Annotated in this window: 60 protein-coding genes (1 of these 60 cut by a window edge); 12 read left to right on the forward strand and 48 right to left on the reverse strand. The window is 49.6% G+C overall.

Going from position 1 to position 57,054, the window contains the following annotated elements; translation table 11 throughout:
• From lysA to NST20_RS08505, 15 genes are all read right to left on the reverse strand, one after another.
• Positions 1 to 624, reverse strand: partial view of a diaminopimelate decarboxylase gene (gene lysA / locus NST20_RS08435; RefSeq protein ID WP_029141276.1) — the beginning only. It extends 693 nt beyond the left edge of the window; the window shows 624 of its 1,317 coding nt (coding positions 1–624); the start codon lies at positions 622 to 624; its stop codon lies off the left edge, out of view.
• A gap of 143 nt (positions 625 to 767) precedes the next feature.
• Entirely contained in the window at positions 768 to 2,246 is a 1,479-nt protein-coding gene (locus tag NST20_RS08440) for a spore germination protein (RefSeq protein ID WP_342399280.1), read from the reverse strand.
• Positions 2,239 to 2,811: a stage V sporulation protein AE gene (locus tag NST20_RS08445; protein WP_258921480.1), complete on the reverse strand. Its 573-nt coding sequence runs from the start codon at positions 2,809 to 2,811 to the stop codon at positions 2,239 to 2,241. Before NST20_RS08445 ends, NST20_RS08440 begins: the two co-directional genes overlap by 8 nt.
• 16 nt (positions 2,812 to 2,827) lie before the next feature.
• Positions 2,828 to 3,253, reverse strand: a complete 426-nt coding sequence (locus tag NST20_RS08450) for a stage V sporulation protein AB (RefSeq protein ID WP_041819123.1) — start codon at positions 3,251 to 3,253, stop codon at positions 2,828 to 2,830.
• Positions 3,240 to 3,860, reverse strand: coding sequence for a stage V sporulation protein AA (locus tag NST20_RS08455; RefSeq protein ID WP_342399281.1), 621 nt, complete (start codon positions 3,858 to 3,860; stop codon positions 3,240 to 3,242). The genes NST20_RS08450 and NST20_RS08455 overlap by 14 nt, the downstream gene beginning before the upstream one ends.
• Before the next feature lie 216 nt (positions 3,861 to 4,076).
• Positions 4,077 to 4,835 carry an RNA polymerase sporulation sigma factor SigF gene (gene sigF, locus NST20_RS08460; protein WP_013859558.1) on the reverse strand — a complete coding sequence of 253 codons (759 nt, stop codon included), beginning with the start codon at positions 4,833 to 4,835 and terminating at the stop codon, positions 4,077 to 4,079.
• A gap of 12 nt (positions 4,836 to 4,847) precedes the next feature.
• Complete coding sequence (spoIIAB, locus tag NST20_RS08465; RefSeq protein WP_013859559.1) at positions 4,848 to 5,291, reverse strand: anti-sigma F factor; 444 nt, start codon at positions 5,289 to 5,291, stop codon at positions 4,848 to 4,850.
• Positions 5,292 to 5,642, reverse strand: a complete 351-nt coding sequence (gene spoIIAA, locus NST20_RS08470) for an anti-sigma F factor antagonist (protein ID WP_014098106.1) — start codon at positions 5,640 to 5,642, stop codon at positions 5,292 to 5,294. It lies immediately after the preceding gene.
• 111 nt (positions 5,643 to 5,753) lie between these two features.
• On the reverse strand, positions 5,754 to 6,917 hold the full coding sequence (locus NST20_RS08475; RefSeq protein WP_342399282.1) for a D-alanyl-D-alanine carboxypeptidase family protein: 1,164 nt from the start codon (positions 6,915 to 6,917) through the stop codon (positions 5,754 to 5,756).
• Positions 6,918 to 7,189: 272 nt separating this feature from the next.
• A complete protein-coding gene (gene xerD, locus NST20_RS08480) occupies positions 7,190 to 8,083 on the reverse strand; it encodes a site-specific tyrosine recombinase XerD (protein ID WP_133536817.1) in 894 nt (297 codons plus the stop codon).
• A 5-nt stretch (positions 8,084 to 8,088) separates the two neighbouring features.
• On the reverse strand, positions 8,089 to 8,307 hold the full coding sequence (locus NST20_RS08485; RefSeq protein WP_013859564.1) for a YqzK family protein: 219 nt from the start codon (positions 8,305 to 8,307) through the stop codon (positions 8,089 to 8,091).
• 136 nt (positions 8,308 to 8,443) lie between these two features.
• Positions 8,444 to 8,920, reverse strand: a complete 477-nt coding sequence (locus NST20_RS08490) for a Fur family transcriptional regulator (RefSeq protein ID WP_013859565.1) — start codon at positions 8,918 to 8,920, stop codon at positions 8,444 to 8,446.
• Positions 8,921 to 9,029: 109 nt separating this feature from the next.
• Positions 9,030 to 9,674: a stage II sporulation protein M gene (gene spoIIM, locus NST20_RS08495; RefSeq protein WP_340702686.1), complete on the reverse strand. Its 645-nt coding sequence runs from the start codon at positions 9,672 to 9,674 to the stop codon at positions 9,030 to 9,032.
• 94 nt (positions 9,675 to 9,768) lie between these two features.
• Entirely contained in the window at positions 9,769 to 10,944 is a 1,176-nt protein-coding gene (locus NST20_RS08500) for an endonuclease Q family protein (protein WP_342399283.1), read from the reverse strand.
• Positions 10,941 to 11,489, reverse strand: a complete 549-nt coding sequence (locus NST20_RS08505; RefSeq protein ID WP_342399284.1) for an NUDIX hydrolase — start codon at positions 11,487 to 11,489, stop codon at positions 10,941 to 10,943. Before NST20_RS08505 ends, NST20_RS08500 begins: the two co-directional genes overlap by 4 nt.
• Positions 11,490 to 11,574: 85 nt before the next feature.
• On the opposite strand from NST20_RS08505, the gene mciZ reads away from it, so the two are divergent.
• The gene (gene mciZ, locus NST20_RS08510; RefSeq protein WP_013859569.1) at positions 11,575 to 11,706 is read left to right on the forward strand and encodes a Z-ring formation inhibitor MciZ; all 132 of its coding nucleotides are present in this window, start codon (positions 11,575 to 11,577) and stop codon (positions 11,704 to 11,706) included.
• Between the two features lie 68 nt (positions 11,707 to 11,774).
• Entirely contained in the window at positions 11,775 to 12,686 is a 912-nt protein-coding gene (locus tag NST20_RS08515) for an aldo/keto reductase (RefSeq protein ID WP_013859570.1), read from the forward strand.
• Positions 12,687 to 12,898: 212 nt separating this feature from the next.
• Here NST20_RS08515 and NST20_RS08520 read toward each other — a convergent pair whose 3' ends face one another.
• Positions 12,899 to 13,240 carry a YqkE family protein gene (locus NST20_RS08520; RefSeq protein WP_013859571.1) on the reverse strand — a complete coding sequence of 114 codons (342 nt, stop codon included), beginning with the start codon at positions 13,238 to 13,240 and terminating at the stop codon, positions 12,899 to 12,901.
• Positions 13,241 to 13,524: 284 nt separating this feature from the next.
• Positions 13,525 to 14,940, reverse strand: coding sequence for an ISLre2 family transposase (locus NST20_RS08525; protein ID WP_342399285.1), 1,416 nt, complete (start codon positions 14,938 to 14,940; stop codon positions 13,525 to 13,527).
• 310 nt (positions 14,941 to 15,250) lie between these two features.
• On the opposite strand from NST20_RS08525, the gene NST20_RS08530 reads away from it, so the two are divergent.
• The 3 genes from NST20_RS08530 (at position 15,251) to NST20_RS08540 (ending at position 18,769) form a co-directional block, all read left to right on the forward strand.
• On the forward strand, positions 15,251 to 15,901 hold the full coding sequence (locus tag NST20_RS08530) for a 5-bromo-4-chloroindolyl phosphate hydrolysis family protein (RefSeq protein ID WP_017553629.1): 651 nt from the start codon (positions 15,251 to 15,253) through the stop codon (positions 15,899 to 15,901).
• A complete protein-coding gene (locus NST20_RS08535; RefSeq protein WP_342399286.1) occupies positions 15,898 to 17,100 on the forward strand; it encodes a toxic anion resistance protein in 1,203 nt (400 codons plus the stop codon). Before NST20_RS08530 ends, NST20_RS08535 begins: the two co-directional genes overlap by 4 nt.
• Before the next feature lie 187 nt (positions 17,101 to 17,287).
• Positions 17,288 to 18,769 carry a glycosyltransferase family 39 protein gene (locus NST20_RS08540; RefSeq protein ID WP_340702689.1) on the forward strand — a complete coding sequence of 494 codons (1,482 nt, stop codon included), beginning with the start codon at positions 17,288 to 17,290 and terminating at the stop codon, positions 18,767 to 18,769.
• A gap of 623 nt (positions 18,770 to 19,392) precedes the next feature.
• Here the strand turns inward: NST20_RS08540 and NST20_RS08545 are convergent.
• Positions 19,393 to 20,616: an IS110 family transposase gene (locus tag NST20_RS08545; RefSeq protein ID WP_237349286.1), complete on the reverse strand. Its 1,224-nt coding sequence runs from the start codon at positions 20,614 to 20,616 to the stop codon at positions 19,393 to 19,395.
• A 410-nt stretch (positions 20,617 to 21,026) separates the two neighbouring features.
• Between NST20_RS08545 and NST20_RS08550 the strand changes: the two genes are divergently transcribed.
• Both NST20_RS08550 and NST20_RS08555 read left to right on the forward strand, forming a co-directional pair.
• Complete coding sequence (locus tag NST20_RS08550; protein WP_342399287.1) at positions 21,027 to 21,950, forward strand: alpha/beta hydrolase; 924 nt, start codon at positions 21,027 to 21,029, stop codon at positions 21,948 to 21,950.
• 75 nt (positions 21,951 to 22,025) lie between these two features.
• Positions 22,026 to 23,435, forward strand: coding sequence for a LysM peptidoglycan-binding domain-containing protein (locus NST20_RS08555; protein ID WP_340702690.1), 1,410 nt, complete (start codon positions 22,026 to 22,028; stop codon positions 23,433 to 23,435).
• A gap of 116 nt (positions 23,436 to 23,551) precedes the next feature.
• Here NST20_RS08555 and NST20_RS08560 read toward each other — a convergent pair whose 3' ends face one another.
• The 4 genes from NST20_RS08560 to NST20_RS08575 all read right to left on the reverse strand — a co-directional run bounded on the left by NST20_RS08560 (position 23,552) and on the right by NST20_RS08575 (position 27,933).
• Positions 23,552 to 23,893, reverse strand: a complete 342-nt coding sequence (locus NST20_RS08560) for a YolD-like family protein (RefSeq protein WP_013859576.1) — start codon at positions 23,891 to 23,893, stop codon at positions 23,552 to 23,554.
• The gene (locus NST20_RS08565) at positions 23,890 to 25,125 is read right to left on the reverse strand and encodes a DNA polymerase IV (protein ID WP_013859577.1); all 1,236 of its coding nucleotides are present in this window, start codon (positions 25,123 to 25,125) and stop codon (positions 23,890 to 23,892) included. The genes NST20_RS08560 and NST20_RS08565 overlap by 4 nt, the downstream gene beginning before the upstream one ends.
• A gap of 151 nt (positions 25,126 to 25,276) precedes the next feature.
• Positions 25,277 to 26,074: an SDR family oxidoreductase gene (locus NST20_RS08570; protein ID WP_342399288.1), complete on the reverse strand. Its 798-nt coding sequence runs from the start codon at positions 26,072 to 26,074 to the stop codon at positions 25,277 to 25,279.
• A 635-nt stretch (positions 26,075 to 26,709) separates the two neighbouring features.
• Positions 26,710 to 27,933, reverse strand: a complete 1,224-nt coding sequence (locus NST20_RS08575; protein ID WP_237349286.1) for an IS110 family transposase — start codon at positions 27,931 to 27,933, stop codon at positions 26,710 to 26,712.
• A gap of 232 nt (positions 27,934 to 28,165) precedes the next feature.
• Here NST20_RS08575 and NST20_RS08580 point away from each other — a divergent pair, with 232 nt between their 5' ends.
• Both NST20_RS08580 and proC read left to right on the forward strand, forming a co-directional pair.
• Positions 28,166 to 28,348, forward strand: coding sequence for a hypothetical protein (locus NST20_RS08580; protein WP_342399289.1), 183 nt, complete (start codon positions 28,166 to 28,168; stop codon positions 28,346 to 28,348).
• On the forward strand, positions 28,345 to 29,175 hold the full coding sequence (gene proC, locus NST20_RS08585; RefSeq protein ID WP_342399290.1) for a pyrroline-5-carboxylate reductase: 831 nt from the start codon (positions 28,345 to 28,347) through the stop codon (positions 29,173 to 29,175). The genes NST20_RS08580 and proC overlap by 4 nt, the downstream gene beginning before the upstream one ends.
• A 41-nt stretch (positions 29,176 to 29,216) precedes the next feature.
• On the opposite strand, the gene rnz is transcribed toward proC, so the two are convergent.
• Positions 29,217 to 30,134 (reverse strand): ribonuclease Z, encoded by a 918-nt coding sequence (rnz, locus tag NST20_RS08590; protein WP_340702692.1) that lies wholly within the window; start codon positions 30,132 to 30,134, stop codon positions 29,217 to 29,219.
• 272 nt (positions 30,135 to 30,406) lie between these two features.
• On the opposite strand from rnz, the gene zwf reads away from it, so the two are divergent.
• Positions 30,407 to 31,906: a glucose-6-phosphate dehydrogenase gene (gene zwf / locus NST20_RS08595; RefSeq protein WP_342399291.1), complete on the forward strand. Its 1,500-nt coding sequence runs from the start codon at positions 30,407 to 30,409 to the stop codon at positions 31,904 to 31,906.
• A 58-nt stretch (positions 31,907 to 31,964) separates the two neighbouring features.
• On the opposite strand, the gene NST20_RS08600 is transcribed toward zwf, so the two are convergent.
• From NST20_RS08600 to NST20_RS08610, 3 genes are read right to left on the reverse strand one after another with little or no spacing between them, the layout of a single operon-like run.
• Positions 31,965 to 33,176, reverse strand: a complete 1,212-nt coding sequence (locus NST20_RS08600) for a DNA polymerase IV (protein WP_013859583.1) — start codon at positions 33,174 to 33,176, stop codon at positions 31,965 to 31,967.
• Between the two features lie 19 nt (positions 33,177 to 33,195).
• Positions 33,196 to 33,723, reverse strand: coding sequence for a chemotaxis protein CheW (locus NST20_RS08605; protein WP_081105616.1), 528 nt, complete (start codon positions 33,721 to 33,723; stop codon positions 33,196 to 33,198).
• A gap of 6 nt (positions 33,724 to 33,729) precedes the next feature.
• Entirely contained in the window at positions 33,730 to 34,851 is a 1,122-nt protein-coding gene (locus NST20_RS08610) for a tripeptidase T (protein WP_017553641.1), read from the reverse strand.
• A gap of 122 nt (positions 34,852 to 34,973) precedes the next feature.
• Here NST20_RS08610 and prli42 point away from each other — a divergent pair, with 122 nt between their 5' ends.
• Complete coding sequence (prli42, locus tag NST20_RS08615; protein ID WP_017550500.1) at positions 34,974 to 35,066, forward strand: stressosome-associated protein Prli42; 93 nt, start codon at positions 34,974 to 34,976, stop codon at positions 35,064 to 35,066.
• A gap of 27 nt (positions 35,067 to 35,093) precedes the next feature.
• Here the strand turns inward: prli42 and NST20_RS08620 are convergent, their stop codons facing one another.
• The 10 genes from NST20_RS08620 to NST20_RS08665 all read right to left on the reverse strand — a co-directional run bounded on the left by NST20_RS08620 (position 35,094) and on the right by NST20_RS08665 (position 44,315).
• The gene (locus tag NST20_RS08620; RefSeq protein ID WP_017550501.1) at positions 35,094 to 35,597 is read right to left on the reverse strand and encodes a L,D-transpeptidase; all 504 of its coding nucleotides are present in this window, start codon (positions 35,595 to 35,597) and stop codon (positions 35,094 to 35,096) included.
• Between the two features lie 148 nt (positions 35,598 to 35,745).
• On the reverse strand, positions 35,746 to 36,183 hold the full coding sequence (locus tag NST20_RS08625; RefSeq protein WP_013859587.1) for a BrxA/BrxB family bacilliredoxin: 438 nt from the start codon (positions 36,181 to 36,183) through the stop codon (positions 35,746 to 35,748).
• Positions 36,184 to 36,449: 266 nt separating this feature from the next.
• A complete protein-coding gene (gene pfkB / locus NST20_RS08630; RefSeq protein WP_013859588.1) occupies positions 36,450 to 37,361 on the reverse strand; it encodes a 1-phosphofructokinase in 912 nt (303 codons plus the stop codon).
• Between the two features lie 213 nt (positions 37,362 to 37,574).
• A complete protein-coding gene (locus tag NST20_RS08635) occupies positions 37,575 to 38,855 on the reverse strand; it encodes a dihydrolipoamide acetyltransferase family protein (protein ID WP_342399292.1) in 1,281 nt (426 codons plus the stop codon).
• A gap of 24 nt (positions 38,856 to 38,879) precedes the next feature.
• The gene (locus NST20_RS08640) at positions 38,880 to 39,863 is read right to left on the reverse strand and encodes an alpha-ketoacid dehydrogenase subunit beta (RefSeq protein ID WP_342399293.1); all 984 of its coding nucleotides are present in this window, start codon (positions 39,861 to 39,863) and stop codon (positions 38,880 to 38,882) included.
• Between the two features lie 11 nt (positions 39,864 to 39,874).
• Positions 39,875 to 40,864 (reverse strand): thiamine pyrophosphate-dependent dehydrogenase E1 component subunit alpha, encoded by a 990-nt coding sequence (locus tag NST20_RS08645; RefSeq protein ID WP_342399294.1) that lies wholly within the window; start codon positions 40,862 to 40,864, stop codon positions 39,875 to 39,877.
• Positions 40,865 to 40,887: 23 nt separating this feature from the next.
• The gene (gene lpdA / locus NST20_RS08650) at positions 40,888 to 42,300 is read right to left on the reverse strand and encodes a dihydrolipoyl dehydrogenase (protein WP_342399295.1); all 1,413 of its coding nucleotides are present in this window, start codon (positions 42,298 to 42,300) and stop codon (positions 40,888 to 40,890) included.
• 22 nt (positions 42,301 to 42,322) lie between these two features.
• Positions 42,323 to 43,426, reverse strand: coding sequence for a Glu/Leu/Phe/Val dehydrogenase (locus NST20_RS08655; protein WP_342399296.1), 1,104 nt, complete (start codon positions 43,424 to 43,426; stop codon positions 42,323 to 42,325).
• Between the two features lie 272 nt (positions 43,427 to 43,698).
• Positions 43,699 to 43,851 (reverse strand): helix-turn-helix domain-containing protein, encoded by a 153-nt coding sequence (locus tag NST20_RS08660; RefSeq protein ID WP_013859594.1) that lies wholly within the window; start codon positions 43,849 to 43,851, stop codon positions 43,699 to 43,701.
• A 44-nt stretch (positions 43,852 to 43,895) separates the two neighbouring features.
• Positions 43,896 to 44,315 carry a Fis family transcriptional regulator gene (locus NST20_RS08665; RefSeq protein WP_342399297.1) on the reverse strand — a complete coding sequence of 140 codons (420 nt, stop codon included), beginning with the start codon at positions 44,313 to 44,315 and terminating at the stop codon, positions 43,896 to 43,898.
• A gap of 133 nt (positions 44,316 to 44,448) precedes the next feature.
• On the opposite strand from NST20_RS08665, the gene NST20_RS08670 reads away from it, so the two are divergent.
• A complete protein-coding gene (locus NST20_RS08670) occupies positions 44,449 to 44,691 on the forward strand; it encodes a DUF2627 domain-containing protein (protein ID WP_061565219.1) in 243 nt (80 codons plus the stop codon).
• 9 nt (positions 44,692 to 44,700) lie between these two features.
• On the opposite strand, the gene NST20_RS08675 is transcribed toward NST20_RS08670, so the two are convergent.
• From NST20_RS08675 to nusB, 12 genes are all read right to left on the reverse strand, one after another.
• Positions 44,701 to 45,444, reverse strand: coding sequence for a glycerophosphodiester phosphodiesterase (locus NST20_RS08675; protein WP_061566874.1), 744 nt, complete (start codon positions 45,442 to 45,444; stop codon positions 44,701 to 44,703).
• A gap of 124 nt (positions 45,445 to 45,568) precedes the next feature.
• Positions 45,569 to 46,354 carry a sporulation transcription factor Spo0A gene (gene spo0A, locus NST20_RS08680; RefSeq protein ID WP_017553057.1) on the reverse strand — a complete coding sequence of 262 codons (786 nt, stop codon included), beginning with the start codon at positions 46,352 to 46,354 and terminating at the stop codon, positions 45,569 to 45,571.
• A gap of 166 nt (positions 46,355 to 46,520) precedes the next feature.
• Positions 46,521 to 47,804, reverse strand: coding sequence for a SpoIVB peptidase (gene spoIVB / locus NST20_RS08685; RefSeq protein ID WP_019720618.1), 1,284 nt, complete (start codon positions 47,802 to 47,804; stop codon positions 46,521 to 46,523).
• Between the two features lie 179 nt (positions 47,805 to 47,983).
• Positions 47,984 to 49,687: a DNA repair protein RecN gene (gene recN, locus NST20_RS08690; protein WP_061575201.1), complete on the reverse strand. Its 1,704-nt coding sequence runs from the start codon at positions 49,685 to 49,687 to the stop codon at positions 47,984 to 47,986.
• A 17-nt stretch (positions 49,688 to 49,704) separates the two neighbouring features.
• Positions 49,705 to 50,154 carry a transcriptional regulator ArgR gene (gene argR, locus NST20_RS08695; protein ID WP_013859601.1) on the reverse strand — a complete coding sequence of 150 codons (450 nt, stop codon included), beginning with the start codon at positions 50,152 to 50,154 and terminating at the stop codon, positions 49,705 to 49,707.
• Positions 50,155 to 50,317: 163 nt separating this feature from the next.
• Positions 50,318 to 51,142, reverse strand: a complete 825-nt coding sequence (locus tag NST20_RS08700) for a TlyA family RNA methyltransferase (protein ID WP_013859602.1) — start codon at positions 51,140 to 51,142, stop codon at positions 50,318 to 50,320.
• Positions 51,143 to 53,044 carry a 1-deoxy-D-xylulose-5-phosphate synthase gene (gene dxs / locus NST20_RS08705; RefSeq protein WP_118497729.1) on the reverse strand — a complete coding sequence of 634 codons (1,902 nt, stop codon included), beginning with the start codon at positions 53,042 to 53,044 and terminating at the stop codon, positions 51,143 to 51,145.
• A 146-nt stretch (positions 53,045 to 53,190) separates the two neighbouring features.
• Positions 53,191 to 54,060 (reverse strand): polyprenyl synthetase family protein, encoded by an 870-nt coding sequence (locus NST20_RS08710; RefSeq protein WP_342399298.1) that lies wholly within the window; start codon positions 54,058 to 54,060, stop codon positions 53,191 to 53,193.
• Between the two features lie 2 nt (positions 54,061 to 54,062).
• Entirely contained in the window at positions 54,063 to 54,290 is a 228-nt protein-coding gene (locus tag NST20_RS08715) for an exodeoxyribonuclease VII small subunit (RefSeq protein WP_013859605.1), read from the reverse strand.
• Complete coding sequence (gene xseA / locus NST20_RS08720) at positions 54,283 to 55,623, reverse strand: exodeoxyribonuclease VII large subunit (protein WP_013859606.1); 1,341 nt, start codon at positions 55,621 to 55,623, stop codon at positions 54,283 to 54,285. The genes NST20_RS08715 and xseA overlap by 8 nt, the downstream gene beginning before the upstream one ends.
• A 163-nt stretch (positions 55,624 to 55,786) precedes the next feature.
• On the reverse strand, positions 55,787 to 56,638 hold the full coding sequence (folD, locus tag NST20_RS08725) for a bifunctional methylenetetrahydrofolate dehydrogenase/methenyltetrahydrofolate cyclohydrolase FolD (protein WP_013859608.1): 852 nt from the start codon (positions 56,636 to 56,638) through the stop codon (positions 55,787 to 55,789).
• Between the two features lie 13 nt (positions 56,639 to 56,651).
• Positions 56,652 to 57,047, reverse strand: a complete 396-nt coding sequence (nusB, locus tag NST20_RS08730; protein WP_026104799.1) for a transcription antitermination factor NusB — start codon at positions 57,045 to 57,047, stop codon at positions 56,652 to 56,654.
• Positions 57,048 to 57,054: the final 7 nt, after the last annotated feature.

A 57,054-nucleotide genomic window follows, 5' to 3' on the forward strand; every position in this document is an offset into this window, starting at 1 on the left:
GATATGGCAATGCACCCCGAGCAGTTTTATCCGGCCGGATGCCAGCACCTGCTTCAGCGCTGCCTCCGCCTGCCCGTTTTGCAAGTCAAAACCGAATTTTGAATCTTCCTGGCCCGTTAAAATATAATCATGTGTATGGGCTTCAATGCCCGGTGTGACCCTTAAGAGCGCGGAAACTTTGCGGCCTTTTTTTGCACACAGATTTTCCAGCATGTCAAGCTCGTAAAAATTATCGGCAACGATGCAGCCGATTCCGGCATCAAGCGCCATTTCCAATTCTTCCCGGCTTTTATTGTTGCCGTGGAAATGAATGCGTTCAACAGGAAAACCGGCAGCAAGTGCGGTATACAGCTCCCCGCCTGAAACAACATCCAAAGACAGCCCCTCTTCATCTGCAAGCTGGATCATGGCAATGGCGGAAAAAGCCTTGCTGGCATAAGCAATCTGGGATTTGACGCCGAGTTTCCGGAATGTTTCCTTGAATGCTCTGGCCCTTTGCCGTATTAAAGCAACGTCATATACATAAAGAGGCGTTCCGTAACGGGCAGCGAGACTTACCGTGTCAACACCGCCGATTTCGAGATGCCCCTTTGCATTCACCTTTACCGACCCGTTATGCTTCATGTTTTCAACCCCACCTAATATTCCGCCAATCGGGAGAGAAGCCTTCCCGGCATAAACCGGGCAGGCATCCGGCTCCCTTTCCTGCAACTTTTGCGTTAATTTTCTACTAACTTTAACATAAAAACAGGCTTTCTGCAATAGTTTCAAGCTTGAGGCGGCTGGCGGAAGCGGTCGACCGGGCGGACAATGCTCGGGCGGTATTTGGAGCCCGGAATCGGCTTTCTGAACAGGATTTGGAAAAATGCCTGCGGGTTAAACGGGATAAACGGCCAGAAATACGGCGTGTTCAACGGACGGATGGACACAAGGAACAGCAGAAAAACGGTGCTGCCGATCACAAAACCTTTGACTTTAAAAAGCGCCACGATAATCAGTAAAATCATTCTTACAAGTTTATTCGCCACGCTCAGCTCATAACTTGGCGTGACAAAAGTCCCGATTGCCGCGGCGGATACATACAAAATGACTTCCGAAACAAACAGCCCGGCTTCGACCGCAATCTGTCCGACTAATACAGCCGCAATCAAGCCCATTGCGGTGGCGAGCGGCGTCGGCGTATGGATGGCGGCAATCCGCATAAACTCAATGCCTAAATCAGCGATAAGAAGCTGAAGGACAAGCGGGACATGCGACTGCTTATTCGGCCCGATATAATCCAGTTGGTCCGGCAAAAGCGACGGTTCCACCGCCACTAAATACCAAAGGGGCAGGAGAAAAAGAGAAACGGCAATCCCGAAAAACCTTACCCAGCGGATAAACGTGCCGACTGCTGCAGCCTGGCGGTATTCTTCGGCGTGCTGCATATGGTGGAAAACCGTTGTCGGCATAATCATCACGCTTGGGGAGGTATCCACCAATACAAGCACATGCCCCTCCAGCAAATGGGTGGCCGCGACGTCCGCCCGTTCCGTATAGCGGATCAGCGGGAAAGGATTATAATTTTGCTTCAAAATAAATTCTTCCACTGTTTTATCTGCCATCGTAATCCCGTCAATATCGATCGCCTTCAGTTCTTTTCTGACCGTTTCGATGACGCCCGGATCTGCCACGCCTTCAATATAAGCAATCGACACATCCGTTTTCGAGCGTTCGCCGACTTTCATCATTTCAAAGCGCAGTCGCTCATCGCGGATCCTCCGCCGCGTCAAGGCCGTGTTGAGGACGATGTTTTCGACATAACCGTCACGCGCACCCCGGACGACTTTTTCCGTATCCGGTTCCATCGGCGTCCTTCCCGGATAATTGCGAACATCGATAATAAATGCTTCTTGCTTCCCTTCGACATAAATGGCGATCAGCCCGGACAGCACTTCATCCACCATTTCATCATAGGTTTTGACTTTTTCGACCTGCAGATGGACGATATAATTTTCAACAAGTTCATGCACTTTTCCGGAAGAAAACTTGCCGTTATTTAATTTCAGCAGTTCTTTCATAATTTGGATAATCGAAATCGTTTCCGTGAGCCCGTTGACATAGTACAGCTGGATTTCTGCATCAAGGACCCGGATTTTTCTGACACCGATATCATAGCTGATGCCAAGCCCGACTTTATTTTTAAAAAATGCTTCCACTTCTGCCGGATTGGATGAAATCGGCCTTTTCCTGCCTGCTTCAGCCATTCTTGAACCCGCTCCTTTCCAAGATCAGGCGCACCGCTTTTTCCGTGATCGGGGCGCCAATATGATAATCGTCTTTTTTCGACATTTTGCCGACATCCCCGATACCGACAATAATGGGCACGTCCAGCCGGTCAAGACTGTAAACCGTGTCCCCGTTGATTTTTTTCAAATCCATTTCCGGAATGCCGAATTTGTCCACCCCGTACGGCGTTATTTCACCGGTATTGTCAATGCATACATCCACCCTTGACCATTCGGCCTGATGGGTTTTCGATGCGACCGCAATCACGCCGAGCACCTCGATGTGCGGATGACCGGCCACAAAAGTGAGCGCCTCTTCGCCGGATCCCGGGCCGATCACCCCTGAATCATCGAACATGGCAAAAACAGGGTCTCCGGCCGCCTTGAGGATCAGGTCCGCGATCTGTTCCCCCTTCAGCCGGGTCGGATTTCCGTATGACTGTGAAATACAGCGCCCGCCAATTTTTTTCGCAACGCATTCGATTGCTTTTTTCGCATACTCATCCCCGTCCGTGACAAGGATCACCCGCCGTTTTTCCACCATGCCGGTTATTCCTTTCTTAATGATTTACATAGTAAAGCCATTGAAATAAGGCGCCGGCCACCTTCCCGAGCACGATCGCCATCAATGCGCCGGCAAGACGCCCGTCCATTCCGATTCTTTTGGAAAAAATTGGGATGACATTGACCACTTCCGTGAGCGCCGCAGCAAGCATGCCGACAAACAGTCCGCAAAACAACCCAACAGGCGCCGCAACGATTACAGAAAGCCGGCCGCCTTCGTCACCGAGCCCCCACCATGTCCCGGACAGCACCCCGAATACAACGGCCCATTCGTATGATTGGATGAATCGTTCCGTCCTGGACAGCTGGACAAGCCGCGGCACAATGCCAAGCACCGTTAAAAAAGCCACATATCCGCAGCCGACCACAAGCCCGCCGCCGAGCCCGCAAAACACGGTGAAGATCTGCTTAAGGATGGTCAAAATGTTTCATGTTCTCCTTATTCTCATTCAACAGGATATAATGGTCGATGTCCTGTTGATAGTTAAAAATTTCAACTTCAAGCGGGCTCGGTTCTTCATTAAATTTTTTCTTAAATGCATGGTTAAAAAAAATCACCATACCCGCCCCGAGGCCGAGCGTATAGGGAATTTGAAACATAAGCGGCGTATTGTCGCGGATGCCTGTAATCAGGTAATAAATTTTTTCCTGGGCAGCCCGCATGTCGACGTCTTCATGAAAATTGATAATCCCGAGCGCGGAACCTAAAAACAGCAAAACCCAAATCAACATAAAAAACAAAATCGGCAGGTATCTCTTTTTTGCAGCTACTTCCACAATCGTTGCCGCCGGGCCGACAGGAGATATGGCAGCGTCCGGAACCTTTTTCTTGATACTGGAAATAATTTTCATCATGTCAATGACAACGGTGTTGCCGTCAGCCTTGGAAATGGTTTGGACGGGAGTGTCCAAAAGGGTTTCCTGTATACCGGACGGCGCGTGAATCTGGGCAATATGGGATAATTTTACAGTAAAGCCCGGATTGACGCGAATACGGTGGCGGAGCCGCAAATAAATCGTTTCATCCACTGCCTTCACCCCCTGCTTTCATACGTTGTGTTTGTAGTATGTGATATTGGAAGATTTTCATGCACCGGTTTAATGTTGTATGTATCGTATGATCACTTTTGCACGCTTCCTGTGCTTTTTTCCATTGCCGGAGTCCGGGGAACCGTGTATCCCGTGTTATTTTCGGGAAAAACGCTTCAGTTGGATGGCACATCCGGGAATGAAAAAAGCGCACGTTTACAATTCCATGCGCTCTTTCATCACTTCAAGTATTTTCTTTTCAAGCCGTGAAACCTGCACCTGCGAAATGCCAAGCCGTTCCGCCACTTCGGACTGTGTCTGGTCTTTGTAATAGCGGAGGTACACAATCAGTCTTTCGCGTTCCTCAAGCCCTCTGATCGCTTCCTGGAGGGCAATCTGGTCAAACCACTTCTGGTCGTTCTGGTCTGAAATCTGGTCAAGAAGCGTGATCGGGTCGCCATCGTTTTCATATACCGTCTCATGGATCGATGATGGGGCTTTGCCTGCCTCCTGCGCCATGACGACTTCTTCCACCGGCATCCCGAGTTCTGATGCAATTTCATGCACGGTCGGCGATCTCCCCAGCTTTTTCGTTAACTCATCGCGGATTTTGCGGATCCGGTTGCCCGTTTCTTTCAAAGAACGGCTCACCTTTACCGTCCCGTCATCGCGCAAAAACCGCTGGATTTCCCCGATGATCATGGGGACTGCATAGGTGGAAAATTTGACATCATACGAAAGATCAAATTTATCAACCGATTTTAACAGCCCGATACAGCCGATTTGAAATAAGTCATCCGGTTCATATCCGCGGTTTAAAAAGCGCTGGACAACCGACCAGACAAGGCGCATATTTTTTTCAACGATCAGGTCGCGTGCCTCCTGGTCGCCTTCCTGGCTGCGCCTGATCAGGTTTTTCACTTCCTCATCTTTTAACCGGGCTTTATTTTCTGCCTTTTTCAGTTCTGCATCCATCGGCACGACTCCTTAATTGCATAAGGCGTTTTTCAAGGCCAAATGCTTTTTTAGACGAATGATGGTGCCTGATTCTGGCTGCGACTGGATTTCTACATCGTCCATAAAGTTTTCCATGATCGTAAAGCCCATTCCGGATCTTTCCAGTTCAGGCTTTGTTGTAAATAACGGTTGCCTGGCTTCTTCAATATCCGCTATGCCTTTCCCTTCATCGCGGACGGTAATTTCAACCGTGCCGTCGTCACAAATGGCAGCCGATACATAAACCATTCCATCCGGGTTTTCTTCATATCCGTGAATAATCGCGTTTGTTACCGCTTCGGATACGACCGTTTTGATTTCGGTCAATTCATCAAGCGTCGGATCAAGCTGGGCAACAAAAGCGGCAACCGCCACGCGGGCGAAAGATTCATTCCGGCTGAGCGCGGAAAACTGCAATTGCATTTTATTTTTCATTCAGGCAACCCCCAATCTGTGCAGCGCGTATTGTTCCGATTCATCAAGGCGGATGATTTTAAAGAGGCCGGACAGTTCAAACAGCCTTTTTACGGCCGGAGAAATGGCGCAGACGATCATTTCCCCGTTTTTCTGCTTGATCTGTTTGTATCTTCCCAATATCACGCCTAAACCGGAGCTATCCATAAAGGAAAGCTGCTCCAGATTTAATACAAGATGGCGGATGCCGTTTTCTTCAATTGCTTTTGTCACGCTTGCACGCAAGCTTTCAGCCGTATGGTGGTCCAATTCCCCCTGCAGCCGGATGCACAGGACATCTTTTTTCACTTCCAGGTCAATAGCCAGACTCACAATTAAAGCCTCCTTCGCTGTTAATAGTGAGTCATTTCGACCTTGATTCCCGTTTTTCCTTCTGGGAGACAAAAGAAGCTTTAAAAAAACAGAAACCTGGCGGATTCGACATCAATCTTTCTGGACAAACATGCCTGCCGCACGTTTAAACAGCTGCCACCAGCCTGCGCGTTTCACTGTTTTGTCGGCAACAAGCGTTGTTTTTGCAAGCACCTTTCCGTCATGGCTGACAGTCAGTGTTCCAATTTCATCGCCTTTTTGGACGGGGGCCTGCACATTTTTTTTGAGCTCCACGTTTTTTTTCAAATTTGACAATTTGACGCCTTTTTTCGTCAGCACCGATACCGGTTCGCTCGTGACCGCCTGGACGTGCCGCATGCTCCCTTTTGACACTTTGACCTGATCAAGCACCGCGCCTTTTCTGTAAAGCGGATGGGAGGTGTACTGGCTGAACGCATAGTCAAGCATTTTGGAAACCTGGGCGTTCCGCACTTTTGTTGATGGCGCCCCGAAAACGACGGCGATCACACGCATGCCGTTTTTCTTTGCCGTTGCGGTCAGGCAGAATTTTGCCTCATTTGTAAAACCGGTTTTCAGGCCGTCAACGCCCGGATAATGGCGGACCAGTTTATTGGTATTGACGAGCCAGAACTTTTTATCGGAGCCTTCCCTTAAGTAATCTTCATATTTGCCGGTGAAATTTGTAATGCCGTGATGTTTCAGCAATTGCTTCGCCATGACGGCCATGTCATAAGCTGAACTGTAGTGGCCTTTGACAGGGAGCCCGGTCACATTTTCAAAATGGGTGTTTTTCAAACCGAGCGCTTTTGCCCGTTCATTCATTTTGTCGACAAAAGCTTCCTCGCTTCCGCCAATTCTTTCCGCCATCGCAACGGCCGCGTCATTTGCCGAACCGATCGCAATCCCTTTCAGCATTTGTTTCACCGTCATTTCTTCGCCGGGCTCGAGAAAAATTTGCGATCCGCCCATGGATGCCGCATACTCGCTCGTCCGTACTTTTTCATCCATTTTGATTTCGCCTTTGTCGAGCGCTTCCATAATTAAAAGCATGGTCATGATTTTCGTCATGGAAGCAGGCGGCAATTCTTCATGGCTGTTCTTGCTGTACAGCACCTCGCCCGTGGCCTGTTCAATTAAAATGGCGGATTTCGCTTCCGGCGCCAGTTCATTTTTCTTTTCGGCTGCGAACGCTTCAGGCACAAGGACGCCAGAAGCGAGCATGAAGCAGGTAACCAAACCAATGATTTTCTTCATGATGACCCTCCAACTTGTAAAATCGTAAAACGTGAAAACAAAACCTCCGTACACGCTGGGAGATATGTATAAAATCATTTTTTCCAGTTGCGCCATTTTTATACTGGACAAATTCCCTTTCTTCTCATCCGCGGAATGCCGGCTGCCGGACAAATAAAAAACGCACGGTTTTTACGCCGTGCGCCTTAAAGATCTGTTTTTGATTTGCCCCTGTGTTCCCGAAAAACGAGGCCCTGCCAAAACCGCCGCGCCCGGAAAAGCAGGCGGCGGGTTTAAGCCCTTGGATGGAATTTCGCATAGACATCCTTTAACCTCGTTTTTGAAACATGGGTGTAAATTTGTGTTGTGGAAATGTCGGCATGGCCGAGCATTTCCTGTACCGCCCGCAAGTCTGCCCCGTTTTCAATCAGATGGGTGGCAAATGAATGCCTCAGTGTGTGCGGGGTGATGTCTTTTTCAATATTGGCTTTTTTCGCAAGCGCCTTTAATATTTTCCAAAAGCCTTGCCGTGAGAGACGGGCGCCGTGATGGTTCAAAAACAGGGCATCCGTTCTTGTTGTTTTTGAAACCAGTTTGGGGCGCCCTTCTTTTAAATACCGGTCAAGTGCAGCCGACGCCGTGCGGCCGACCGGGATGATCCTTTCCTTGTCCCCTTTTCCGATACATTTTATAAATCCCATCGATAAATGCAAATCATCAAGATTAAGGCCGGTCATCTCACTGACGCGCATGCCGGTTGCATACAGCAGTTCAAGCATCGCAGCATCCCGCATATGAAGGGGCGTATCCCCTTTTGGCGCGGCAAGGAGCGCTTCCACTTCCTGAACGCTCAGCACTTTCGGGAGCGTCCGCTCGGGCTTCGGGGTTTCAATATGGACAGTCGGATCCTGGCCCGCAAATTTTTCCCGCAACAAAAATTGATGAAAAGACCGGATGGAGGCGACATGCCTGGCAATCGTCTTCGAGGACTTTCCCTGCTGTTTTAAAAAGTTCAGAAAATGGAGGATGTGAAACCGTGTCACTTCATCCCAGGATGAAACAAGCTCCACTTTTTGCAGATAGCGGAGATAATTATGCAGATCGCGTTTGTAGGACGCGACCGTATTTTCAGCAAGCCCTTTTTCAACGATCATAAAATGCATGAAATCTTTGATTTGATCTTCCATTCCGATTACTCCCCATCCATATAAAAGAGCAGCAGCCGTTCTGCCCAGGCAGGCTTATGGTCCCCGGCACTCACCTTTACAGCCGCGCCTTTTGGTTTTTCATAACGGTGGTAGCTTTCATATTCCTGGTTCACCCAAAGCAGGGCAAAGTAGAACAGCAATGTGCAGCATAAAAATAATATGAAGACTTTAAGCGCATGAAGCAAAAGTTTCAGCCACGGCATATTCCGCCCGCCTTTCTGTATCGCTTTACATACAAGCTATGACAGACTTCCGCCGTTTTATACATCCATTTATGTAAAAATATCAGCTGTAAAATGCGATGTTATAAAAAACCTTTTCGTCGTGCGAAAAGGCCGGTTATTTTTCGTTTTTTCCGTTTTCGTTTCCCTTTTCTTTTTGCTGGCACCGGTAACAAATCCCGTGAAATGTCAGGCGATGGTCTTTTATAATAAAATTCCAGCGGCTTTCCACAACTTTTTCGACATTTTCCAGCAAATCTTCCTGAATTTCGTCCACCGCGCCGCATTCAATGCAGACAAGATGATGGTGAAAATGTGCGGCGCCTTCCTGCCTCAGGTCATAACGGTATACCCCGTCGCCAAAATTGATTTTGTCCACCACTTTCAGTTCGGACAGCAGTTCCAGCGTGCGATAAACGGTGGCCAGGCCGATTTCAGGAGATTTTTCTTTCACAAGGAGGTATACATCTTCCGCACTTAAATGGTCTGTTTCATGTTCCAGCAAAACGCGCACGGTTGCTTCCCGTTGCGGCGTCAGTTTGTAACTGGCCGAATGCAATTGCTTCTTAATTCTATCAATACGAGCTTCTTCCATGATTCCTCCCCCTTGCCGCTGTCTCTGATATTATAGCAGATTAAGGGAAATAGTCAAAATGAAATGATTATAAACAGTTAAAAACAACATTTATTACTTAAGAATCATTTTAATGAATCATCTTCATCACGGCCTGCATCAGCTGCGGGGAAAGATAAGCCTCGATGCAGGCAGCCGCGAGAGATGCGATGAAAACAGCGAGAAGCACACTGCAATACTTTAAAAACAATTGAAAAAAAGCAAAGTGGGCAGCCTGTTTCATAAAAATTTTCCGGATCAGGTTCAAGGAAAACATGACAGCCATCACCGAGGTGAAAATAAACAAAGGAATGATCAACAAATTTTGCGGGAGAACGGTCACAAACGAAAGCAAAAAACCGCCCCATTTCATCTGGTTGACAAGAAAACCGATCGAAAACCCGACGACAAGCCCCTTTAAAAATAAGAGAACAAGAATGAGCGGCAGGCCGATGATCGAAATCCCGAGCAGCCAGATGAGGCCGAGAAATTTCAAATTGTGCAAGAAGCTTGAACGGAACAGGTCCTCAGGCGCGGCAAGTTTGCCGGTTGAGACTTGTCCGAAAAATTGCTTTAAATAAAAAAACAAGTCTTCTTTCTGTGCGATCGACAGGCTGTTGACGATGACGGCGCCAAAAATGACGCCCATCAGGAACAACGCGATGACAAATGCATAAATAGAGGAGTTTTCCCGGATATGGCGGCTGACAGGATTTTGCAGGGCAATTTGCTTCATGAGCGGCGTCCCCTCCTTCAAAAGATTAGCACTTGCTATTAATCTATGAAAGGAAAGAGCCGTTTATGAAAAAAAGTCCAAAACCGGAGCGAAACTATTCCGGCTTTGGATTCTTTACCCTGCCATATTTTCCGCCCCCGCCGGCCTCAAACGCCAATCCCCCGGAACGCTGTTTTAAGATCAGTTCCGAAAGCGGCGGTTTTACAACGCTTTTCAGGGCGGATGCCGGCACCCGGTGCAAAATATTCATCTCCGTCCCGAAATGGCTCAGCAGCCTGCCCATCGTTTTCGGGCCGAGCCCCGGCAAAAAATCAAGCGGTACCTGGTGGATGTAGGGCGGCCGGGCAGGATGCGAATGGGCGTCTGCCAGCTCTTCTATTCTTTCCGAGACACCTTTTGTTTTCAAGTGCGACCCGCAATACGGGCACGGGCCGTTTGAAACAGGGTTCCGGCATTTGGCGCACGTCGTTGTATAATATTTCCCGAGTTTCGGGTTTAAGCCGTAATTGGCGGCAATCCGGTTTTCTCCTTCGCCGCGCAAAGCTTTTAACAGCCCTGTAAACCCCGGCGATTCCAGCAGCAATTTTTGGTATTCCCTGGCCATTTTGCCGAGGGAGTGGGCGTCTGAATTTGTCACGAACGGATAGCGGTGCAGCTCGCTGATTTTATCAGCCATGGCGGTATCAGAACTCAATCCCAATTCCACAGCATCTATCAGATCCGGGTCAAGCACTTCTGTTAGCGACCGTTCCACGCCTTTTCCATAAAGGCTCTTAAAGGGAGTAAACACATGGGCGGGAATAAACATCCCGGAGAGTTCTTTCGTTTTTTCCTGCACTTTCCGGGCCTCTGCGCAGACCCGCTGTGTACTTAAATGCGGATTGGACACGCGCCCGCCATACCATTCGGAAAACTTGCCGAGTGCGTCCATATCCGGAAAATAGCTGAGCAGATGGACCGGCCCGCGGCAGTTTTCATCATACACTTCCATTTCAATCCCGGGAATCAGCGTGACTTCCCCCTGGTAGAGAAGGCCGCCTTCATCAAGCTGCACCAGTTCGCCGGCTGTAAGAAGCGCCTTGATCTCTTCCCTGACTTCCGGGACATGGCAGTCGATCACCCCGATGAGATCGAGCCCTTTCGGCTGTTTGGCCGCCTTTAATATATTTTCAAGCGTCAGGCTTTTTGCCCCCGTAATTTTAACAGGCCTTCCCGTTTCCGTGCGCCCGATGTGGATGTGCAAATCTGCAAAGTACGGGCCGGCACTCATTTTCGCGCCTCTTCAAGCATCCAGTGCTGGAGGGCAACCAATGTTTTGGCGTCACATATTTTCCCTGACCGGATCATTTCCCTGGCTTCATCCATGCCTAGTTCCACAATATCGACAAATTCATCATCATCGCCCGCTTTTGGATCGGAAAGCTTTTCAAGGCCGGTTCCGGCATAAAGGCGGATATATTCATCCGCAAAGCCCGGTGACGTATAAAAAGCGGTTACCGGTTCTAATTTTGCGCAGGCATAACCGGTTTCTTCCTCCAGTTCTCGTTTTGCCGCTTCAAGCGGATCTTCCCCCGGCTCGAGCTTCCCCGCCGGAATTTCAATGAGCGCACGTTCAGCCGCTTTCCGGTATTGTTCCACCATCACCACTTTATGCTCATTTGTGACCGCAAGCACACAGACGGCGCCGGGGTGCTTGATAACCTCGCGTTTCGACGTTTTTCCGTCCGGCAGTTCAACCTCCAGGACTTGCACGTGCAAAATTTTGCCGTTGAAAATTTCTTCCGTCTTCAATGTTCTCTCTTCGTATTTATGCATGTTACCCGGCTCCTTTTGTTCTTCATCTGAAACTGACGCATATATTTTACCATAAAAAACAGACTGTTCCGGGAGGGAAAGCTTCATGATCATCATTGTCCATCCGAAAGGCATCCTTATGAAGGGAAAAGCATGGGAAATTCGCGACAGGTTGAAAACATACCGCAAAAAATATGAAACGGTCGCCGAATGGGTTGCAAAAACAGCTTCCTCCTAAAGGTTCTGTCCCCACGTTTGTATTTTCCCCCGCCCCTTTTATACAATAAAAAAAGGAGGCAGGAAAACATGGAAAAAAACCGGTTGGGAAATTCAGATTTATATGTTTCAAAGCTCGGGCTCGGCTGCATGTCACTCGGCACGGATCCGGAAAAAGCGCGGGCTGTGATTGAAGCCGCGCTTGAAGCAGGCATCAACTATTTTGACACGGCCGACCTTTATGATCACGGGGTGAATGAAAAACTAGTCGCAGAAGCGCTTAAACCTGTGCGCAGCGAAGTGGTCATTGCCACAAAAGCCGGAAACCGCTGGAATGAAGACGGCAAAACGTGGCGCTGGGATGCTTCCAAAGCATACATAAAAGAAGCGGCAAAACAAAGTCTGAAACGCCTCGGCACGGACTATATCGATTTGTACCAGCTGCACGGCGGCACGATCGAAGACCCGATAGACGAAACGATCGAAGCGTTCGAGGAATTAAAGGCGGAAGGCGTCATCCGCGCTTACGGCATTTCTTCCATCCGCCCGAACGTCATCCGCGAATATGTGAAAAAGTCATCCATCACAAGCGTCATGATGCAGTACAGCCTGCTTGACCGGCGGCCGGAAGAGGCAATCACGACGCTTTTGGGCGAAAACGGCATCAGTATTGTCGCAAGAGGCCCGGTCGCAAAAGGAATTTTAAGCGGCCTGGCGGAAAAGATTCCGGCAGGCGGCTATCTTGATTACCGCCATGAAGAAATCGCCGCCCTTCTTGAGAAGATTAAAAATACGCTTTTAACCGGCGGGCGCACGATGCTTGAACTTGCGCTCCAATATGATCTCGCCTGCCCTCCGGTTGCCGCCGTGGTTGCCGGCGCCAGTTCCCCGGACCAGGTGCGGGCCAATGCAAAAGCCGTAAACGCTGCGCCGCTTACACCGGATGAGCACCGGCTTCTGCGCGAACTCACCAAGCAAAACCGGTACGAGGCGCACCGGTAATCTGTTTTCGGCAAAGAATGCATCGCGTTCTTTGCTTTTTTCTGTTTACTTATTTACCATGTCCCGGCCATTCTTTCTTGGTTATGCCGGAAATCATCCGTTTTCCCCGTACAAAGGAAGAATTTCCTTGCATACGGCAAATGAAAATCAGGGCGTCATAAATAGGACAGGCAGTTGCGTGAAAGCGACTGCCTGTCCTATTGCCATCTTTTTTAGCCTTTATATCGTTTCCAATCCAAATCGGATTCTTCCAGTAGTTCCGCAAACGATTTGTTCCGCTCGCGCTGCTTCCGTTCTTTTCTTTTCCGTTCTTCTTCCGCCCTCTTTTTTTCTGCTTCCGCTGCTGCAAGTTCCTGCTTTGCCTGCCTCAATTTTTCGAGCACATCTTTTTGCAGCGCATCCTCCAGCCGCACTTTCTCATCCTGTTTTCCTTTTTGTTGCGCCTGTCTCTTTTTTGCCATTTTCCGCCGTTTGCAAAGCCCGCATGCCGCAAATGCAGCCGGAGGCATTTTGCAAACCGCTTTCACCGCCCTTCTTCCATCTTCTTTTTTCATTATAATACATTTACCGGCGCTTCATCATCCATCAGGCGGTCCGTGTATGTGTCAAGTTTTTCTCGATAAGGTTTAAATATCGGGATTCCAAGACACTCTTTTTGTACACTTTCGTATAGATTGATAACGGGGGTGTTGATGCGCGCGAAATTCACTCGCTTTCCGCGGGCGGCCGGCGAGCCTCCTCGCTCGTACCTCGCTGCGGGGTCTCTCCTGGCCCGCTTTTCCCGCAGGAGTCTCGTAAATTTCGCGCGCATCAACGATCAGTCCCCCACATACCAGGCTTAAAACGAAAGCTCTAATATTTTGCTTAAATGCCCCATTGCCGATGAACGGCTTGAATGCAGGGAAACTGATCCGTGCTTTACGCCGATTGACGGGCGTACAGGCTGCTTGAATCGTTGAGACATCCTGATGGATTGTTGCAAGCTCCGTTGCTTTCTCGCGCTTCTTGAACGGTGTTTCAGATAGACTTCTCTCAATGTCCCATTGAGTATGCCTTGTTTGATTTTCACCATGGCTTCTGCGCCAAGTTCACTCCAATGCATGCCCCTTTTTTTCATCCTGAAGGAGATATGCCTTTGATTCGATTCCATCGCTCCTAGGCCTCTCGCACCTTCCGGCACGTTTTTCACCCTGTCTCTCCAGTCAAAAATGCGGTCCCAGTTTTTCAAGATATACGAACGGAATTCCTTGATTTTCTTGAGAGCCTTTTTATCCGTCAAGGTGCTTTCGTGCGTATCCAAATATAACGTGAATTGGTCCAGGTCATGCGTTCTAATCGCTTTTCTAATTTGCTCTTTGATCTCGCTCTTTCCGCCCCCGAATGTCCTTACGATGGCTTGTGCAACGTGGTAGGTATCCAGCTGGTTGAGCACCGGAAATTCCGACTGTGAGAATGCTGTTTGAAACCGTTCAGCTGTATACCCTGCACCTCCATCGCTGTTTGTAATGACATGCGCTTTTTCAAGAGAGTAGGTGTTGGCAGCTTTGGCTTGCACTTCATCCCAAAATGTCTGGATTGCTTCCGTCGTCATGATAACTGTTGGCTGACGCAGGGAGACCCTTTTGCCATTGGCTTCCCATCCCTCATAGAGAATGGCGTGGTGAACTTCCATACTCTGTTTCTTTTTCAGTCCCCGTACAAATACACCATCTGCCTCGGAAAACAGATAGTCTACCTTCTTCCCGCCAGGCAGTGAGACAGCTACTTCCAGCTCTTCTAAAAGTGCCCTGTCAGCTTCCGCCTGTGTTTTTCCTACGCGTTTCACCATTTTCCCTACAGTTGTGTGACTAAGGCTCACTGCTGTCCATTCTTTTAAAACATCAGCTACCTTCCGATAGGTGTTCTCGCTTGCCAGCTCTGCCACCTTCAATTCCACTAACGGGCTGTATCGTTGGTGTGGTACCAGCCCCAAGCATTCATCCAGAGGGTAATGCGAACCCCCTCTCTTGTCATGCATGAATGAGCGTTTAAAATTCACACTTCCAAATAGAAACTGAACGCTCCTGTAATCACTCCGGCAGTACTGCCAGCCTTCCGCCTGTTTCTTCAGTCTAATCGTTTGATCTAACTTCTCAAATACGTCCCCAACCCATTGTGTAAAAACTTTTTGCATCAGAATTTTAACCTGTTCTTCAAATTCAATAAGACTTTTTGTATCCTTTAATAATCCAGCAATTATTGATATAATATCCATGGGAAGACCTCTCTCTAGATGTTCATTTCGTGGTGTACATTTAGATGATAGAGTGTCTTCCTATTTTTTTCCACTCATCTGCCCCTGCGAGTAAAATTTTACACATACGCGGTCCGTTCATAGGGAAACCGGGCTTTCCCAGGCTGAAAAATTTTTTCCGGATGCTGGTTTCTCTCTTTAAATCAATGCGGTATCTCTGGTATAGTAGCGTTAAAGAAGAAATTTGCAAGGTTTTTGAATCCTTCCGGGGCTGCTTTTCGTATAAGACTTATGGCCGAATCAACCAAGATCGTGATCAGGGGTGTCGATGATGAAATTCTTTATTGGTACGGTGATTCGCACCGTGATGACCATTCTCAGCGTTTTTCTTCTCTTTCTCGCCATTTATTTTTCATCCGGCCATCTGTTCTGGCTGTCGCTTTTGCTTTCGCTTGCCGGCGGCTTTCTGATCAACCGGCTTGTGAAGTGGCAGATGTTCCGGCGTTTTCTGAAAGCGCAGCAGCTGACGCGGAAAGATTATCAGTATATCCGGAAAAACCTGAAAGAAGCGGACGAAAAAATCAGGCGGCTGCAAAAAACTTTTTTATCCGTCCGTTCAATCAGCACGTTCAAACTTTTTTATGATATGAATAAAGTCATCAGGAAAATACAGGCACTGGTCAAAAAAGAGCCGAAACGTTTCTATCAGGCTGAATCCTTTTATTTTTACCATTTGGATTCGATGGCGGAGCTTGCGGAAAAATATGCCCTCCTGCAATCCCAGCCTGTGAAAAACAAAGAAATGGCCGTGCAAATCCGGGAAACGGAAGAAACGTTAAAGCAATTGGGACGTGAAACAGAGAAAGATCTGTACCATATGCTTTCAACGGATATGGACGAGCTCGATTACGAACTGGCATACGCCAGGCACACGATCGAACGCAAATCCCCTTCCAGGCATGAAAGGAGTGCAAAAAAGTGACAGCAGATAAAGAACTATGGCAGGAACCAACAAGCGGCGGGCTGGATGATCTGCTTGCCGATCCGTTCGGCGCGCATGACGACATGCTGCCGGAAGAAGGGCAGAAAACAGAGCCTGCTGCCGGAGCAAAACCGTCCCGCCTTGTGGATATGCTGCCGGAGGAAAACAGGCAAAAGGCATACGAACTCGCAAAACAAATTGACCCGGCCAATCACCAGGCCGTCATTTTATATGGCACGCAGGCGCAATCGAAGCTGCTGAATTTCTCGCATGCCATGCTTGACCAGGTCCAAAAAAAAGATATCGGGGAAATCGGCGATATATTAAATGACCTGATGAAAAAACTTGAGCAGGTGAATCCCGAAGAACTCGCCCCGGAAAAGAAAAACTTCTTTTCGCGCATGTTCGGAAAAATTTCCAATTCGGTGCAGGAACTGCTTTCAAAATACCAGAAAACGAGCGCGCAGATCGACTGCATCAGCGTAAAGCTCGACCTCTCGAAAAAGACATTGCTGAAAGATATCCAGCTGCTCGAACAGCTGTATGAAAAAAACAAAGATTATTTCCATGCACTTAATATTTATATTGCAGCCGGCGAACTGAAGCTTGAGGAACTGAACACAAAAACGATTCCTGAAATGAAGAAAAAAGCAGAAGCAACCGGCGACCAGATGGCCTTCCAGGAAGTCAACGACATGATCCAGTTTGCCGACCGGCTTGAAAAACGGCTGCACGACTTAAAATTAAGCCGGCAAATCACGATCCAGAGCGCGCCGCAAATCCGGCTGATCCAAAACACAAATCAGACGCTGGCTGAAAAAATCCAGTCTTCTATTATGACGGCGATCCCGCTATGGAAAAACCAGATTGCGATTGCGCTGACGCTCATCCGCCAGCGCCATGCGGTCGAAGCGCAAAAACAGGTGTCCAAAACGACCAATGAACTGCTGTTGCGCAACGCCGAAATGCTGAAATCGAACACGATCGAAACGGCACAGGAAAATGAGCGTGGCCTTGTCGACATTGAAACGTTGAAAAAAACGCAGGAAAGCCTGATTTCAACGCTCGAAGAAACGCTGCGCATCCAGCAGGAAGGAAGAAGCCGGCGGTTCCAGGCCGAACAGGAACTGGCGACGATGGAAAACGAACTGAAACAAAAACTGATGAACCTGAAAGGGCCGGATGCCGGGGCGTCCTGACCGGGACGGGCAAAGCAGGACAAACCGGCCGGAAAGCCCGTTTCCGCTTTCAAAAAAAGATCCATCCGGAAAAGCGGCAGGAGCCTGAAAATAAACCGGCGCAACCGGAAACTTGCGCCGGTTTCTCTTTCCGCTTATTAAAACGCATCCGGCATCCTTTTTTACTTCAATATGAGGAGTTTGGCTTATGTACTGGTCAGATCGAAAAGGAAACGTCATTTATTTTTTGCTGGCTCTGATTTTGTTATCTGTTGCTTGCTATAATATCTTTTTCAATTTAGGTAAATTTCCTATTTATAGTTGGGATGAAGCAAGACACGGAGTAAATGCTTATGAGATGTTAAGACAAGGAAATTTTATCGTCAATACTTATCGTTATAAGATGGATTATTGGAATTTAAAACCGCCTCTTAGTTATTGGGCCATCATGTTTGGCTATAAAACGGCGGGATTCAATGCTTTAGGATTAAGATTAATCTCAGGCATTTGTGCTATGTTGACGATTATCATCGTGGGCATTTTTGTGAAAAAGAATTTCGGAAATGCAGCTTCCTTATTATCGATGCTAACATTGTCGACAAGCACTCAATTTTTAATCAATCATAGTGCACGAACCGGTGACGCAGATTCTCTTTATGTCTTTTTATTTACAGTGGCTATTCTGTCTTTGTTGCTTAGCGAGAAAAAGGATTATTGGCTGTATGTATCGGGACTGGCCTTTGCTTTGGCTTTTTTAACAAAAAGTTGGCATGCAGGGAATATAGCCGTCATTATGGGATTGTACCTCTTTATTACTGGAAAATACAAAAAATTATCCTTTAAAAAATGGATGATGTTATGTTTGTGCATGATCGTGCCCATTTTGATTTGGGCGGTTATGCGATATCAATATGACGGCTTTGCTTTTTTCCAAAATATGATTTCGTATGACTTGCTGCATAGATCAACGGTTACCATTGAAGGTCATGTAGGCGATGAATCTTACTATGGAGTCATATTATCCCATTTTTACTTTTTGTGGTTCGCTGTTTTATTGGGAATGATTTTAGTCTATCATTTTCATCAAAATCTTTCGATTAATCTATTCAAGCATGAAAAACGATCTTATATAATAGGGCTCTGTTTATGGGTGATTGTTCCTTTCACCCTGTATACGTTAGCTAAAACGAAGATAAGATGGTATATTTTGCCTGTTTATCCTCCGCTAGCCATCATGATAGGGATTTTGGCCAGCAGAATTTTGTTGAAAGGTAAATGGTTGGTCAAAATAGTTCTTTTATCGACCATTCTTTTTGTTGCTCATTATTATGAAGGGGAAATTCTAATGTATGTCAACAACCCCATACCGAATGATCAATTAAGTTTGATTGAAAAAACGAAGTCATTGGATGGAGTAAGGGGCTACAGCTTATTTAAATACCATCCAAAAAGACATAAGGCGGTATGGGCTCAAAGTGCGGTTCTAACGGCTGAATTAGTGAATGATTTGAAAGTGCAAGGCGGAGATTTTCATGCCTTCTTAAAAAATGATAGAGCCTTGCTTTTAGTGAAAAAAAAGTTTTATACAAAACAATTGGCCGCTTCGAATCATTTAAACATCGTCGCCTCCAATCACTGGGGCTACATTCTTAATAAAGAGAAGATTCGGATGAAACATCAATTGAATTGAATCAGAGAATGACACATGTGGGATTGGACACCATTTATCGAAGGAGCAGGCAAGAATTTATGGATTCATTCTTGCCTGCTTTGTTCAATTCAAAAGTGATTGGTGACAAATATTTTCTATTCTTTAGGTCTTTAAAATGCCGAAATGCCCCATATATTGTTCACATGTCCTTTTTCAATACTTATATCTGCACTCTCTAATCCCCAAATCTTCCATTTCAAACGTTGTGAAAAAACAAAGTTCCATTATTTCCTCTATAATCCTATTTCTTTATTCATTGTTAAAAAATTTAACATATCGTGTTAAGAACATAATGTCAAAACCACCGAAAATGGGAGAAATAATCTGAACTACAGCTTTATATTTCAGAAAATTTAGTATTGACAAAAAGTGGGTTATATTTTATATTTATTTTGTGTTAAGTTATATAACATTTGTTTGAATTCTAACATTACCATCATATTAGAGTCCTACGGTGTGATGTCAAGGGTTAAAAACAAGTGAATTGGAAATTTTGTTGGCTCTATGTCATAAAAATGGCAATACTGAACTAAGCCTCCAGATAATTGGAATAATCTGGAAGTTTTCAAGTTCAGGCTATCGATGATGGTTACCTGGTTACCTCATCGCGTCACCTTCTTTTTCGGCGCATAAATTTGATCGTTGCGGAGCAGCGCATCGATCAGGCGCACCAGTTTTCTTGCCGTTAAGACGAGGGCGCGTTTGTGTGAGTGCTTATGCACCTCACGATATTTCTTTTGGTAAAAGGCGCGGTACTCAGGTTCGTGTCGCCGGACCAGATTGGCAGCCTCAACCAGGTAATACCGGAGATAACGATTGCCTGTACGCGCAAGCATTTTGTCATCAGCCTCAAAATCACCCGATTGGTGGCGGGGCCAGAACAATCCGGCAAATTTTGCGATCGCGGCTTGGTCGTCAAAGCGCTCAATGTCGCCGATTTCAGCGAGAATCCCAGCACAGCTCACCGGGCCTATTCCCGGAATGGTCTGGAGGGTATTCGGGATTCCATCAAGAACGCGGGCAATCGCCTTATCCAAATCCTTGATTTGGCGTTTAAGATGCCGGATGATCTCAATAGAACTGCCCAGGACCAAGTCAATCGAATCCTCCACACATTTAGAAAGCCGGTAAGAGGACCGGGCAGCTTTTTGGATGGATGCGGCCAAATCCTCGGGATCGCTAAAGCGGCCATGGCCTTTGGTCTGGAGATACATCGCTAAGTCCTCCAGAGGCATTTGGGCAATTTCATCGAGGCTATAGGCCTCAAGCAAAAATTCCGTTATGGCATGGCCGAAGACCGATGTATCCACTTCAAGGTTAAAGGCACTGAATTTGAAAAACAGATGATTCAAAAATACCTGTTGTTCCCGGGTTAAACTTTGAATCAGGTGATAGCGCATCCGTGTTAACCGTTGAAGGGCAAGGTATTGTTCTGACTGAATCACGGATTTCGGCAATCTCCCGAAACGCAAGCGGTCCGCAATTACCCAGGCATCTTTGGGATCGGTCTTGTCCATCTCGGCATAAGCCTTTTTGAAATTTCTCACCAGCTTCGGATTCAGGGTAAACACCTTTGTACGACGCTGTTTCAGCTCGGGATCTTCATGGAAAAACATTGCCGGGTGCCAACTATACACAGATGTGGCCTCCATGGCGATCTGGATGGTGTCATCCGCCTCCGCATGTTGGAGGATGGTGTCTCTTAACTCAGAGGCACCGGGAAGATTGTTTGTCACCGTTTGGGTGGCTAACGTTTCCCCCATTCCATCCATCAGGCAGGCATCGAGGTTTTTGGAGCTCACGTCAATACCGACAAATAAGGGCATATGATTTCCTCCTCTCTGTATTGGGATCGATGGAATCGGACGCTTCGGGATATCCCCAGATGGCTTGCCGATCTGTCAGCCTCGCGTATGAGAACTCATCCGGGCCGTGGGCTGCCTGGAACTGCTCATTTCCAGCACGGAGATCCGGAGGAACGGCCTACGGGTTAGACGTTCAAGCAAGAACCTGGGGATGCAGACTTTTCGAGTAGTCAGGCTACAAGGAGGGGAAGCATTGACCCAAACGATCCTAAGACCATTATCCGGGAACATCGCGAAGCGTCCAAGTCCGAACTTGTATTCCGGGCTCGCCCGGAATACAAAATCTTATATTCACTTGTCAATGAGCAGCAGAATGAACTGGAAATTGACATCCACTTTGGATTTAAACTTATTATACGAGGAGGATTTTGATGAAAAAGTGGTTCTCCCTGCCCGCCACGGCAGCAGCGCTTGCTGCAGGCGGGATCGGCTTTTACATGTCAGAGCGGGTGATGCATATCCGAAAAAAAGAGGACGGCCTTGTCATAAGCCGGGAAGTGGCAGCGAAAAGGCTGGATCTTAAAGCGTACGAAGCATTGCCGAAAGAAGAAGTGTTTATTCCGTCCCCTTTTGGTTATAAGCTGAAATCGGTTTTTGTGAAACCGTTTCCCGAGTCGAAAAAATGGATGATTTTTTGCCATGGCGTAACGGAAAACAAAATGAATTCCGTTAAATATATGAACCTGTTCTTGAAACGGGACTTTAACGCTGTCCTCTATGACCACCGCCGCCACGGGGAATCCGGCGGCAGTACAACGAGCTACGGATACTATGAAAAGCATGACTTAAAAGCGGTAGCGGATGAACTGATCCGGCGCGAAGGGGACGGCATCTTTTTCGGGATCCACGGCGAATCGATGGGCGCCGCCACGCTCCTACTGTATGCCGGCGAGCTTTGCGGCCGCGCCGATTTTTACATCGCCGACTGCCCGTTTTCCTCGTTCCGGGCGCAATTGATCCGGGAATTTACGCGGGAAACGCGGCTTCCCGGAAAATGTTTTTTTCCGCTTGCCGATTTTTTTGTCCGCATCCGTGACGGCTACTCACTCCGCCGTGTGTCGCCGATTGATGTAGTCGGCCGGATCAAACAGCCGGTCCTCTTTATCCACAGCGCCAAGGACGACTACATTCCGCCCGCGATGACCAAAGCGCTGTATGAAAAGAAAAAAGGGCCGAAGCAGCTGTTTATTGCCGAAAACGGCGCCCACGCCCAGTCGCTCAACTTAAACCGCGAACAGTATGAACAGGCGATTGATGAATTTCTTGAAAAAATGGCGGCGCCCCGTAAGCTTTAATGCCATTTTTTTGCGAACGTCCGCCCATGTGGCTGAATATGGTATAGGAGCCTATCAAAACAGGGAGTGTCTATGATGGAAATCTATACCGTACAGCAAGGCGATACCCTTTGGCGGATTGCAAACTGCCTCGATGCCGATCTTGCCCAGCTTTTTTTGGCAAACGGGCTGACTGCATCATCCCCGCTCGTCCCCGGCCAGGCGCTTGCCGTTCCTGACCGGTTCTTTCAGTACATCGTCCAGGAAGGGGACCAGCTCGGCACGATTGCCGCACGCCTCGGCGTTCCGGCACAAGCGCTTATAAACGCCAACCAGCTCCGCAACCCCGCCTTGCTTTTTCCGGGGCAGGTGCTTTTTATCCCCTACCGGAACCATACGGTAACACAAGGTGAAACTTTATACAGCATTGCCCGTACTTACGGGGCGGACATGGGAGCCATTATCCAGGCGAACCGGCTGCCCGGCACGGCTCTTTCCGCTGGCCAGGTGCTGCGTGTGCCCGCACCCGGCCGCCCTGTAAAAGAAGTCAATGCCTATACAACCAGGTTCGGCGCTGCGGGCACCGCCGAAGTTTACCAGCTCGGGCTGTATTTTACGTACTTGTCCCCTTTCCGCTATACATTCCGCGAAGACGGCAGCCTGACGCCGCTCAACGACCGCTCCGTCCTTCAGGCAGCGGAAGCAAACGGCGTCCTTCCACTTTTAATCCTGGCCAATTTCACTTCGGAAGGATTCAGCTCCGATCTGGCTGCCCGGCTGCTTCGCAATGAAACATTGCAGGAAACTTTGATCAGCAATCTTCTCGCCACGATGCGGCAAAAAGGGTACAGGGGCATCAATTTTGATTTTGAATACGTGTATCCGGAAGACCGCGACCGTTATACGGCGTTTCTCAGGCGCGTCGTCCGCCGGTTCCGCCCGGAAGGCCTGCTCGTCTCGACTGCGCTTGCGCCGAAAATTTCCGGCACGCAGCCGGGGCTGCTTTACGAAGCCCACGATTACGGCGCACACGGGGCGATCGTTGATTTTGTTATTTTGATGACGTATGAATGGGGATGGGCCGGCGGCAGGCCGCGTGCCATCGCCCCGATTCCTGAAGTGAGGCGTGTCCTTGACTATGCCGTTACCGTCATTCCGCGGAATAAAATCATGATGGGGGCGCCGCTTTACGGGCGCGACTGGAGAATCCCGTGGCGCGCAGGCACAACGGCGCGTACGATCAGCCCGCAGGAAGCTGTTTCCCTGGCGGCACGGTACGGGGCTGACATCCGCTACCACCCGACCGACCAGGCGCCTTATTTCCGTTACACCGATGCATCAGGCCAGCAGCATGAAGTCTGGTTTGAAGACGCGCGCAGCATGCGGGCAAAAATCAATTTGCTGAACGAATACGGGCTGCGCGGAATCAGCTACTGGGTGCTCGGCAATCCGTTTCCCGAAAACTGGGTCGTGCAGCAGGCGCTCATTCAAGCAAGAAAACGGTAATCCACAAAAAACGGACGGATGCTGTTTCATGGAATGCTGCTTTTTGCCGCATTTCCCTGCATCGCCCGTACGAAAACAATCCGCCCGGCAGGCCTTTTCAGGCTTGCCGGTTTTTTTCATGCCTGCTCCACTTCCGTCACCGCGGAAAGTTTGATCGATATCCGCTCCCCTGTCTCCCCTGCCAGCTCCAGCCTTTTTTCAAGCGGCTGGAATTTTGTAATGGTACCGGTGGCTGTAAGAAAATCCCCCGCTTCAAAGAAACGGACCGTAACCGGCACGTGCAGCCGGCAGGCAGATACGAGCATGCGGTTCATCTCTTCAAGCTGCTGCTCATCGAGTTCGGGTTTTGCCTGTTTCTCCTGTTCTTTCTGCCATTTTAAAAGCGCCTGCTTATGCTCGGGCAAAAACATGCGTGACCCTTCCCAAAGTTTGTTGCCGCGCTGCAAGCGGCCGCTCATTTGTAATGCCCTCCTATCTTTTTGGCACGTTCAAGCGCCTGACCGGCCTCAAGCAGCGACACGGCGCGGATGACGGCGCCGGAACCGTATTTCTGCTTGATACGGTCGACCGCATACCCGATCTTTCTTTCCCCCTCCCTGTTTTCAAACAGATCAAGCTGCCGGATAGTATCCCGCGACAGGCGCGACAGCCCGACGCTGATACGGCGGACCGGGTTTTTGTCCCAAAACGAAAGAAACAGCCGGCATGCCGCCCGGTAAACGTCCATTGTCCCGTTTGTCGGTGCCGCAAGCGTCATCTGGCGGTGAAAGCCGGACGGATGTGCATCATCCGCCCCCTGGCAGCCGACCGAAACACAAGCGCCCATGACACCTGAAGTACGCGCCCGGAAACAGACTTCCTCGCAAAGTTCAAGAAGGGCGACTTTGATTTCATGCTCAAAATCGGCGTAGTCGCGCGGCAGTGTCATCGCATGCCCGATCGCTTTCTGCCCGGCGTGCGATTCCCGCAAGACGGGCGACTCATCAATACCGTTTGCCGTCTCCCACAGCACCTGGCCGCCAATCCCCCACCGTTTTTTTAAAACGGCAAGCGGAAAGCAGGCAAGCGCGCCGATTGTATAAATGCCGAGCCGCTTCAGATGCTGCTCCATCCGGCTGCCGACACCGAACATCCTGCCAACCGGCAAAGGCCATAAATGCGTTTTGAGATGATGATGGTCCAGTTCAAAAATGCCGGTTTTGTTTTTCTTTGCAAAATGGTCGCACGCCATTTTCGCCAGCACTTTGTTTGGCCCGATCCCGCAGCGAGCATACACGCCGGTTTCTTCCATGATGTCCCGCTGGATTTGCGCGGCGATCTCGCGCGGCTCCCCGAACAGCCGCCTGCTGCCCGTTACATCCATGAACTGCTCGTCAACTGAATACGGTTCAACCATATCCGTATAGCGGGCAAGAATCGAAGAAATCTGCACCGATACATCGAGATAGCGCTGCATGCGCGGCCGGACGATGACGGCATCCGGGCAGAGCTGCTGCGCTTCCCACAGGCGGAGCGCATTCTTCACGCCGCGCTTTTTCGCGAGCGGGCAGGCAGCGAGCACCACCCCGGACCGGCGCGCCGGATCGCCCGATACAATTACGGGTTTATCCCTGTATGCCGGATGATCGGCTTTTTCCACACTTGCATAAAAAGACTGCATATCGACGAGAAAAATCACACGCTGGCTCATCTTTCAACCCCTCTTACCTTAGAAACTGAACAACCAACACGAACTATAGTTCTTATTCTATTCCTCATTATAAACGAATATACGTTCTTTCGCCAATTGTTTTTTCAGGCAGAGGGGCTATATTTTTCCAAAACGCGCATCACACCGGCTGCTATTTTTTAAAGAAAGCCCGCCGTCCGAGCCTTTCCACAAGCCCGGGGAAAAGCCCATGGATGGCGGCGGATGCATTCATCCATTTTGGCGCATTGATTTCACGCCGGTTTACAAGCATCGTATCTGTAACTTTTTCTGCAAGTTTTTCGGGATCCAGCATCCATTTTTCAATATTTTTCCGGTAAGTGCCGGACCGGTCGGCAATGTCGAAAAAACCGGTTGCAATCGGGCCGGGATGAACGGCTGTCACATAGACGCCGAACCGTGCCATTTCCATACGGAGGCTGTCCGTAAAGCCGCGCACCGCAAACTTGCTCGCCGCATAGACGCTTGATTTCGGGGTCGCCATTTTGGCCGCCTGGGAAGCAATATTGATAATATGGCCGGCGCGGTTTTTTTGCATATGCGGGACAACCGCCTTGGTGCAGGCAATGAGCCCGATGACATTGACATCAAACATCCCCCTGACATCCTCCATGCGGATATCCTGCACTTCATCAAAAACGCCGAAACCGGCATTGTTCACGAGCACATCAATATGGCCGCAGCGGTTATAAATCGCTTCAAAAACAGCAGGAATTTTGCCGTGTTCCGCCACATCGCAGCGGACGGCCAGACACGAAACCGGGTAAACTGCTTCGATCTCCGCCTTGATTTTTTCAAGTTTGTCAAGGCTTCTGGCGAGCAGAACAAGGTTAGCCCCGTTTTTGGCGGCGGCAAAGGCGATTTTTTCCCCGAGGCCGCCGGAAGCACCGGTAATCACGACCGTTTTCTTCCGGATCCGTTTATTTGCCATGTTGCCATTTTCTCCCTTCTATCCTGAAAATTTGTGCTTGTCCATTTTTCCTCAGCTGGTGCCGTTTGCCGTGGCATGGATGCCTATTCTGAAAAATGGCGCCGGCTAATTTTCATGCTTACACCCGTCAGGCGTTCATTGCGGCATGCACGCCGGGCACGGATTTTTTATCTGAAAATTCGTGGAACCATCCTTGACAACTCCCCGATTTTTCTTCATAATAAGTAATACCATTTTGATAAGCGATCGGCTGTGACCAGGACCAGTAAGCCAGGTATGATGCAAGAGAGCGGGGTTCTCAGGCTGGAAGACTCCGCCATCCGCTGCCCGGTCGAACCTGCCTGTGAGCTGTTTGGCAAAACCAAACCGGATGAAAACCGTTAACCAAATGAGATGCAGGATGGATTCCTGCAATAAAGGTGGTACCGCGGAACATGCCCTTTCGTCCTTTACGGATGAAGGGGTTTTTTGCTTTGAAAGTCCTACGGTGTGATGTCAAGGGTTAAAAACAAGTGAATTGGAAATTTTGTTGGCTCTATGTCATAAAAATGGCAATACTGAACTAAGCCTCCAGATAATTGGAATAATCTGGAAGTTTTCAAGTTCAGGCTATCGATGATGGTTACCTGGTTACCTCATCGCGTCACCTTCTTTTTCGGCGCATAAATTTGATCGTTGCGGAGCAGCGCATCGATCAGGCGCACCAGTTTTCTTGCCGTTAAGACGAGGGCGCGTTTGTGTGAGTGCTTATGCACCTCACGATATTTCTTTTGGTAAAAGGCGCGGTACTCAGGTTCGTGTCGCCGGACCAGATTGGCAGCCTCAACCAGGTAATACCGGAGATAACGATTGCCTGTACGCGCAAGCATTTTGTCATCAGCCTCAAAATCACCCGATTGGTGGCGGGGCCAGAACAATCCGGCAAATTTTGCGATCGCGGCTTGGTCGTCAAAGCGCTCAATGTCGCCGATTTCAGCGAGAATCCCAGCACAGCTCACCGGGCCTATTCCCGGAATGGTCTGGAGGGTATTCGGGATTCCATCAAGAACGCGGGCAATCGCCTTATCCAAATCCTTGATTTGGCGTTTAAGATGCCGGATGATCTCAATAGAACTGCCCAGGACCAAGTCAATCGAATCCTCCACACATTTAGAAAGCCGGTAAGAGGACCGGGCAGCTTTTTGGATGGATGCGGCCAAATCCTCGGGATCGCTAAAGCGGCCATGGCCTTTGGTCTGGAGATACATCGCTAAGTCCTCCAGAGGCATTTGGGCAATTTCATCGAGGCTATAGGCCTCAAGCAAAAATTCCGTTATGGCATGGCCGAAGACCGATGTATCCACTTCAAGGTTAAAGGCACTGAATTTGAAAAACAGATGATTCAAAAATACCTGTTGTTCCCGGGTTAAACTTTGAATCAGGTGATAGCGCATCCGTGTTAACCGTTGAAGGGCAAGGTATTGTTCTGACTGAATCACGGATTTCGGCAATCTCCCGAAACGCAAGCGGTCCGCAATTACCCAGGCATCTTTGGGATCGGTCTTGTCCATCTCGGCATAAGCCTTTTTGAAATTTCTCACCAGCTTCGGATTCAGGGTAAACACCTTTGTACGACGCTGTTTCAGCTCGGGATCTTCATGGAAAAACATTGCCGGGTGCCAACTATACACAGATGTGGCCTCCATGGCGATCTGGATGGTGTCATCCGCCTCCGCATGTTGGAGGATGGTGTCTCTTAACTCAGAGGCACCGGGAAGATTGTTTGTCACCGTTTGGGTGGCTAACGTTTCCCCCATTCCATCCATCAGGCAGGCATCGAGGTTTTTGGAGCTCACGTCAATACCGACAAATAAGGGCATATGATTTCCTCCTCTCTGTATTGGGATCGATGGAATCGGACGCTTCGGGATATCCCCAGATGGCTTGCCGATCTGTCAGCCTCGCGTATGAGAACTCATCCGGGCCGTGGGCTGCCTGGAACTGCTCATTTCCAGCACGGAGATCCGGAGGAACGGCCTACGGGTTAGACGTTCAAGCAAGAACCTGGGGATGCAGACTTTTCGAGTAGTCAGGCTACAAGGAGGGGAAGCATTGACCCAAACGATCCTAAGACCATTATCCGGGAACATCGCGAAGCGTCCAAGTCCGAACTTGTATTCCGGGCTCGCCCGGAATACAAAATCTTATATTCACTTGTCAATGAGCAGCAGAATGAACTGGAAATTGACATCCACTTTGGATTTAAACTTATTATACGAGGAGGCATTTGCATGAAAATCTCATTTATTGGCGCCGGGTCCATGGCCGAAGCGATGATCAGCGGCATGCTTGAAAAAAGAATCGTAAAACCTGGGGACATCCGCGCCCATAACCGCACGAACAAAAAAAGGCTCCACACTTTGGAACAGAAATACGGCATCCAGGCTGCAGACGGCCTCAGCCAGCTTTTTGAAGGCCCGGACGCGGTCATCTTAGCTGTAAAACCGAAAGACGTCCCGGATGTGCTCGAATCGGTCCGGCCGCTCGTATCCCCGGACACGCTGCTGGTATCGGTAGCGGCCGGCATCACGATTCCGTTTATCGAAAACAAGATTGGCCGGCACATTCCTGTTGCGCGCGCGATGCCGAACACATCGGCGAAAGTCGGGCTGTCGGCAACCGGCATCGCCTTTAACGCCGCCGCGACAAAACAGCACCGGCACCGGGCGTTTGCCATTTTTTCGACAGTCGGCATGGCCATGGCGGTAAAAGAAGAACAGCTCGATGCCGTAACCGGGCTGTCGGGGAGCGGGCCGGCGTATATTTATTATATCGCCGAAGCGCTCCAGCAGTCAGCTGCAGAAATCGGGCTCGACGCACAAACGGCAAAACAATTCATCCTCCAGACGATCATCGGCGCAGCAGAAATGCTGAAAACTTCAGCCGAACCGCCGGAAGCGCTCCGAAAAGCCGTCACAAGCCCGAACGGCACCACCGAAGCCGCGATCCGCGTCCTTGACGAACGCGAGGTCAAACAAGCTTTCATTGACTGTGTAAAAGCAGCAGCAAAGCGGGCAAATGAATTGTCGAACGCAGAAGAAGAAATCCCCGCAAGAGAATAACCGGCAGCAAAAAAAGCGGCAGGCAAGCCGCTTTTTTTGCTTTAAAAAACAGGCACTTCCATCAAATCATGGACAAGCAGGCTGTCGGGGAATAATGCTTGCGCTTCCTGCTCAAGCGCCGGCCAGTCTTCTTTTCCGTACCTGGCACTGATATGGGTGAGAAGCAGCCGTTTTGCCCCCGCCTGCTTTGCCGTTTGCGCCGCGTCCGCCGTCGTCGAGTGAAAATAATCATGCGCCATTTGCCCGCTCTCTTTGTTAAACGTTGCTTCGTGAATGAGAAGATCGGCATTGGCTGCGAGCCGGATTGCCGCCTCATTCGGCCTTGTATCGCCAAGGATGGCAATGATCTTTCCCTTTTTCGCCGGGCCAAGATAATCTTTTCCGCTGATCACGCGGCCGTCTTCCAATGTTACCGTCCGGCCTTCTTTCAGCAGCCGGTAAACAGGGCCCGGGCGGATCCCTTCTTTTTTCAATTGATCCGCATTCAGCGCGCCCGGTTTGTCTTTTTCGGCAATCCGGTAGCCGAAGCTTTCGATCCCGTGGTCAAGCCGCAGGGCACAAACCATAAAGCGGTCGTCTTCAAATACCGTCCCTTCTTCAATTTCGATGATCTCCAAAGGATATTTCAGATGGGTTTCGCTCACCTTCAGGGAAACTTCCACAAACGCTTTTGTGCCTTTCGGGCCGTAAACGGTAAGCGGACCGTTCCCGCCCTGGAACGACCGGCTCCCGAGAAACCCGGGAAGCCCGAAAATATGGTCGCCGTGCAAGTGGGTGATAAAAATTTTTTCAACTTTGCGCGGTTTGATGTTGGTGTGCAAAATCTGGTGTTGTGTTGCCTCCCCACAGTCAAAAAGCCAGATTGCATTTCGTTCCTCCAGCAATTTGAGCGCAATGGACGTGACGTTTCTTGCTTTGGCAGGCACACCCGCGCCGGTTCCTAAAAATAAAATTTCCAAATGATGTTCCCCCCTTTCCTGCCGGATCCCGGCCGCACATATAGAACTATCTTATCATAATTTTACGGAAAGGAAACTATTGCATATCATTTGCGTATTTGCCCGTGAAAGTCTAGAATATAGTGACAATGAAATGGGGCCGGAAAGCGGAAAAAACAAATGATTTTTCCCTGCCTTTGAAATGAAACGGCTGCAACAAGGCAAACTATAACCGTATCAGGAGACAAGCCGGCCTTAAATCGTGATTTTTTGAACAAAGAGAGGTAAGAAAGATGCAGACAACCGAGACACCGAAATCGTTATTTATGCTTTTTGGCGCAACAGGTGATCTGGCGAAGCGCAAGCTGTTTCCTTCCCTGTACAATTTATACCGGAAAGGCAGGCTGTCAGAGCATTTCGCCGTGATCGGCACGGCAAGAAGAGAATGGACGGATGAAATCTTCCGTGCGCATATCAAAGATTCCGTTCTGAGCGCGAGAGAACATGCTGAACAGCTTGAAGCGTTTGCCACCCATTTTTACTATCAGCCGCATGATGTGACAGACAGCAACTCATACATACAGTTGAAGCAATTGGCGGATGAACTGGATGAAAAGTACCAACTGGAAGGCAACCGCATCTTCTATTTGGCGATGGCCCCGGAATATTTCGGGACGATTTCGGACCATCTGAAAAGTGACGGGCTTACCGCTACAAACGGGTTTAAACGGCTTGTTATTGAAAAACCTTTCGGGCACAGCCTCGAATCAGCGAAACAGCTGAACAGCCAGATCCGGAAATCTTTTTCAGAAGACCAGATTTACCGAATCGACCATTATTTAGGCAAAGCGATGGTACAAAATATTGAGGTCATCCGGTTTGCCAATGCCCTGTTCGAGCCGCTTTGGAACAACCGTTATATTTCCAACATCCAGATTACATCAAGCGAGATGCTCGGCGTGGAAGAACGAGCGCGGTATTACGAAGCGAGCGGGGCGCTCAGGGATATGGTGCAAAACCATATGCTGCAAATGGTGGCGCTTCTTGCAATGGAACCGCCGATCAACCTGACAACAAACGAGATCCGGAGCGAAAAAGTGCGGGTGCTGCGTGCCTTGCGCCCCATTGAAGGAAAAGATGTGCCGGCATACTTCGTGCGCGGCCAGTACGGCCCGGGCGAAATAGACGGCAAGAAAGTCCCGGGTTACCGGGAAGAGCTGAATGTAGCGCCGGATTCCCGGATCGAAACGTTTGTCGCTGGGAAACTGATGATTGATAATTTCAGATGGGCGGGCGTGCCGTTTTACATCCGTACCGGCAAACGGATGGCGGCAAAATCGACGAAAATTGTCGTGCAGTTTAAAGATATCCCGATGAATTTGTACTACAATACAAATCATGAACTGAATCCGAATCTGCTTGTCATCCATATCCAGCCGGAAGAAGGGATTTCGCTTCATCTGAACGCCAAAAAACCGGGCCAGCATATGGAAACCACCCCTGTGCAGCTCAGTTTTGCAAGCAGCAGCAAAAACGGCATCAATACGCCCGAAGCTTATGAAAAATTGATCCATGACTGCCTGATGGGCGACGCGACCAACTTTACCCATTGGGATGAAGTCGCCTTATCGTGGAGCTTTGTCGATAAAATTTCAAAAGTGTGGGAAAACAAGCCGATTTCATTCCCGAATTACAAATCCGGTTCAATGGGGCCGAAAACAGCCGATGAACTGCTGGAAAAAGACGGCTTCTTCTGGTGGCCGGTGGAAGATCTGGAAGTCGGGAACTGCTGAACCTGTTAAAAAGGAACACGCGCAAGGCGTGTTCCTTTTTTATGGGGTGTGCCGGTAATTACTTGCGGGGATCCGGCGGCTTTCCCGCTTCTCTCCCGGTTTGGATAATCTGCTCCCCGAATTTCTCGCGGAGCCGGCTGATTGCCTCATACAGCGGCTCTTTTTTGGCTGCGTCTTCATATGAAAACAGGCTCAGCTGCTCCGCTTCCGCCTTGCGGTCCGTTAAACCGGACGCGGTAATGCCCAAAAGGCGCACGGGCTGCCCGTTCCAGTTCCGGATAAAAAGCGTGCGGGCGGCTTGAAATAACGCATCGCCGCTTTCAACCGGCCCTGCGCTTTTTTTGCTCCTCGTCACTGTTTTCCGGTCCGCGTAACGGATCATGATGCCGACATTGGTTGCCGCAACCTCCTTTTTTCTCATCCGTTCCGCCGTTTCATCCGCAAGCTTTTTCAATACGGCATCGATGCGGTGTTCCTCCTCCGTATCCTCGGGCAGCGTCACCATCCGCCCGACGCTTTTGGTAACGTTTGCGGATTCGGGGTCAACAGGGCGCGGGTCTCTCCCGTTCGCCCTTTCTTTCAAACGGATGCCGCGGATGCCGAGGAGCTGCTTTAAAAGAAAATCATCCGCATGCGCCAGATCGCCGATGGTAAAAAGGCCGCGGGCGCTAAGCTTTTCCGCCGTTTTGCCGCCTACGCCGTGCATCTCGATCAACGGCTTCGGCCATAATAAACGGGGAATATCCCGCTTTCTTAAAATGGTGATGCCCATTGGTTTTTTCATATCCGACGCCGTTTTCGCCAAAAATTTATTCGGGGCGATCCCGATGCTTGACGGCAAATCGAGTTCCACAAGAATTTGCTGCTGGATCGATTCAGCAATGGCAGGCGGCGTCCCCAGTTCCTCCAGGCCGGTAATGTCCACATAGCCTTCATCGATCGAAACCGGTTCGACCAAAGGCGAGTACGCGCGGAGAATCGAAAACATTTCGGCGGATGCTTTTTTATACAGTTCAAAACGGGGCGGCACGATTAAAAGATCCGGGCAGCGTTTTTTTGCTTCCCAGACCGGCATGGTCGTTTTTACGCCAAATTTTCTCGCTTCATAGCTGCACGTCACAATGATGCCCTTCCGTTCTTTTGGATTCCCGGCAACGGCCAGCGGCTTCCCTTTAAGCGCAGGGTTTTCCGCCATTTCAACCGAGGCGAAAAAACTGTTCATATCGACATGCAAAATGACACGGCCGTTTTTCGGATAAAATGCTTTCATCTTCACCCACTCCGGCGCTTCACGAATTTTCGGCAGCTTCTTTCATATAAGCGGCAATGTCTGCAATCCCTTCAAGCGACGCCATAAACAAATCGGCATCCACAATGGTAATCAGCCTGTCCTTCAAACTTGCGACAGCCGTAAAATAATTTGTCCGCCCGTAGCCGGCAAGGCCGATCTGTTTTTTCTCTTCTTCCTGTATTTCCACAATATCGTTTGCCTCTTTGACGAGCAGGCCGACCGGAATGGCTTCCGTCCGGACGACGATCATGCGGGCGTCCTCTATGGAGGAAAGCGGTGTCTGGTAAAAACAGTGCTCGACGTCAATAATCGGGATCAGTTCATCCCTCACCTTCATGATGCCCCGTACAAATGCAGGCAGTTTCGGGACAGGATTGGCTGCTTGCGCTTTTTCAACAGAGATGACCGATCCGATATGAATGCCGTACTCCTCTTCCCCCGTTTTAAAAATGATATATTTATTGAGCGCTTCCAACTTATCGCTTCCTTTCTTAAAAAGGAAGCGGTTATCCCGCTTCCGCCTCAAATCCTGTTACTCCCCGCCGGCCACTTCCGCAATGGCAACCGCCATCTCAGCCAGTTTGACCAGTTCTTTAACCGGGATCCTTTCCTTTGTCGTATGGATTTCTTCATATCCTGTGCCGAGATTGACCGTCGGAATGTTAAAACCTGCAATGACGTTGGCATCGCTTCCGCCCCCGCTTTGCTCCAGCTTGCTCTCGCGTCCGATTTTTGCCGCTGCTTTTTTGGCCACTTCCACCACCTGGTCGCCGTCTGAGAATTTAAATCCCGGGTACATGACCTTCACTTCGACTTCCGCTTTTCCGCCCATTTCAAGCGCCGTCTGTTCAAAAGCCGCTTTCATTTTGGCAACCTGTGCTTCCATTTTTTCCGGAACGAGCGAACGGGCTTCCGCCAGAATATCGACGCGGTCGCAGACGATATTGGTTGCCTGGCCGCCTTCAAAGCGCCCGATATTTGCGGTTGTTTCACTGTCAATGCGGCCGAGCGGCATTTTTGAGATCGCTTTTGCGGCAATGGTGATCGCGGAAACCCCTTTTTCCGGCGCGACACCGGCATGGGCGGTTTTGCCTAAAATGGTTGTTTTGATTTTGGCCTGCGTCGGGGCAGCCGTCACAATCGTGCCAACAGGGCCATCGCTGTCAAGCGCAAAACCGTATTTCGCTTTTAACAGCGAAGGATCGAGCGCGCGCGAACCGACCAGGCCGGACTCTTCGCCAACAGTGATGACAAACTGGATATCCCCATGGCGGATTTGGTCTTCTTTCAATACCCGGATCATTTCCAGCATAGCGGAAAGCCCGGCTTTGTCGTCAGATCCGAGGATTGTTGTACCGTCTGACCGGATCCAGCCGTCTTTGATGGACGGTTTGATGCCTTTCCCCGGAACGACTGTATCCATATGGGAAGTAAAATAAATCGGCGCCGCTTCAGGGACATTGCCTTTCAAAGTGCAGATCAGGTTGCCAAAGCCGTGCCCCGTTTTTGCTTTTGTATCATCCTCATATACTTCAAGGCCAAGGCCTTCAAATTTTTGTTTTAAAACCTTGCCAATTTCTTCTTCATGGCCGGTTTCCGAATCCACCTGGACCAGTTCCAAAAATTCTTTTACTAACCGTTCTTCATTTACCATGGAAAAACCTCCAATATGTATATGTACGTTAATAGTATAACGCGAATGATTTTACTTGTACAACCGGCGGCTTCAGGCTAGAATAAAAATGATTACCGTCCGATTAAGAGGTGAAGTCCGCTTTGTCGAAAAAAACGCAGAAAATTGTCGTGTACTTAATGCTCATTGCCATGCTGGCAGGAACAGTGCTTTCCGGCCTTTCCATGCTGTTTTAAAAAAGGAACGGGGTATGCGTTCCTTTTTTAAATGGCGCCTTTTGCCTTCGCCAGTTCGGTCATCGGCCGGTTTGACCGGGTGATGTAAATTTTTGTTCCAACCGGCACTTCTTCGTACAGCTTTTCGAGCGCCGCTTTCGGCAGGCGGATGCAGCCGTTTGAAATATACCGGCCGATTGAAGAAGGATTGTTTGTGCCGTGCAGGCCGTAAATCCGGCCGTCCGTGCCGCGCGCATCAAAACCGATCCAGCGCGAGCCGAGCGGATTGCGCGGGTCGCCGCCGGGAATATTCTTTTTCCGGTAATAAGGATTTTTCGCCTTGACTTTGACCGTAAAAAAACCTTCCGGCGTCAGGTCATTTGTTTTCCCAGTCGCAACCGGCGTTTCGAGCCGGATTTTCCCGCCGCGGATCCAGGCAAGCCGGTTTGTTGTTTTATTGACAATAATGAGCGGGTCTCCCGGGGCAACGTGCCCGTCCGCCGGCCATACCGATAACCCGAAAACAAGCATCCATGCCACCCATATATGCATAAGCCATTCACCTGCTAGTTGTGTTTTTCTTTAGTATGCATCCCGCATGCCAGTTCATGCATACGGAAAGTGCGCTTTACACCCGGGACACCGCCCCTGTTAAAAAAAGCCTTCCCCTTTCCAGAACGGAAGGAGAAGGCTTCCCGCATTACAGTTCTTCACAGTATTCTTCAAACATTGCCTGCAGCTCAGCCACGACAGCCGCTGGGTCATGCCCTTCGATCTGGTGCCGTTCAATCATTTTCACAATTTTGCCGTCTTTTAAAAGTGCGAAAGATGGGGAGGACGGCGGATAACCAGTGAAATAGCTGCGTGCCCTTGCCGTTGCTTCTTTATCCTGGCCAGCAAAGACGGTTACAAGCTGGTCCGGGCGCTTATCATAATGGATGGCGTGCGCCGCAGCCGGCCGTGCAATGCCCCCTGCGCAGCCGCACACAGAGTTGACCAAAACAAGTGTCGTCCCTTTTTTGGAAAACGCTTCGTCCACTTCTTCCGGCGTCCTCAGTTCCTGGTAGCCGGCTTCTACTGCCTCTTCACGGGACATGCGCACGACATCGTTCATATAAAGATTAAAATTGACAGACATGCCACTCATCCTTTCATTCTGCTTTAAAGCTAATCATAGCAGGTTTTCACGCTGCTTTTCAAACATTCTGTTTGCAGCCGCCACTTTTCTCTTATTTTACGCATGAAAACGAAAAAAATAGCCGGAAAGCGTTTATTTTTCCAAAAAACCGGGTAAAATGACAGTACATCTAGATCCATACCCCTAAACTCCCTAGATGCTTTGGATGGCGCCTCATGCGCTGTCCCTTTTTTATGCAAAAAAACCGGGGCATCCCGGTTTCCGTTTTATAAAGATTGGACATGGACCTGTCCGAGAAGCGATTCTGCTTCTTGCTTTGTGCAAAGTTCCATGGAAAATGCCGTCGCAGAACCGCAGGCAACCCCAAGCGCAAACGATTCTTTGTACGATTTCCCTTTTGCCATCCCGCTTATAAACCCGGCCACAACCGAATCGCCGGCGCCGGCAGAATTTTTTACCTTCCCTTTCGGCGCTTGCGCAAAATAGGATACTTCCTTGTTCAAAAAGAGCGCGCCTTTTTCCGCCATCGAAACGATCACATTTTCAACGCCCATGTCAAGCAGGCGGCTGCCGTATTGTTTCGCTTCTTCGGGCGTTTCGACTTTCACGCCGAAAATTTCGCCGATTTCATGATGGTTCGGTTTGATCAAAAACGGGCCCGTTTTGATGACATGGCCGAGCGATTCGCCGGAAACATCTGCAATCACGCGGATTTGCTTTTCACGGCATTTTTGAATGAGGCCGGCATAAATGGATGGCGGGAGGGAACTTGGGATGCTGCCGGAAAACAAAATGGCATCCTCTTTGTCCAGGCTGTCGATTTTGGCAAGCAGCCGGTCCAGCTCAGCTTCCGAAATAGAGGGCCCCATTCCGTTGATTTCCGTTTCCACACCGGATTTTAATTTTATATTGATCCGCGTGTCGCCTGAAACTTGGACAAAATCTGTTAAAATACCTTCCGCTTTAAGAAAATTTTCAATGTAGCTGCCGGTAAAACCGCCGAGAAAACCGAGTGCCGTGGAATCAACGCCCAGCCTTTTCATGACGCGCGAGACGTTGATGCCTTTTCCGCCCGGAAACTTGGTGTCCATCACGGAACGGTTCAATCCGCCAAGCTCAAAATGTTCCACCTGTACGATGTAGTCAACAGACGGATTCAGTGTTACCGTATAAATCATTTTTTACACAACCTTTGCTTTGGAGATCATTTTTAGTATTCCCCTTTTTGATGGCAATCGTTCCCCCACTGCATGATTGCAAGCGGTGCATCCGGTCGTTATTTTACCTTCAAAAACAGTAAAAATCAATTAAAATCGTTCAAAAACAATCAGTTTTGATAAATCGCCACATTTTCCAACATAGAAAAACCCGCTTCATCAGCGGGCATTTCATTAATAGAGCGGTGCCGTTTCCGGTGTGACCGCCTCTAAAATCTCTTTGACGCGCTTTAAGAAGCGGCCGGAGACGAGTCCGTCCAAAATGCGGTGGTCAATCGACAGGCAAAGGTTCACGATATCGCGCGCCGCAAACATTCCCTCTTCCATGATGACAGGGCGTTTGACAATCGACTCGACCTGGAGGATGGCAGCCTGCGGATAGTTGATAATCCCCATCGACTGCACCGAACCGAATGACCCGGTATTATTGACGGTAAAGGTGCCGCCTTCCATGTCTTCCGGGGCAAGTTTCCCGGCGCGGGCTTTTTGCGCCAGCACAGCAATTTCATGGGCAATGCCTTTGATCGATTTTTCATCGGCATGCTTTATGACCGGCACGTACAACCTGTCTTCGGAGGCAACGGCGATCGAGATGTTGACATCATGTTTCTGGATAATGGCATCCCCGGCCCATCTGGAATTGAGCGCAGGATACTCTTTCAGCGCCCGGGCAACGGCTTTGACAAAAAAGGCAAAGTATGTCAGGTTAAAGCCTTCGCGCCGCTTAAACTCTTCTTTTACGGCCTCCCGGTAGCGGACAAGGTTCGTAACGTCCGCTTCGACCATCATCCACGCATGCGGAATTTCCTGTTTGCTGCGTGCCATATTGTTCGCGATCGCTTTACGCACGCCGGTAACCGGAATCACCATATCTTCTTCTGCAGCTTCCCGTACAGGCTGAGGCCGGGAAGCAGGCGGCGTATGCCGGGCAGGTTCCGGTTTTGAAGGTGCGGGTTTTGCCGGTTCCGGTTTTGAAGGTGCCGGTTCTGCCTCATTCCCCCTGCTTTCAATGATTTTCAACAGGTCTTTGCGCGTAATCCGGCCTTCCCTTCCCGTTCCTTTGACCCGGTTCAAGTCAATGCCGTATTCCTGGGACAGTTTTAAAACGGCCGGGGAATAGCGGACTTTTTTCCCTTTTTCCGCTTCCGGCTCCGGCACCGCAGCATCCGGATCCAGGCCCGGTTCCGCTTCAGGCCGGGCAATTGTTTCACTTGATCCGGTTTTGACCGTGCAAATGACTTCCCCGACAGCAACGGTTTCGTCTTCCGAAGCGATCAGTTCCACGATTTCCCCTTCAAACGAAGAAGGCACTTCGGCATTGACTTTGTCTGTTAATACTTCACAAAGCGGATCGTATTTATGGACATGATCGCCCGGGGATACAAGCCACTTGCTGATGGTCCCTTCCGTCACACTTTCCCCGAGCTGCGGCATCGTAATGTTTTCTATCGCCAATTGGCACCCTCCTATCCTGCAATTCTAAAATTCGGCCAGTTCCCGCATTGCTTTTTCGACTTTTTCGGGATTGACCATAAAATATTTTTCCATCGACGGCGCATACGGCATCGCCGGAACATCCGGCCCGGCCAGGCGCATGATCGGGGCGTCCAGGTCAAACAGGCAGTTTTCCGCAATGATCGCAGCAACTTCGCCGATAATGCTTCCTTCTTTATTGTCTTCCGTGACCAGCAGCACTTTCCCTGTTTTGGCAGCTGCCTCGATGATTGCTTCTTTGTCGAGCGGATAAACGGTGCGCAAATCGAGAATATGTGCTTCGATCCCGTCTTCTCTAAGCTTTTCCGCAGCCTGGAGGGCAAAATGGACGCAAAGCCCATACGTGATCACCGTAATATCCGTTCCTTCCCTTTTCACTTCGGCCTTGCCGATCGGGAGCACATAATCGTCATCCGGCACTTCGCCTTTAATCAGGCGGTACGCGCGCTTATGTTCGAAAAAGAGAACCGGATCATCGTCCCGGATTGCGGCTTTCAGCAACCCTTTTACGTCATAAGGCGTGGACGGCATGACAATTTTCAACCCCGGCTGGTTTGCAAACACCGATTCAAGCGACTGGGAGTGGTATAGCGCCCCGTGGACGCCGCCTCCGTACGGTGCACGCACGACAAGCGGGCATTGCCAGTCATTATTGGTACGATAACGGATTTTCGCCGCTTCCGAAATAATCTGATTGACAGCCGGCAGAATAAAATCGGCAAACTGGATCTCGGCAACCGGACGCATCCCGTACATCGCAGCCCCTACGCCGACCCCGGCAATTGCCGATTCAGCGAGCGGCGTATCGATCACTCTTTCGGCGCCGAACTGCTCGTATAATCCGGCCGTCGCCTTAAATACCCCGCCTTTTTTTCCAACATCTTCGCCGAGCACAAATACTTTTTCGTCCCGTTCCATTTCTTCCTTCAATGCTTTTGTGATTGCATCAATATATGAAATGACAGCCATCGTTTTCCTCCTTACTCCCCGTAAACAAACCGGAGCGTATCTTCCGGTTTGGCATACGGCGCTTTTTCGGCATAATCAGTTGCCTCATTGACGGTTTGCATGACGCGCGCATCGATTTCTTTTTCTTTTTCCCCGTCAAGAAGGCCCGCCTCTTTTAAGTACCGGCTAAATAAAACAACCGGATCTTTTTCTTTTGCCGTCTTCACTTCTTCCTGCGCACGGTAGTGGTCATCATCATCGGAAGAGTGCGGTGTGAAGCGGTAAACAAGCGTTTCGATTAAAGTCGGCCCTTCCCCGCGCCGGGCACGGTCCGCCGCTTCTTTAACCACTTCATAAACAGCGAGCGGATCGTTTCCGTCAACCGTCACACCCGGCATGCCATAACCGATCGCCCGGTCGGAAACGCGCGGGTTCCCGAGCTGCTTTTCAATCGGGACACTGATGGCATACTGGTTATTTTCGCACATGAAAATGACCGGCAGCTTGTGGACCGCGGCAAAATTCACCCCTTCATGGAAATCGCCCTGGTTGGATGATCCTTCCCCGAAAGTGACAAACGTAACAAAATCTTTTTTCTCCATTTTGCCTGCGAGCGCAATTCCGGCCGCATGCGGTACCTGTGTCGTTACAGGGGAGGACTGGGTGACGATTCTGTTTTTCTTCTGCCCGTAATGGCCCGGCATTTGCCGGCCGCCCGAATTCGGGTCTTCCGCTTTGGCAAACCCGGAAAGCATAATGTCGCGCGCGGTCATGCCAAAAGCGAGCACAACCCCGAGATCGCGGTAATACGGCAATACATAATCTTTTGTCCTGTCAAGCGCAAAAGCAGCGCCGACCTGGGCTGCTTCCTGGCCCTGGCAGGATACGACAAACGGAATTTTGCCGGACCGGTTTAAAAGCCACATCCGTTCATCCACCTTGCGCGCAAGCAGCATCATTTCGTACATTTCCAATACTTCCCGGTCGCTTAAACCTAAGTCTTTATGCCGATTTTTATTCATTGTCATCACTCCTTATCCAAAAGCTACGCATGGATTTCAAGCCCGTCTACTGCGAGTGCCGCCTCCCCGATCGCTTCGCTTAACGTCGGGTGCGGATGGATATTCATGGCCACCTCCCACGGCGCCGCATCCAAAACGCGTGCAAACCCAGCTTCTGAAATCATGTCTGTTGCATGCGGCCCGATGATATGTACGCCTAACAGATCGTCGGTTTTTGCGTCTGCTACGATTTTGACAAAGCCGTCCGTTTCCCCGTAGACAAGCGCTTTGCCGACTGCCTGGAACGAAAACCGGCCGATTTTTACATCATATCCTTTTTCTTTTGCTTTCTCTTCCGTCAGGCCGACACTGGCAATTTCAGGATTGGAATACACACATTTCGGCACCATGGTGTCATCGAGCGGGTCCACGCTTTTCCCGGCGATGCGATCAGCCGCAATGATGCCTTCCCTAGCTGCTACATGGGCAAGCTGCAACCCGCCGATGCAGTCCCCGATCGCATAAATATGGGGTTCTTTTGTCTGGTAAACTTCATTGACCTTAATAACGCCGTTTTCGATTTCAATATCCGTATTTTCAAGGCCGATATTTTCCGTGTTGGCCAGCCGGCCGACCGATAATAAAAGCTTATCTGCCTCAAACGTTTTTCCGTTTTCCGTGCCGATCCGCACCTTGCCGTCCCCTGTCTGGAGAGAAGATGCGTTAAATGCGGTACCGGTGAATACGGCAACCCCTTTTTTCTTCATAAGGCGCGTAATTTCTTTTGAAATGTCGCTGTCTTCTCCCGGCAAAAGGCGCGGGAAAGCCTCAATGATCGTCACCTTTACGCCAAAATCGGCAAGCATCGATGCCCATTCAACACCGATCGCCCCGCCACCTGCAATCAGGATGGATGCAGGGAGTTCTTCCATTTCAAGCGCTTCGTCAGACGTCATGACATATTCCCCATCGACTGCAAACCCGGGAAGCACACGCGGGCGCGAGCCGGTCGCAATGATTAAATTTTTCGGGAGGAGCATCTCATTGTCTGTACCCGCGCCCTCTATTGAAACCGTTCCTGCTACGGGCGAAAAAATGGAGGGGCCGAGGATTCTGCCGGTGCCTTCATACACATCAATTTTCCCTTTTTTCATCAAGGATTGAACGCCGCGGTGCAATTGCGCCACAACTGCGTTTTTCCGTTCCCGGATTTTTGCAAAATTCAAGGCGGCATCACGGACATCCACGCCGAAATCGGCGCTTTTTCGGACCAGCCGGTATACTTCCGCGCTTCTTAACAGGGCTTTTGTCGGAATGCAGCCTTTATGGAGGCAGGTGCCGCCAAGTTTTGATTTTTCAACAATTGCTGTTTTTAACCCGTTTTTTGCTGCGCGGATGGCGGCCACATAGCCGCCTGTTCCGCCGCCCAAAACAACGACATCGTATTCTTTTGCCAATGTTGTTCCTCCTTCACTTGCGTTACCGCGGAAGCCGTTTTTCGAGCACGTGTTTATTGTGCGGCAAAAATTGTGAACGCGCACGGGAAACTTTTGCAATCCGTTCTTCCGCCATCCGGTCTGCCGCCAAATAGGACGGAATCCCGTCGCGTTTTGAAATGTCGATCACTTTCTGTACATTATAGTAGACTTGCTCGACTTTTTTCATCGCTCTTTCCCGGTTGTAACCGTGCAGTTCGTCAGCCACATTGATAACCCCGCCGGCATTGATGACATAATCGGGCGCATAAAGAATACCCATTTCATGCAGCCGGTCGCCGTGCTTCGGTTCTTTCAACTGATTATTTGCAGACCCCGCAATCACTTTTGCTTTCAGCTGCGGAAGCGTTTCATCATTCAAAATGGCCCCGAGCGCGCATGGGGCAAAAATATCACAGTCCTGGGCGTAAATGTCAGCCGGGTCCACTGCTTTTGCCCCGAAAGCCTCAACAGCCCGTTTTACCGCCTCCGTTGAAATATCGGTCACAATAAGGCGGGCGCCTTCTTCGTGCAAATAGCGGCACAGTTCAAATGCAACATGGCCGACACCCTGGACGGCTACGGTTTTCCCCTCAAGCGAATCACTTCCGAATGCTTCTTTTGCCGCGGCTTTCATGCCGACATAGCAGCCGTACGCCGTGAAAGGCGAAGGATTCCCGGATGAACCGTACGTTTGTGAAACGCCTGTCACAAAATCGGTTTCCTCATGGATGACATCCATATCTTCAACAGTGGTGCCGACATCTTCAGCTGTAATATAGCGTCCCCCGAGCCCCTGGATGAACCGGCCGAACGCCCGGAACATTTCTTCATTTTTGTCTTTGCGCGGATCACCGATGATGACGGCTTTCCCTCCGCCAAGATTGAGCCCGGCGGCAGCGTTTTTATACGTCATCCCCCGTGCAAGCCGCAATGCATCTTCAATGGCGGCTTCTTCCGTTGCGTAAGTCCACATTCTCGTGCCCCCGAGCGCCGGCCCGAGCGTTGTATCGTGTATGGCGATCACCGCTTTTAATCCGGATGCGTCATCATGGCAAAACAGCAGTTGTTCATAATCGTATTTTCGCATATAATCAAAAATTTCCAATGGATTTCCTCCTTTTCCGCAAGCAAAGCTGTCAGAAGGCTGAACCGGCATTTTTGCGGCTGTAAAACGGACATCCCGATGCCTCTTTTTAAAACGGCACACCACTTTTTCCGGGATCACGGGCCAGCCTTCACTGTTGAAAATGCAAAAAGAATGCCACTTTCGCATTGTTTTCCTGTTTCCGCTTTTCATGCAGAAATGGCGAAAAGAGCGGGGCTTAAAAAAATAAACTTCCGTTTACCAGTTTGCTACTTTTTGCACGAATATGCAAATTATTGCATGCTGATTTTTGCAAGCCGGTATTTTTCCAATTTATAGTACAGGCTTCTCAGTGAAATGCCAAGCTGCTTTGCCGTATTCGTTTTGTTTCCGGCATTTTCTTCGAGCGCTTTTTGGATCAGCTGCTTTTCAAAAGCGGACAGCATTTCATCGAGGCTGCCTTTTTCGGGTATGTCGGCCGCTCCTTGCTTTAGATGATCCTGCCGTTTTTGTCAATCACCGTCATCCCTTCCGCCGTCGACTGAAGGATGAGCGCATGTTTTTTTGTTTCACTTTCCAGCTTTCGGATTAAAGTTTCTTTTTCCTCCAGCAATTTCGCAATCAAATAGGCGACACTGCCGGGAATAACAATCCGGCCCGTGCACGCTGCAACGATTTCATGAAAAACTTGCTCATCCCCGGTTACCTCAATGATAATATCGACATGGGGGCCTGAAAAAACGTGCCAGTTGTTTCCGGTTTGAACGCCCATGTTTTTGGCAAGCCGGATCCCCTCCGCCTGCGGATTGATATCAACGATGCCGGCCACACGGAACCGTGCGCTCTCGGACAATATTTTTAAAATCGCTTTTCCGCCTTTCCCCCCGCCAACGATTAAAACATTTTGCATCGCTGCTCCCCCTTTTCGTGCTGGTCTCCGCTATTTTATTTTATTTGAAAGGGCTTACATTTACAATGGGCTGCATTGCCTGCGTCCAATCCCGGGTGTTATAATGGTGGAAACGGTTTAAAGGGGGGCCGGAATGGGCAGGCTGGTGGCACTTTTTGTATTGGCGGTGCCGGTCATCGCCGCCGCTTACGGGATCAAATGGATGCGGGATATGGTTTTCGGGATTCCGGACCGCCCGTTTTCCTCGCTGACGCTCCAGTTTCTGGCCGGGCTTTTGTTCTCTGCCGGCGGCATTGCCTTTACCGCCGGATTTATTCTGCACCGGGACAGAAAGCGCCAAAAGGTACAGAAACGTTTCAGCAAACCATCAAAATAAAGCATCCGGCTATTGCCAGGATGCTTTTTCCCGTTCTGCTTTTCTTTCCTGTACCGCGATTTCCGGGAAATCCGTGATGATTGCCGTGCAACCGATTTTAAACAGCCTTCTCATATCTTTCGCTTTATTCACTGTATACGGCCTGACTGCAATACCGTGGTTCATGGTGGCGCAGATGATCCAGTCGGCCGTTGTCAAAAGACGCGGATGGATCGCTTTTGCCCGGATCGATTTCGCGTAGACCCATGGCATAAACATCACCTCCGAATACAGCGGGGCAATCTCCACTTCAGGTGCCAGACGGTGGCATTGAATGATGGAATAGTGGTTAAAGGAAGAAAAAATGACCCTTTCTTCCAAATGGTATGCCCGGATTAACGAAACAGCTTTTTCCTCGATCAGCGGATAATCCACTTTTGCCGTCTTCAGTTCAATATTGCAGAGAAGCTGGTTTTGGGCGAGCCATTCAAAAACTTCTTCAAGTGCCGGGATGCTTAGCGGCTTGCCGGTTTCGAACCGGTCAATCACATCCAGCGACTGCAGTTCAGCAAACGTTAAATCTTTCACATACCCTTTGCCTTTTGTCGTGCGATTGACCGTTTCATCATGAATGACGACCAGTTCGCCGTCTTTTGACAACTGAATATCCAGTTCAATCCCGTCCGCTCCGGCCTTTTCCGCTTCAAAAAAAGCTTCCATTGTGTTCTCCGGACGTGTGCCTGCCGATCCCCGATGGGCAAAAATAAACGTCACTCGATACACATCCTTTGTTTATTTCGTTCATCATTATATATTCCCCGAACAAGAAAAGCGTAACCTTTTGCGCACGGGATCCGGCCGGTACAACTCACTGCACCGGCCCCTTTCCCTTTCCCTTTCAGGAAGCTTTGTGTTCGAGGCGGAGTTTATCAGCGACCATGGCAATGAACTCGGAGTTTGTCGGCTTTGCTTTGGTCATGGAAACCGTATAACCGAATAAGGAGGAAATGGATTCGATATTTCCCCTGCTCCATGCCACTTCTATCGCATGGCGGATGGCGCGCTCAACACGGCTGGCAGTGGTATTGTATTTCTTTGCAATTTCGGGGTATAACACTTTTGTAATCGAGCCGAGCAATTCAATATCATTGTACACCATTGCAATCGCTTCGCGTAAATACATATAGCCTTTAATATGGGCCGGCACGCCGATTTCATGGATAATGCTCGTAATGCTTGCATCGAGATTGACAGGCTTTGATTCCGCTTTGGAAGCTGCTAAGCCGGGCGATGATTTCAGCACGGAGCCTTTTTTGCTTGTCTGCCGGATTTGCGAAACAAGCATGTCCATATCAAACGGTTTCAGCACAAAATAGGATGCGCCCAGTTCCACCGCTTTTTTCGTCACATCTTCCTGGCCGAAAGCCGTCAGCATGATGACGTTCGGCATCCGGGAATAAGCCGATTCTTTCAGTTTCTCGAGCACGCCGAGCCCGTCCAGATGTGGCATAATAATATCCAAAAGCAAAATATCGGGGTCCGCCTCTTTTAACCGTTCAAGGCATTCCGTCCCGCTGTAGGCCGTTCCGCAAATTTCCATGTCTTCCTGCTGGGATATATAATCTTCTAACAATCGAACAAGTTCACGGTTGTCGTCTACAATAAACACTCTGATTTTTTTCACTGCCACTGTCCTCCTCAAAAAAATAGCCATATCTCTGTACAAAAATAAGTTTCGACAATGGCGGAAAATTTCCTGCTTTTTTATTTATTATTTTTTGTTGAAAACCGGGATGCCGTAAATCGCCCGGACAAAACGTCCTCACGCATTATAATGATAGATAAGTGCATTATTCTTTAAAAGCGGAAGGGGACCTGCCCCCTCCGTAAATGCCTGCCTCATGGAGCATCCATTCGATATGGACGCCGTATCCGGATGTCGGGTCGTTGACAAACACATGCGTTACTGCACCGACAAGCCGCCCGTTCTGGATGATCGGGCTCCCGCTCATTCCCTGGACAATGCCACCCGTTTTTTTCAGCAATTCCGGGTCGGTAATTTTGATGACCATCCCTTTTGTTGCCGGAAATTTTTGCGGAATGGAGCTGACAATTTTAATCGAATAGGCTTCCACTTTTTTCCCGTCCACAACCGTTAAAATTTTTGCCGGACCTGTCTTTACCTGGTCTGACAGTGCGATCGGCATCGGTTTTGCGTATGTGCTGTCTTTTGCGTCCGGATCCAGCTGTCCAAAAATGCCGAACGGGCTGTTTTTCGTTATATTGCCGATTTGACCTTCTTCGGTAAAACGCGCCAATTTTTCTCCCGGGCTTCCGTTTTTGCCTTTTTCAATCGACGTTACGACTGAATTGACAATCCTGCCTTTTTCGACGACGATCGGTTTTTTTGTATCCATGTCGGATATGACATGTCCGAGGGCGCCATATTTTTTCGTTTTCGGATCGATAAACGTCATCGTGCCGATTCCCGCAGCCGAATCCCGTATATAAAGCCCGAGTTTATACGACTGCCCGTTTTTATCTTTTAACGGCTTTATCGTTTTCCGGATGGTTTGTCCATCCCTTTTAATGACAGTCTCGAGCGGTTTTCCTGTTTCCCCTGCCTGCTGGACAATCGGTGCAATATCGGACATATTTTCGATTTTTTTCCCGTTCAATTCAAGGATCATGTCCCCAACTTCGATTCCGGCCTGTTCACCGGGAGAAAACTTCCCTTTGTCCGTCTGCACAAGGTGATGGCCGACGATAAGGACGCCGAGCGTATTCAGCTTTACGCCAATCGACTGGCCGCCGGGAATCATCTTAATATTTGGATGCACTTCTACTTTCGTTTTTTTGATCGGGATGCCTGCCAGTTCAAGAAACATTTCTTCCTTCCCGGCTGACTTCCCTTTTATGGAAACCGTATGTTGATGCGCATGAATTTCCGCGCTGTTTCCGCTTGCCATTACGGCGGCAGCAGCGGATTTAGAAAGCTCGGTTTGCTGGCCTTCCAGTAAGCGAACTTGCTTCGGAAAGTGAAGATATTGTTGAAAAGGCTGCGAAAAAACGCATAATAAAAGTGAAACAAGGAGAAATCCGCCTGTCAGCTTCCTTATTTTTTCAAAGTTCAAACATTCCACTCTCCTCGCTTCCGGTTCACCCTGTTTGTTTAGCCTTTGTTTGTTTTGGCTATGATTTTAATTTAGCCTTGAAGCGTTTTAAATATAACAGTGCCTGCGGGAAAAATGCTGCCCAATCTGGATAGAAAGGGTCCGGCTCCACCATTTTTCCAAATAGGCGGACCGGACCCTTATTTTATCGCTTCGGCCAGTTCGAGGAGCTCTTTCGCATGCTGTCTTGTCAGCTCTGTCATTTCAACACCTGAAATCATGCGGCCGATTTCTTTAATTTTTTCTTCCTGCCCTAAAGGCTTCACTTTTGTCCGCGTTCTCCCCTTTTCGGTTTCTTTCATGATCAGCAGATGCGTGTCCGCCATGGCGGCAACCTGCGGCAGATGGGTAATGCAAAGAACTTGCGAATGGACCGAGATATGGTAAATTTTTTCCGCAATCGCCTGTGCTACGCGGCCGCTTACGCCGGTGTCCACTTCGTCGAAAATGACGGAAGTGATCCCCTGGTGCCGGGAAAAAATCGTTTTTAATGCCAGCATAATCCGCGACAATTCCCCGCCTGAAGCGGTTTTTGCGAGCGGTTTAAGCGGTTCGCCCGGATTGGTGGAGATGTAAAATTCAACCTGATCGAGCCCGTCGCGCCTAAACGGAATGTCATCCGCCTCATAATAATCATCAGCAGCGGCAAGAAAACGGACTTCAAACTTTGTTTTATCCATATACAGCTGCTTTAATTCGGAATGGATATTTTCAGTCAGCTTTCCTGCCCATTTTTTGCGCAAATCGCTGAGCTGCTTGGCTTCCAAATAAAGATCGCGTTTTACCGTCTGCAGTTCTTTTTGCAAAAGCTCTACATGATGGTCGCGGTTTACGATCGATTCAATTTCTTCTTCAATTTTGGACCCGTATTCCAGAATTTCTTCGATCGTGCTGCCGTATTTTCGTTTTAACTGGTTAATCTCATTCAGCCGCGCTTCAATCACGTTAAGCCGTTCCGGGTCAAATTCAAGCCCGTCAAGCCGGGAACGGATCGAGCGGGACATGTCTTCGAGCGTATAAAAACAACTTTGGACGGATTCCAAAATGTCAGAGAGACCGCCATCCACTTCGGCCGCGGTTTCAAGATGGCTCATGGCAAGGCTGAGCCAGTCGAGGCCGTGCTGTTCCCCGGCAAGCGCTTCATACCCCGTGTTCAATGATTCAAACAGCCGTTCAAAATTGACGAGTTTTCGTTTTTCTTCCGCTAATTCCTCGTCTTCATGCAGCCTCAGCCCTGCGTTTTGGATTTCCTCATGCTGGAACTGGATGAGGTCAAGGCGCTGGGCAAGCTGCTGGTCGTTTTCATTCATTCTTTTTAACCGCCCGTAAACGGCTTCGTATTTTTTATATAATTTTTCGTAATCAAGGAGGGCCGTTTCGATCTCGCTTTGCCCGTACTGGTCAAGCAGCGGAAGATGGTACGTTTCGTTCAGCAGTTCCTGCGTTTCGTGCTGGCTGTGGATATCAATTAAAGTCGACCCGATTTCGCGCAGCACCGAAATCGTCACAAGTTTTCCGTTGATGCGGCAGACGCTTTTCCCTGTTTTCGATATATCGCGCCGCAAAATTACCATGCCTTCCTCAATCTCAATGCCGAATTCGCGGGCGCGCTCCATACACGGATGGCCGTCTTCGACCAGAAATAAACCCTCAATCTCAGCACGGTTTTCCCCGTGCCGGACAAACTCCGATGACCCTCTCCCGCCTGTTAAAAGCTGGATCGCATCGATAATAATCGATTTGCCGGCACCGGTCTCCCCTGTCAGGACAGTCAGCCCGGCTTCAAATGAGAGGGTTAGCGCATCAATAATGGCAAAATTTTTAATCGATAATTCCTGCAGCAATCAAACATCACCACTTTCTACAGCAACTCCAAAAAACGTTGCGAAACCGTTTCGGTCTCATCGTGATTTTTGCAAATGATCAAACATGTATCATCCCCGCACAAGGTGCCGATAATTTCTTCCCAATCCAGAATATCAATCAAAGCGCCGATTGCATGCGCGTTGCCGGGCAATGTTTTCAACACGATCAGGTGCCCGGCTGTATCAATGCTAACGAACGCATCCGTCATCGCCCGTTTCAGTTTCTGCATCGGGTTAAAGCGCTGGTCGGCAGGCAGGCTGTATTTGTACCTGCCGTTATTGAGCGGCACTTTGACAAGATGAAGTTCTTTTATATCCCTTGAAATGGTGGCCTGTGTCACATTAAAGCCGGCATTCCGCAAATGCTCGACAAGCTCGTCCTGTGTTTCGATATCATAATTGGTAATCACTTCCCTGATTTTGATCAAGCGCTGTCCTTTATTCATATCCTCACCTCAAGGATGCTCTTTTGTAAATATGCATCTACTTGTATGTTAGCGCATTTACAGGCAAATGTACAAGCAGCTTTTATCCGTAAACGGGCTTTTTTCCGGGTGCGAAACGCCTTTATTATAAAACAGCCTACCGGTTATCCAATAGGCTGCCAAATTATCCCTTCCTGAGTGCGGCATGGGCTTCTTCCACCACATCTTTTACGGTTACGCGCAACCGGTTGGCGCCGCCTTCTGTTTGGCCGGCGGGCTGGACGAGGTGGATTAAAAATTCAATATTTCCTTCCCCGCCTGTAATCGGCGAGAAGGAGAGGTTTTCCACCGAAAAGTTTTCCCGTAAGGCAAGCTGGATGATTTTTTCAATCACTTCGCGATGGACCTTTTTATCTTTTACAATCCCCTTCTTGCCCACCTGACCGCGCCCCGCTTCAAACTGTGGCTTAATCAGGGCGACAACATCGCTTCCAGGCGCAAGGAGCGTTTTTAATACCGGGAGGATCAGGGACAGGGAAATAAAGGACACGTCAATTGAGGCAAATTCCGGAATGCCCTTTGTGAAATCCTGTGGGGTAACATAGCGGAAATTTGTCCTTTCCATAACAACGACCCGCCCGTCCTGGCGCAGCTTCCATGCGAGCTGGTTATAACCGACATCAAGGGCATAAGACATTTTGGCGCCGTGCTGGAGGGCACAGTCGGTAAACCCCCCGGTCGAAGCGCCGATATCGAGGACAATTTTGCCTTTTACATCAAGGCCGAACACTTCCAACGCTTTTTCCAGTTTCAGTCCGCCCCGTGAAACGTACGGAAGGGGCTTCCCTTTTATGATGAGCGGCGCATCTGCAGCAATTTTTTCACCCGGTTTATCAAGGCGGGTCTCATTTGAAAAGACAAGCCCCGCCATTACCGCCCTTTTTGCTTTTTCTCTTGTTTCCATTAATCCGCGTTCTACGAGGAGAACGTCCACCCGTTCTTTTTTCATTTAAAATGAAGCCTTTCTTTGCTGTTTTTGAGGCAATATCTGCCGGACTTCCCGAATCAGCCGGTCCTTTGTCAGCCCAATTTCCTGCCACAATTCTTTTACGCTGCCGTGCTCGACAAAGCGGTCGGGAATGCCAATGCGGCGAATGATCCGGTCAGAGAAGCCGCGGTCACCCGCAAATTCCAGCACTGCGCTGCCAAATCCGCCGGCAAGCACGGCCTCTTCTACGGTCAATACCGGCATCCCGGTGTTGAAAACAGATTCGAGCATCGCTTCATCAAGCGGTTTGATAAAGCGCGCATTGACCACTTTAACCGATACCCCTTGCTTTTGCAAAAATTTCGCTGCTTCCATGGCCATCGGGATCGTCGTCCCGAATGTGAGAATGCACACGTCATTTCCTTCTTTCAGGACTTCCCAGGTGCCGAGCGGGATTTCCTTCAGTTCTTCATCAAGCGCCACGCCAAGGCCGTTGCCGCGTGGAAACCGCATGGCGATCGGCCCGCTGTCGTATTTTAAAGCCGTATAGACCATATGCCGGCCTTCATTTTCGTCTTTTGGCATCATTAACACCATATTGGGCAGGCTGCGCAAAAAAGCAATGTCAAACACGCCCTGGTGGGTTTCGCCGTCCGCACCGACAAGGCCCGCCCTGTCGATCCCGATGAAAACATTTAAGTTTTGCCGGCAAATGTCGTGCACAACCTGGTCATACGCCCGCTGCAGGAATGTCGAATAAATTGCCAGGAACGGCTTCATGCCCTGGGTTGCAAGCCCCGCAGCAAAAGTGGCGGCATGCTGCTCGGCAATCCCGACATCATATACCCGCTCGGGGAGCTCCTGCTGGAACCGTTCCAGCTTCGAGCCGACTGTCATCGCAGGCGTAACCGCAACAATGCGCGCATCTTCCTTTGCAAGGCTAAGGACGGTATCACTGACGAGTTTGCTCCAGGCAGGAGGGGCATCCGCCGGTTTGATAAAATCGCCGGTTTCAATTTTATACTGCCCGGTGCCGTGCCAGGCGCCTTTCGTATCGTTCTCGGCCGGTTCATACCCTTTTCCTTTTTTGGTAATGACATGCAAAAGAACCGGGCCTTTCGTCTTTTTGGCATACTGGATATTTTCGAGCAATGCCTCAAAATGATGGCCGTCAACGGGGCCTAAATAAGTGAAACCGAGTTCTTCAAAAAAAATACCGGAGACAAGCAAATACTTCAATGAGTCTTTCAGCCGTTCCGCAGTGGCCGCAAGCTTTCCGCCGACAGCCGGAATTTTTTTCAGCAGGAACTCCAGTTCATCTTTTGCGCGCCGGTATTTATTTGCCGTCCGCAGTTTGCCGAGCACCTGGTGAAGCGCGCCGACGTTCGGGGCAATCGACATTTCATTGTCATTCAGCACAACGATGATATCCCGTTTTTCATGGCCGATATGGTTGAGCGCTTCAAATGCCATGCCGCCGGTCAGCGCGCCGTCTCCGATCACCGGGACAATATACGATTTTTCTCCTTTTAAATCGCGGGCGACCGCCATGCCCATCGCGGCGGACAAGGAAGTGGAACTGTGCCCGGTTTCCCAGACATCATGAATGCTTTCGTCCCGTTTCGGAAACCCTGAAAGCCCGTGGTATTGGCGCAATGAACCGAACTTTCCGGCCCGGCCGGTTAAAATTTTATGCACATACGACTGGTGCCCCACGTCCCAGAGGATTTTATCATTTGGGCTGTCAAAGCATTTATGCAGGGCAAGCGTCAATTCCACGACACCAAGATTCGGCCCGATATGCCCGCCGGTCTCAGACAGTGTTTCAATCAAAAAACGGCGGATTTCCGCGCTCAGTTGTTTCAATGCGGGGATGTCCATTTGTTTCAAAAAGGACGGGTCCTTGATCGATTCAAGATCCAATGCGGATCACTCGCTTTCCTCATCAATGTACGGCATCACTTACATCTATTATAAACAATCAACGCGTTTAGACAAGAAATACCTCATAAACAAACGCCGCCGGTTTTGCCGTTCCGGCCGTTCGTTTTGCGCCAAATGAACGGCCGTTAATGGTCCCGCGTTTCGATCATCCCCGTCAGTTCCATTAGGGCGCCAGTTTCGGCGCCGGTTTTTGCGAGGCACTGCTTTGCAAGGCGGGTATGGCGCCTGAGTTCTTGTTTGGCGCCCTCAAGCGTTAAAAGAGCCGGATATGTACTTTTATGGCGGGATTCGTCGCTGCCGACCCGCTTGCCGATTTTTTCCTGTTCCCCCTCGATATCCAATATGTCATCCCGGATTTGAAAAGCGAGGCCAAGATGATCGGCAAATTGCCCGAATTTTTCCAGCTGCTCTGTTGACGCGCCGCCAATCAACGCGCCGGCAAGCACGCTGAAACGAAGCAGTTTGCCGGTTTTGTGGGCATGGATATATTGCAGTTCCCCGAGGGTCAGTGTTTTATTTTCGCCTTCCATATCCGCCACCTGCCCGGCGACCATGCCTTCCGGGCCCGCAGATTTTGCAAGGAGCGCAATCAGTTTTACCTTCAAAGCGTCATCCAAACCCGGATCTTCGGCAATCAGCCCGAAACTGTACGTCAAAAGGCCGTCGCCGGCAAGAATCGCCACCGCTTCGCCGAATACTTTATGGTTGGTCGGCTTTCCTCTCCGCAAATCATCATCGTCCATTGCCGGGAGGTCATCATGGATCAGGGAATAAGTGTGGAGCATCTCGACTGCACACGCGGTCTGCATGCCCCGCCCAACCGGTTTGCCGAGTGCGGATACGGTTGACAGCAAAAGAAGGGGGCGGATCCTTTTTCCCCCGGCCTGGAGGGAATAATGCATCGCGTCTTTTAATACAGCCGGCGCATGGAGATCCGCGATATATTGTGCCAGGTGTTTTTCAATTTTTTTCACATCATACGCAGGCTTCTGCACGGTTATTCCTCCTCCCGGATCTCAAAATCCTGCTCTTCGCCGTCTTCAGACATAATTTTTGCCAGCTGTTCCTCTACATTTTTCAATTTTCCATGGAGTAATTTGGATAGCTCCATTCCCTGTTTGTAAATGGAAATGGCTTCTTCGAGGGGCACATCCCCTTCTTCCAGTTTCCGGACAATGTCTTCCAGTTGCACCATTGCTTCTTCAAAAGTTAATGAATCAGCCATTTTCTTTCCCCCTTTCAATTTCATCCACCGTGCACAAAAGGCCGCCGTCTGTCAGCCGGACCCGGATCGTGTCACCCGTTTTGGCCTGGCTTGTTTTTTTCAGAATCGTTCCGTCTTCCGCCATGGCCAGGCTGTAGCCCCTTTCCATTACTTTCAACGGGCTCAGCGCTTCAAGGGCGGAAATATTTTTGGCAAAGCGATGCTGTTTCTCCCGCAAAACCGCTTGCATTTGCTTCACAAGGTTTGCTTCTAGGCTTGTGAAATTCCGCCGCGCCTGCAGCAGTTTCTGTTCAGGCCGGTTGCGCAAAAGCCGGCCGTGCAGATTGCGGGTTTGTTCCTCCGCTGTACCGATTAAGCGCCCCGCTTCTCTGTGCAGGCGGTCTGTAAGGCGGTCGGCTTGCTCCATTTGCTGGCGGATGAGCCGGTAAGGATTTGTAAAAACGGGCGACCGTTCGAGGTAAACAAGCCGGCTTTTTTCATGGCGCACTTTCTCCCGCATGTTCCGTATTAGGCGCGTCTGCAAATATAATATTTTTTCCCGCACGTCATCAATATGGGGAACGGCAAGTTCAGCTGCAGCAGTCGGCGTCGGCGCCCGCAAGTCTGCCACAAAATCGGCGATCGTAAAATCCGTCTCATGCCCGACAGCAGAAATCACCGGGATATTTGACGCAAAGATCGCCCGGGCCGTTATTTCTTCATTAAAAGCCCACAGTTCTTCGATGGAGCCGCCGCCCCTTCCGACAATCAGCACATCCGCTCTGCCGATCCGGTTTGCCTGTTCAATTGCCTTTACAATCGAAGGGGCAGCATTTTCCCCCTGGACAAGGGCCGGATGTAAAATGATTTCAGCGACCGGATATCTCCGCCTGATGGTGGTGATGATATCGCGGACAGCAGCCCCTGTCGGCGATGTGATCACCCCGATGACTTTTGGGTAAGCCGGGATGGGTCGGCGGTTTTGAAACAGGCCCTCTTTCTCCAGTTTTTCTTTGAGCTGTTCAAAAGCAAGATAAAGTGCGCCGATTCCGTCAGGCTGCATGCTTTTCACATACAGCTGGTAACTGCCGCCTGCTTCATAAACAGATACGGATCCCGTGGCGAGCACTTTCATGCCGTTTTCCGGCATAAACTTCAACGTCCGGTTTGCAGAAGCAAACATGACCGAAAGCAGCCTCGCTTTTTCATCTTTTAACGTAAAATACATATGGCCGCTTGAATGCCGTTTGAAATTGGAAATTTCCCCTTTTACATGGATATCGTTTAAATAAGGGTCCGCGTCAAATTTCCGTTTGATATATTTTGTCAGCGTGTGTACGGATAAATATTGCAAAGCCTTTTTCCACCACCTTTCTCATGCATGAAGAAAGCTGCCTTCCCGCCGGAAGTCAGCTTTCTTTTAATGCGGCCTGCTTCCCGCACAAATGCCCCCCGGCACACTTCCGGACAAAAAGCGGCTTTCCGGGAAAAAATGCCGTGGCGGCAGGGCAGCCTGTTTAACGGCGCAAGCGTTTTGCGGCTTTTACTGTATTGGAAAGCAGCATGGTAATCGTCATTGGCCCTACGCCGCCCGGGACAGGAGTAATATAGGAAGCTTTTTCCTTTACTTCATTAAAGTCCACATCCCCGCACAGCTTCCCGGACTCGTCACGGTTCATCCCGACATCAATGACAGCAGCACCCGCTTTGACAAAATCCGCTTTGATGAATTTCGCTTTGCCGACAGCGCTGACCAAAATATCCGCCTGGCGGGTGAAAGATTTTAAATCCGCCGTTTTGGAATGGCAGTATGTGACGGTCGCATTTTCATTGAGGAACAGCTGGCCGCATGGTTTGCCGACAATATTGCTGCGGCCGATCACGACAACATGCTTTCCTTCGATCCGGATGCCCTTTGACTTCACCATCTTTAAAATCCCGTGGGGGGTGCAAGGCAAAAAAGCGTCCTGGCCCGTCATCATCCTTCCGATATTTACCGGATGGAAACCGTCCACATCTTTCTCTGGGCTGATCGCTTCCACGATCTTTTGCGCATTGATATGGGGCGGCAAAGGAAGCTGGACGAGAATCCCATGAATGTCAGGATCTTCATTTAAGGTTGCAATATGTCCGAGCAATGCCTGTTCCGGCACGTCCCCGGGAAGCTCGATTAAAACGGATTTCATCCCGAGCGCGCGGCACGCTTTTTCTTTGTTTTTGACGTATGTACGTGAAGCCGGATCGTTTCCGACTAATATGACGGCAAGCCCCGGGGTAATCCCCTGTTGCGTTAGCTGCTCCACTTCCGCCTTTATCTCTTTTCTGAGTGCTTCGGCCAGTTGTTTTCCGTCAATGATTTCCGCTTCCATTATCCATCCCCCGTTACTTAGATTCAATCGAGTCTTTCATTTGATTCAAAACGCCGTTAATAAATTTGGCGGATTTTTCATCTGCAAACCGTTTGGCAATTTCGAGCGCTTCGTTGATTGCCACATTAGCGGGCACATCTTCCGCATACATCAGTTCGTAAGCGGCAAGGCGCAAAATATTGAGTTCCACTTTTGCAAGCCTGTCAAGCGTCCAATTTTCAAGATGCCGGCTGACCATGGCGTCGATTTTCGCGAGATGTGTTGCCGTTCCGTTTACCAATTTCTCCAGATAATCATCACTTTCCTGCCCGTCCAGCGCATTCCGGATCGCATCCTCCGGGCTCGCTTCATTCATATCCATCTGGAATAAAGCCTGAAGCGCTTTTTCGCGGGCGGTTCTTCTTTTCATCATTCGG

The organism is Weizmannia sp. FSL W8-0676 (assembly GCF_038593015.1).
Taxonomy (GTDB): domain Bacteria; phylum Bacillota; class Bacilli; order Bacillales; family Bacillaceae_C; genus Weizmannia; species Weizmannia coagulans.

What these genes read in the sequence shown, in the direction of transcription:
- zwf (WP_342399291.1), top strand. Translation starts at nt 30,407, where the DNA reads ATGCAGACAACCGAGACACCGAAATCGTTATTTATGCTTTTTGGCGCA.
- nusB (WP_026104799.1), bottom strand. Translation starts at nt 57,047, where the DNA reads ATGAAAAGAAGAACCGCCCGCGAAAAAGCGCTTCAGGCTTTATTCCAG.
- NST20_RS08660 (WP_013859594.1), bottom strand. Translation starts at nt 43,851, where the DNA reads ATGCTGTCCGCTTTTGAAAAGCAGCTGATCCAAAAAGCGCTCGAAGAA.
- NST20_RS08610 (WP_017553641.1), bottom strand. Translation starts at nt 34,851, where the DNA reads ATGGTAAATGAAGAACGGTTAGTAAAAGAATTTTTGGAACTGGTCCAG.
- NST20_RS08700 (WP_013859602.1), bottom strand. Translation starts at nt 51,142, where the DNA reads ATGAAAAAAGAACGGGTGGACGTTCTCCTCGTAGAACGCGGATTAATG.
- NST20_RS08670 (WP_061565219.1), top strand. Translation starts at nt 44,449, where the DNA reads ATGGGCAGGCTGGTGGCACTTTTTGTATTGGCGGTGCCGGTCATCGCC.
- NST20_RS08555 (WP_340702690.1), top strand. Translation starts at nt 22,026, where the DNA reads ATGGAAATCTATACCGTACAGCAAGGCGATACCCTTTGGCGGATTGCA.
- NST20_RS08625 (WP_013859587.1), bottom strand. Translation starts at nt 36,183, where the DNA reads ATGTCTGTCAATTTTAATCTTTATATGAACGATGTCGTGCGCATGTCC.
- NST20_RS08445 (WP_258921480.1), bottom strand. Translation starts at nt 2,811, where the DNA reads ATGGTGGAAAAACGGCGGGTGATCCTTGTCACGGACGGGGATGAGTAT.
- spoIIAB (WP_013859559.1), bottom strand. Translation starts at nt 5,291, where the DNA reads ATGAAAAATAAAATGCAATTGCAGTTTTCCGCGCTCAGCCGGAATGAA.
- folD (WP_013859608.1), bottom strand. Translation starts at nt 56,638, where the DNA reads ATGGAAGCGGAAATCATTGACGGAAAACAACTGGCCGAAGCACTCAGA.
- NST20_RS08505 (WP_342399284.1), bottom strand. Translation starts at nt 11,489, where the DNA reads ATGCATAAATACGAAGAGAGAACATTGAAGACGGAAGAAATTTTCAAC.
- argR (WP_013859601.1), bottom strand. Translation starts at nt 50,154, where the DNA reads ATGAATAAAGGACAGCGCTTGATCAAAATCAGGGAAGTGATTACCAAT.
- NST20_RS08575 (WP_237349286.1), bottom strand. Translation starts at nt 27,933, where the DNA reads ATGCCCTTATTTGTCGGTATTGACGTGAGCTCCAAAAACCTCGATGCC.
- NST20_RS08665 (WP_342399297.1), bottom strand. Translation starts at nt 44,315, where the DNA reads ATGCAAAATGTTTTAATCGTTGGCGGGGGGAAAGGCGGAAAAGCGATT.
- NST20_RS08560 (WP_013859576.1), bottom strand. Translation starts at nt 23,893, where the DNA reads ATGAGCGGCCGCTTGCAGCGCGGCAACAAACTTTGGGAAGGGTCACGC.
- NST20_RS08565 (WP_013859577.1), bottom strand. Translation starts at nt 25,125, where the DNA reads ATGAGCCAGCGTGTGATTTTTCTCGTCGATATGCAGTCTTTTTATGCA.
- spoIIM (WP_340702686.1), bottom strand. Translation starts at nt 9,674, where the DNA reads ATGAAGCAAATTGCCCTGCAAAATCCTGTCAGCCGCCATATCCGGGAA.
- NST20_RS08515 (WP_013859570.1), top strand. Translation starts at nt 11,775, where the DNA reads ATGGAAAAAAACCGGTTGGGAAATTCAGATTTATATGTTTCAAAGCTC.
- xerD (WP_133536817.1), bottom strand. Translation starts at nt 8,083, where the DNA reads ATGGAAGATCAAATCAAAGATTTCATGCATTTTATGATCGTTGAAAAA.
- proC (WP_342399290.1), top strand. Translation starts at nt 28,345, where the DNA reads ATGAAAATCTCATTTATTGGCGCCGGGTCCATGGCCGAAGCGATGATC.
- NST20_RS08545 (WP_237349286.1), bottom strand. Translation starts at nt 20,616, where the DNA reads ATGCCCTTATTTGTCGGTATTGACGTGAGCTCCAAAAACCTCGATGCC.
- mciZ (WP_013859569.1), top strand. Translation starts at nt 11,575, where the DNA reads ATGATCATCATTGTCCATCCGAAAGGCATCCTTATGAAGGGAAAAGCA.
- NST20_RS08500 (WP_342399283.1), bottom strand. Translation starts at nt 10,944, where the DNA reads ATGAGTGCCGGCCCGTACTTTGCAGATTTGCACATCCACATCGGGCGC.
- NST20_RS08645 (WP_342399294.1), bottom strand. Translation starts at nt 40,864, where the DNA reads ATGAATAAAAATCGGCATAAAGACTTAGGTTTAAGCGACCGGGAAGTA.
- NST20_RS08640 (WP_342399293.1), bottom strand. Translation starts at nt 39,863, where the DNA reads ATGGCTGTCATTTCATATATTGATGCAATCACAAAAGCATTGAAGGAA.
- NST20_RS08485 (WP_013859564.1), bottom strand. Translation starts at nt 8,307, where the DNA reads ATGCCGTGGCTGAAACTTTTGCTTCATGCGCTTAAAGTCTTCATATTA.
- NST20_RS08600 (WP_013859583.1), bottom strand. Translation starts at nt 33,176, where the DNA reads ATGAAAGCATTTTATCCGAAAAACGGCCGTGTCATTTTGCATGTCGAT.
- NST20_RS08490 (WP_013859565.1), bottom strand. Translation starts at nt 8,920, where the DNA reads ATGGAAGAAGCTCGTATTGATAGAATTAAGAAGCAATTGCATTCGGCC.
- NST20_RS08570 (WP_342399288.1), bottom strand. Translation starts at nt 26,074, where the DNA reads ATGGCAAATAAACGGATCCGGAAGAAAACGGTCGTGATTACCGGTGCT.
- NST20_RS08530 (WP_017553629.1), top strand. Translation starts at nt 15,251, where the DNA reads ATGAAATTCTTTATTGGTACGGTGATTCGCACCGTGATGACCATTCTC.
- sigF (WP_013859558.1), bottom strand. Translation starts at nt 4,835, where the DNA reads ATGGATGCAGAACTGAAAAAGGCAGAAAATAAAGCCCGGTTAAAAGAT.
- NST20_RS08520 (WP_013859571.1), bottom strand. Translation starts at nt 13,240, where the DNA reads ATGAAAAAAGAAGATGGAAGAAGGGCGGTGAAAGCGGTTTGCAAAATG.
- NST20_RS08525 (WP_342399285.1), bottom strand. Translation starts at nt 14,940, where the DNA reads ATGGATATTATATCAATAATTGCTGGATTATTAAAGGATACAAAAAGT.
- NST20_RS08620 (WP_017550501.1), bottom strand. Translation starts at nt 35,597, where the DNA reads ATGCATATATGGGTGGCATGGATGCTTGTTTTCGGGTTATCGGTATGG.
- pfkB (WP_013859588.1), bottom strand. Translation starts at nt 37,361, where the DNA reads ATGATTTATACGGTAACACTGAATCCGTCTGTTGACTACATCGTACAG.
- NST20_RS08715 (WP_013859605.1), bottom strand. Translation starts at nt 54,290, where the DNA reads ATGGCTGATTCATTAACTTTTGAAGAAGCAATGGTGCAACTGGAAGAC.
- NST20_RS08440 (WP_342399280.1), bottom strand. Translation starts at nt 2,246, where the DNA reads ATGGCTGAAGCAGGCAGGAAAAGGCCGATTTCATCCAATCCGGCAGAA.
- NST20_RS08540 (WP_340702689.1), top strand. Translation starts at nt 17,288, where the DNA reads ATGTACTGGTCAGATCGAAAAGGAAACGTCATTTATTTTTTGCTGGCT.
- NST20_RS08550 (WP_342399287.1), top strand. Translation starts at nt 21,027, where the DNA reads ATGAAAAAGTGGTTCTCCCTGCCCGCCACGGCAGCAGCGCTTGCTGCA.
- NST20_RS08475 (WP_342399282.1), bottom strand. Translation starts at nt 6,917, where the DNA reads ATGAAGAAAATCATTGGTTTGGTTACCTGCTTCATGCTCGCTTCTGGC.